This is a genomic window from Paenibacillus alba (assembly GCF_013204855.1).
Taxonomy (GTDB): domain Bacteria; phylum Bacillota; class Bacilli; order Paenibacillales; family NBRC-103111; genus Paenibacillus_E; species Paenibacillus_E alba.
The window spans coordinates 57,672-115,342 of the sequence record NZ_JABMKZ010000024.1 but is presented as its reverse complement, the minus strand read 5'-3'; the positions used below and the strand labels follow the sequence as shown (position 1 = coordinate 115,342).

47 protein-coding genes and 1 riboswitch (1 of these 48 only partly in view) are annotated in these 57,671 nt (G+C 47.9%); of the genes, 30 read left to right on the top strand and 17 right to left on the bottom strand.

Features of this window, described 5'->3' with window-relative positions:
• Positions 1-67: 67 nt before the first annotated feature.
• From HQN90_RS25215 to HQN90_RS25195, 5 genes are all read right to left on the bottom strand, one after another.
• Positions 68-1,045 carry an iron chelate uptake ABC transporter family permease subunit gene (locus HQN90_RS25215; RefSeq protein ID WP_173223850.1) on the bottom strand — a complete coding sequence of 326 codons (978 nt, stop codon included), beginning with the start codon at positions 1,043-1,045 and terminating at the stop codon, positions 68-70.
• Positions 1,046-2,065: an iron chelate uptake ABC transporter family permease subunit gene (locus HQN90_RS25210; RefSeq protein WP_173223848.1), complete on the bottom strand. Its 1,020-nt coding sequence runs from the start codon at positions 2,063-2,065 to the stop codon at positions 1,046-1,048.
• Between the two features lie 23 nt (positions 2,066-2,088).
• Positions 2,089-3,105, bottom strand: coding sequence for an ABC transporter substrate-binding protein (locus tag HQN90_RS25205; RefSeq protein ID WP_173223846.1), 1,017 nt, complete (start codon positions 3,103-3,105; stop codon positions 2,089-2,091).
• A gap of 163 nt (positions 3,106-3,268) precedes the next feature.
• Positions 3,269-4,885: a helix-turn-helix domain-containing protein gene (locus tag HQN90_RS25200; RefSeq protein ID WP_173223844.1), complete on the bottom strand. Its 1,617-nt coding sequence runs from the start codon at positions 4,883-4,885 to the stop codon at positions 3,269-3,271.
• Positions 4,885-5,028 (bottom strand): hypothetical protein, encoded by a 144-nt coding sequence (locus tag HQN90_RS25195; RefSeq protein WP_173223842.1) that lies wholly within the window; start codon positions 5,026-5,028, stop codon positions 4,885-4,887. The genes HQN90_RS25200 and HQN90_RS25195 overlap by 1 nt, the downstream gene beginning before the upstream one ends.
• Before the next feature lie 795 nt (positions 5,029-5,823).
• On the opposite strand from HQN90_RS25195, the gene HQN90_RS25190 reads away from it, so the two are divergent.
• From HQN90_RS25190 to HQN90_RS25145, 10 genes are all read left to right on the top strand, one after another.
• A complete protein-coding gene (locus tag HQN90_RS25190; protein ID WP_173223840.1) occupies positions 5,824-6,267 on the top strand; it encodes a hypothetical protein in 444 nt (147 codons plus the stop codon).
• 766 nt (positions 6,268-7,033) lie between these two features.
• Entirely contained in the window at positions 7,034-7,549 is a 516-nt protein-coding gene (locus tag HQN90_RS25185) for a DUF6886 family protein (protein ID WP_173223838.1), read from the top strand.
• A gap of 44 nt (positions 7,550-7,593) precedes the next feature.
• Positions 7,594-8,043, top strand: coding sequence for an HIT family protein (locus HQN90_RS25180; protein WP_275942615.1), 450 nt, complete (start codon positions 7,594-7,596; stop codon positions 8,041-8,043).
• A gap of 389 nt (positions 8,044-8,432) precedes the next feature.
• The gene (locus HQN90_RS40010; protein WP_173223836.1) at positions 8,433-8,864 is read left to right on the top strand and encodes a DUF4362 domain-containing protein; all 432 of its coding nucleotides are present in this window, start codon (positions 8,433-8,435) and stop codon (positions 8,862-8,864) included.
• Positions 8,865-8,972: 108 nt separating this feature from the next.
• Entirely contained in the window at positions 8,973-10,418 is a 1,446-nt protein-coding gene (locus tag HQN90_RS25170; protein ID WP_173223834.1) for a DEAD/DEAH box helicase, read from the top strand.
• Between the two features lie 145 nt (positions 10,419-10,563).
• Complete coding sequence (locus HQN90_RS25165; protein ID WP_079410358.1) at positions 10,564-11,508, top strand: carbohydrate ABC transporter permease; 945 nt, start codon at positions 10,564-10,566, stop codon at positions 11,506-11,508.
• A gap of 20 nt (positions 11,509-11,528) precedes the next feature.
• A complete protein-coding gene (locus tag HQN90_RS25160) occupies positions 11,529-12,359 on the top strand; it encodes a carbohydrate ABC transporter permease (RefSeq protein WP_173223832.1) in 831 nt (276 codons plus the stop codon).
• Between the two features lie 135 nt (positions 12,360-12,494).
• Positions 12,495-13,859 (top strand): ABC transporter substrate-binding protein, encoded by a 1,365-nt coding sequence (locus HQN90_RS25155; protein WP_173223829.1) that lies wholly within the window; start codon positions 12,495-12,497, stop codon positions 13,857-13,859.
• A gap of 97 nt (positions 13,860-13,956) precedes the next feature.
• Positions 13,957-15,741, top strand: coding sequence for a histidine kinase (locus tag HQN90_RS25150; RefSeq protein WP_173223827.1), 1,785 nt, complete (start codon positions 13,957-13,959; stop codon positions 15,739-15,741).
• Between the two features lies 1 nt (position 15,742).
• Positions 15,743-17,374 carry a helix-turn-helix domain-containing protein gene (locus HQN90_RS25145; protein ID WP_173223825.1) on the top strand — a complete coding sequence of 544 codons (1,632 nt, stop codon included), beginning with the start codon at positions 15,743-15,745 and terminating at the stop codon, positions 17,372-17,374.
• Between the two features lie 526 nt (positions 17,375-17,900).
• Here the strand turns inward: HQN90_RS25145 and HQN90_RS25140 are convergent.
• On the bottom strand, positions 17,901-18,107 hold the full coding sequence (locus HQN90_RS25140) for a hypothetical protein (protein WP_173223823.1): 207 nt from the start codon (positions 18,105-18,107) through the stop codon (positions 17,901-17,903).
• Positions 18,108-18,426: 319 nt separating this feature from the next.
• Here HQN90_RS25140 and HQN90_RS25135 point away from each other — a divergent pair, with 319 nt between their 5' ends.
• From HQN90_RS25135 to HQN90_RS25120, 4 genes are all read left to right on the top strand, one after another.
• Entirely contained in the window at positions 18,427-21,996 is a 3,570-nt protein-coding gene (locus tag HQN90_RS25135; RefSeq protein ID WP_173223821.1) for an OmpL47-type beta-barrel domain-containing protein, read from the top strand.
• Between the two features lie 228 nt (positions 21,997-22,224).
• Positions 22,225-23,439, top strand: coding sequence for an MFS transporter (locus tag HQN90_RS25130; protein WP_173223819.1), 1,215 nt, complete (start codon positions 22,225-22,227; stop codon positions 23,437-23,439).
• 82 nt (positions 23,440-23,521) lie between these two features.
• Entirely contained in the window at positions 23,522-24,742 is a 1,221-nt protein-coding gene (locus tag HQN90_RS25125) for a multidrug effflux MFS transporter (protein WP_173223817.1), read from the top strand.
• Between the two features lie 111 nt (positions 24,743-24,853).
• On the top strand, positions 24,854-25,660 hold the full coding sequence (locus HQN90_RS25120; protein WP_173223815.1) for a hypothetical protein: 807 nt from the start codon (positions 24,854-24,856) through the stop codon (positions 25,658-25,660).
• A 127-nt stretch (positions 25,661-25,787) separates the two neighbouring features.
• On the opposite strand, the gene HQN90_RS25115 is transcribed toward HQN90_RS25120, so the two are convergent.
• A complete protein-coding gene (locus tag HQN90_RS25115) occupies positions 25,788-26,738 on the bottom strand; it encodes a DNA-3-methyladenine glycosylase 2 (protein WP_173223813.1) in 951 nt (316 codons plus the stop codon).
• A gap of 157 nt (positions 26,739-26,895) precedes the next feature.
• Between HQN90_RS25115 and HQN90_RS25110 the strand changes: the two genes are divergently transcribed.
• The 3 genes from HQN90_RS25110 (at position 26,896) to HQN90_RS25100 (ending at position 30,228) form a co-directional block, all read left to right on the top strand.
• Complete coding sequence (locus HQN90_RS25110) at positions 26,896-27,438, top strand: bifunctional transcriptional activator/DNA repair enzyme AdaA (RefSeq protein ID WP_173223811.1); 543 nt, start codon at positions 26,896-26,898, stop codon at positions 27,436-27,438.
• Positions 27,439-27,476: 38 nt separating this feature from the next.
• The gene (locus tag HQN90_RS25105) at positions 27,477-28,031 is read left to right on the top strand and encodes a methylated-DNA--[protein]-cysteine S-methyltransferase (protein ID WP_338042380.1); all 555 of its coding nucleotides are present in this window, start codon (positions 27,477-27,479) and stop codon (positions 28,029-28,031) included.
• Between the two features lie 1,378 nt (positions 28,032-29,409).
• Positions 29,410-30,228, top strand: a complete 819-nt coding sequence (locus HQN90_RS25100; protein WP_173223809.1) for a radical SAM protein — start codon at positions 29,410-29,412, stop codon at positions 30,226-30,228.
• A 377-nt stretch (positions 30,229-30,605) separates the two neighbouring features.
• Here the strand turns inward: HQN90_RS25100 and HQN90_RS25095 are convergent, their stop codons facing one another.
• Complete coding sequence (locus HQN90_RS25095) at positions 30,606-31,547, bottom strand: helix-turn-helix domain-containing protein (RefSeq protein WP_173223807.1); 942 nt, start codon at positions 31,545-31,547, stop codon at positions 30,606-30,608.
• A gap of 214 nt (positions 31,548-31,761) precedes the next feature.
• Between HQN90_RS25095 and HQN90_RS25090 the strand changes: the two genes are divergently transcribed.
• From HQN90_RS25090 to HQN90_RS25080, 3 genes are all read left to right on the top strand, one after another.
• Positions 31,762-32,499 carry a ThuA domain-containing protein gene (locus HQN90_RS25090; RefSeq protein ID WP_079410388.1) on the top strand — a complete coding sequence of 246 codons (738 nt, stop codon included), beginning with the start codon at positions 31,762-31,764 and terminating at the stop codon, positions 32,497-32,499.
• Between the two features lie 126 nt (positions 32,500-32,625).
• A complete protein-coding gene (locus HQN90_RS25085; RefSeq protein WP_173223805.1) occupies positions 32,626-34,239 on the top strand; it encodes an AraC family transcriptional regulator in 1,614 nt (537 codons plus the stop codon).
• Between the two features lie 113 nt (positions 34,240-34,352).
• Entirely contained in the window at positions 34,353-35,345 is a 993-nt protein-coding gene (locus tag HQN90_RS25080) for an ABC transporter substrate-binding protein (protein ID WP_173223803.1), read from the top strand.
• Positions 35,346-35,431: 86 nt separating this feature from the next.
• On the opposite strand, the gene HQN90_RS25075 is transcribed toward HQN90_RS25080, so the two are convergent.
• Complete coding sequence (locus tag HQN90_RS25075) at positions 35,432-35,914, bottom strand: CBO0543 family protein (protein WP_173223801.1); 483 nt, start codon at positions 35,912-35,914, stop codon at positions 35,432-35,434.
• A gap of 164 nt (positions 35,915-36,078) precedes the next feature.
• Between HQN90_RS25075 and HQN90_RS25070 the strand changes: the two genes are divergently transcribed.
• Positions 36,079-36,669 (top strand): CBO0543 family protein, encoded by a 591-nt coding sequence (locus HQN90_RS25070; RefSeq protein WP_173223799.1) that lies wholly within the window; start codon positions 36,079-36,081, stop codon positions 36,667-36,669.
• Between the two features lie 51 nt (positions 36,670-36,720).
• Here the strand turns inward: HQN90_RS25070 and HQN90_RS25065 are convergent, their stop codons facing one another.
• From HQN90_RS25065 to HQN90_RS25045, 5 genes are all read right to left on the bottom strand, one after another.
• Positions 36,721-38,292: a HAMP domain-containing sensor histidine kinase gene (locus HQN90_RS25065; protein ID WP_246362825.1), complete on the bottom strand. Its 1,572-nt coding sequence runs from the start codon at positions 38,290-38,292 to the stop codon at positions 36,721-36,723.
• Positions 38,289-38,990 (bottom strand): response regulator transcription factor, encoded by a 702-nt coding sequence (locus tag HQN90_RS25060; protein WP_173223865.1) that lies wholly within the window; start codon positions 38,988-38,990, stop codon positions 38,289-38,291. The genes HQN90_RS25065 and HQN90_RS25060 overlap by 4 nt, the downstream gene beginning before the upstream one ends.
• Positions 38,991-39,084: 94 nt before the next feature.
• Positions 39,085-39,873: a hypothetical protein gene (locus HQN90_RS25055; protein ID WP_173223797.1), complete on the bottom strand. Its 789-nt coding sequence runs from the start codon at positions 39,871-39,873 to the stop codon at positions 39,085-39,087.
• A 412-nt stretch (positions 39,874-40,285) separates the two neighbouring features.
• A complete protein-coding gene (locus HQN90_RS25050; protein WP_173223795.1) occupies positions 40,286-41,125 on the bottom strand; it encodes an SDR family oxidoreductase in 840 nt (279 codons plus the stop codon).
• Between the two features lie 160 nt (positions 41,126-41,285).
• Positions 41,286-41,696 carry a MarR family winged helix-turn-helix transcriptional regulator gene (locus HQN90_RS25045; RefSeq protein ID WP_173223793.1) on the bottom strand — a complete coding sequence of 137 codons (411 nt, stop codon included), beginning with the start codon at positions 41,694-41,696 and terminating at the stop codon, positions 41,286-41,288.
• A 277-nt stretch (positions 41,697-41,973) separates the two neighbouring features.
• Between HQN90_RS25045 and HQN90_RS25040 the strand changes: the two genes are divergently transcribed.
• The 3 genes from HQN90_RS25040 to HQN90_RS25030 are packed head-to-tail and all read left to right on the top strand — an operon-like array spanning position 41,974 to position 45,153.
• On the top strand, positions 41,974-44,196 hold the full coding sequence (locus HQN90_RS25040) for a sensor histidine kinase (RefSeq protein ID WP_173223791.1): 2,223 nt from the start codon (positions 41,974-41,976) through the stop codon (positions 44,194-44,196).
• A complete protein-coding gene (locus HQN90_RS25035) occupies positions 44,193-44,888 on the top strand; it encodes a response regulator transcription factor (protein ID WP_173223789.1) in 696 nt (231 codons plus the stop codon). The genes HQN90_RS25040 and HQN90_RS25035 overlap by 4 nt, the downstream gene beginning before the upstream one ends.
• Positions 44,889-44,901: 13 nt before the next feature.
• Positions 44,902-45,153: a hypothetical protein gene (locus HQN90_RS25030; RefSeq protein WP_173223787.1), complete on the top strand. Its 252-nt coding sequence runs from the start codon at positions 44,902-44,904 to the stop codon at positions 45,151-45,153.
• A gap of 729 nt (positions 45,154-45,882) precedes the next feature.
• Here the strand turns inward: HQN90_RS25030 and HQN90_RS25025 are convergent.
• The 3 genes from HQN90_RS25025 to HQN90_RS25015 form a co-directional block, all read right to left on the bottom strand.
• Entirely contained in the window at positions 45,883-47,190 is a 1,308-nt protein-coding gene (locus HQN90_RS25025; protein ID WP_173223785.1) for a beta-propeller fold lactonase family protein, read from the bottom strand.
• A 135-nt stretch (positions 47,191-47,325) separates the two neighbouring features.
• Positions 47,326-48,804 carry an S-layer homology domain-containing protein gene (locus HQN90_RS25020; protein WP_173223783.1) on the bottom strand — a complete coding sequence of 493 codons (1,479 nt, stop codon included), beginning with the start codon at positions 48,802-48,804 and terminating at the stop codon, positions 47,326-47,328.
• Positions 48,805-49,078: 274 nt separating this feature from the next.
• Positions 49,079-49,696: a biotin transporter BioY gene (locus HQN90_RS25015; RefSeq protein WP_173223781.1), complete on the bottom strand. Its 618-nt coding sequence runs from the start codon at positions 49,694-49,696 to the stop codon at positions 49,079-49,081.
• 124 nt (positions 49,697-49,820) lie between these two features.
• Here HQN90_RS25015 and HQN90_RS25010 point away from each other — a divergent pair, with 124 nt between their 5' ends.
• The 6 genes from HQN90_RS25010 to HQN90_RS24985 form a co-directional block, all read left to right on the top strand.
• Complete coding sequence (locus HQN90_RS25010) at positions 49,821-50,660, top strand: energy-coupling factor ABC transporter ATP-binding protein (protein WP_173223779.1); 840 nt, start codon at positions 49,821-49,823, stop codon at positions 50,658-50,660.
• Positions 50,651-52,324 (top strand): ATP-binding cassette domain-containing protein, encoded by a 1,674-nt coding sequence (locus HQN90_RS25005; RefSeq protein WP_173223777.1) that lies wholly within the window; start codon positions 50,651-50,653, stop codon positions 52,322-52,324. The genes HQN90_RS25010 and HQN90_RS25005 overlap by 10 nt, the downstream gene beginning before the upstream one ends.
• 34 nt (positions 52,325-52,358) lie before the next feature.
• A complete protein-coding gene (locus HQN90_RS25000) occupies positions 52,359-52,511 on the top strand; it encodes a hypothetical protein (protein ID WP_173223775.1) in 153 nt (50 codons plus the stop codon).
• A 924-nt stretch (positions 52,512-53,435) separates the two neighbouring features.
• Positions 53,436-54,206 carry an EcsC family protein gene (locus HQN90_RS24995; RefSeq protein ID WP_173223773.1) on the top strand — a complete coding sequence of 257 codons (771 nt, stop codon included), beginning with the start codon at positions 53,436-53,438 and terminating at the stop codon, positions 54,204-54,206.
• 602 nt (positions 54,207-54,808) lie between these two features.
• The gene (locus HQN90_RS24990) at positions 54,809-56,038 is read left to right on the top strand and encodes an NAD(P)/FAD-dependent oxidoreductase (protein WP_173223771.1); all 1,230 of its coding nucleotides are present in this window, start codon (positions 54,809-54,811) and stop codon (positions 56,036-56,038) included.
• A 207-nt stretch (positions 56,039-56,245) separates the two neighbouring features.
• Positions 56,246-56,396: riboswitch (cyclic di-AMP (ydaO/yuaA leader) on the top strand.
• 98 nt (positions 56,397-56,494) lie between these two features.
• A protein-coding gene (locus HQN90_RS24985; protein WP_173223769.1) for an APC family permease crosses the window boundary here: on the top strand, positions 56,495-57,671 show its 5' portion. 659 nt of this gene lie beyond the right edge of the window; the window shows 1,177 of its 1,836 coding nt (coding positions 1-1,177); the start codon lies at positions 56,495-56,497; its stop codon lies beyond the right edge, outside the window.

The following is a 57,671-nucleotide window of genomic DNA, read 5'->3' as shown; positions in this document are numbered from 1 at the left end:
TCGAAATAGATAGGCAGCTTACTGAAAACAGGTGTTGGACATGTTCACAAATCGGCTTGCCAACGCGCTAGCTTTTCTTCGTGCGCAGCAGTAAATACAGGAAATAGGGCGCTCCGATGAACGAAGTCATAATCCCAACGGGGATTTCAATGGGCGGCATGAGCATCCGTCCTGCCGTATCGGCTGCTGTTACTAGAATGGCTCCCAGCAGTGCCGAGGTTGGAAGCAGCAAACGATAATTGGGCCCTACCAGCAGCCGAGCTAGGTGAGGAATAACTAAGCCAACGAAGCCGATAGCACCCGCAACTGCCACTACACTTCCCGCCAGCCCTACGGCTAGAGCAATCAAGAACAGACGTACACGATCCGTCCGCATACCTAAACTGCGAATCGTATCCTCATTCAGTAGCAATGTATTCAACTGATGGGAAAACAGAAGGGCTAGCAGCCCGCATACAAGCGTCCATGGCCAAATCACATTCACATGCTCCCAGGAACGAGCGTAAAGACTGCCCTTCAGCCATACGAGTGCTTGGGCCGCAGAAGGCGCGAATTTGACGACCAGCAGGGTAACAACCGCATGTATGCCGCTGGATACAGCAACCCCGCATAAAATAAGACGCTGCGGCTTGATTCCTTTGTTATAAGCGAGCAAATAAATGAGCAAACTGGCGCCAATCGCCCCCGCAAAAGCAAAAAACGGTAATAAAACAGCTGAGTATTGCGGTACAGCAAGAATCATAATGACCGTCACCAGACCACCGCCTGCTGTAATTCCCATTAAATCGGGAGCAGCAAGCGGATTCCGCGCTACCCCCTGCAGGATGGAGCCAGAGAGAGACATATTGATACCAATAAGTACCGCAATCATCAACCGCGGCAGCCGGTAAGCGTAGACGACTCCATCCCGCTGTACAATCTCTTCTATCAGTTGTCGGAAGGGAGTCTCCACCGCGCCTAGGCGTAAGCTGAGTACCGCCATAATGAGCATCAGTGCACTACCCGCAGTCAGAATAAGAACAAACCTCCGTTTTGGATGATGCACTTAGCTCCCCTCCATTTTTCGGCGCATTAAATACAGAAAAAACGGGGTTCCAAGCAGTGCGGTAATAATCCCGACTGGTGTATCGGTCGGATACAGCACCCATTGGCCGCCAACATCAGCCAGCAGCAGCAAGCTAGCCCCAGCAACAGCCGACATGGGAATCAGAATTCGATAATTCGTGCCTACCCATGACCTAACGATATGAGGAACCATTAAACCCACGAATCCTATAGGACCGCATAGCGCTACAGCTCCACCGACTAATAAAATAACGAGAACAAAGGCAGCTCTCCGAACACGAGTCACATTTTGCCCGAGTCCTCTAGCCGCATCCTCCCCTAATGAGAAAATATTAAATTGATTAGCGAGAAACAAGCTTGCAAGCGCCCCAGGGACAATGCTGATCGCACTCAACTGCACATCCGTCCAGGTCGTTCCGGACAATTTGCCCGCCATCCAATAAAGAATTTCCGACAATTTATCATCCTGCAAAATAATAAGCCCCGTTGTCATGGCAGCCATAAATAACGATACCGAAACACCTGCTAACACAAGCCGAATGGAAGTGTAACCAGCCATCCCAGACAACGTGTATACAATGCTTCCTCCCGCAGCCGCTCCAATAAAAGCAGCAATCAGAATCGTAACCGTAACGTCTTCCAGTCCAAATAAGGCTAAAGATAATACGACCAAGAAGGACGCTCCCTGATTAATGCCCATTAGCTCTGGGTCTGACAAAGGATTTCTTGTGACCCCTTGCAGTAGGCAACCGGCTATAGCTAACCCCGCGCCAACAATAATCGCCAGAACGACACGCGGCAGCCGAACAAACCATACCTTATAAACAAGTAGATTAGACGTATCCAAGCTCATGATTTCAGGAAGCTGTCTCCAGCCGAGCCCCTTCACTCCCGCGAATAACCCTACGGCTCCCGTAATAACGATCAATACAAGTAATCCTATGAATAAAAAGGGAGCAGACCAAGTCTGCCCCTGTCTGCCTGAAAGCAGCCGATTCACTGTTCACACAACCTTCCACGAGCTTATTTACCGCCAGTCATCGTTTGTACGGCCTGATCAAGAATAAATTCAGCAGCGAGTGGACCACGTCCCTTGGACCAAAGATCTCGGCTCACCTCTACCGCTTTTTTCTCTTTAACGGACTTCAAGCTTTTATATAACGGGTTATTGGCCCATTTTTGCGGCTCTCCATACAGGAACACGTAGTCAGGATTATATTCGACCAGACGTTCCAGGCTAAGCTTAGCGATATCTGTTTTGCTTTCAGCCGCGGATAAGTCCTTTTTACCCTCGTATAAATAATTCACACCCAGCTCATTTAACAACGAACCTATGAATGAGGTTTTCAGCCATACTGTGGAATCATCCTCAAAGGCCCCAACGACCAGCACGCTCGGCTTGTCCTTCAGCTTCTCTTGACCGGATTTCAATTTACTCGCAATACTTTGTTTTACTTTATCCGCTTGATCTTTTTTGCCAAGAACATCTGCCAGCTGTGTGAAATTATTCAGAATAGCCTGATAGCTGCCATCATCCAATGCGATCGTCGGCGCAATTTCTGCTAGCTGTGCCTTAATCATCTCATGACGATTCGGGCTGGCGATAATCAAATCGGGTTTCATCGATTTAATCACCTCCAGATTGGGCTGTTTCGCTTGCCCGACATTGGTAACATTCTGCGGCTTGAACGCATTTTTCAAATATTCAGGAAAGCTAGAATCTCCAATGCCTACAGAGGCAACCGGACTAACTTCCAAAGCCGTGAGCATATCTATGTAAGCAAAATCAAGTGCAACAATTTTTTTGGGGACTTCTTTAAATTTCGTTTCTCCCCATACGTGCTTGATTGTTTTTTCTGTTAAGCCAGAAGCTGGTGCTGCAGTTCCTTCTGTACCTTTAGCAGGGCTTGTGCTAGTGGCAGTGTTAGTTACCGATGCTCCTGGGCTTTCGCCCGAACCTGAACCGCAGCCTGCCAACAAAGACATACTGACCAGCAGAGCTGAACCCATAATTAAAACTGACTTTTTGAAAATAAACACTTGATAATTCCTCCCCTATATATCCGTTATTTCTACTACATACCATCAAAGACAATGAATATCATTCTCAATGGAAAAGTAAGTTTTATTCACTTCAACAGTATATAGGGGGTGTGTTGATAAATCCATGAAGTTTTTTGTTCGATAAGTTGGACAATTTTGACTAGCGGACAGATGCGAACAAGTTCATAGCCTCATCAATGACCCTATCATGGCTAAGTGCCGAATAGTCTATCCACGGGTAAAGGTCTATGGTGAACCACTGGTGACGACGAACGGCTGATAACGATTTCCATTCCGAGCTTTGCAGCAATCTGCGCAGCATTTTTTGATCCACTTTATCCGCTGATGCCATCAGAAGCATATAATCAGCATCATAAGTCGGCAGTTCATTCAGTGTAATCGTCCTTCTCCACTTAACGGATTTGACCTTTGGCGGCGGGTTTAATTTCAAATCCTGATAAAGCACACAGCCAATATTTCTTTCCATACCATATACTCGCAGCTTGCCCCCAACAATTCGCAAAATAATGACCGTTCCCTCACCGATCTGCTGTTTAATAACCACACTCGCTTGTTCGACCTTTTGTTCATATTTATGCAGCCATTCTTTAGCTTCCTTCCTTCTGCCAACAAGCTCGGCGATTCGGTGCAGTCGGTCACGCCAGGCCATTTCCCAGTATGGAATAATGACGGTCGGTGCTATATGCGATAACTCTTGATTCCATTTAATCCACTCGGGATCACATACAATGATAGTCGGCTGCAATCGAAGCAAATCATCCATACAGACCTCACCATCCATCCTAATGGGGACGGTTCCCTTCAATTGTGCGTTAAAATAAGCGTTATCCCCTTCTCCTGACCTTATACCCACAGATGCGTGCGGCTGAACGCCTAAAGCCAAAAAATCGCCATTAAAGGAATGTCTCATCGTAACCACGTGTTTACGGTTTACTTTCACATATTGCGCAGGCGAATAGCCTGTTTCCCGCTTAAACATCCGACTAAAATAGGACTCCTCATTGTACCCCAAATGCTGGGCAATCTCGAAAAGCGACTCTTGTCCGTGAACGAGCAGCTCCTTCGCCCGATTCATACGCAGCCTCGTAATATAAGTGATCGGACTGACACCTTTCAGCTTTTTGAACAGGCGTGAATAATAGCTGGGGCTAAAACCTGCGAGGCTCGACAACATCTCCAGCGGTACTGTTTTCATATAATTTTGATGCAAATAATCTACCGTACGCTCTACGCCTGCCCGCTGCTGGTTCATCCCATCCTGTATGTCCGAGCAGGCCAGATACAATAACTCATTCAGCAAGCCGGTTTGCCGATACTGCCGGCGGCCACCTTCAAGCTCTTGCATACTGATGTGGAGTTGTTCACATAGATGAAGCGCCTGCAGATGATTGCTCAGATGGACCTCGCCTTCCAGTGGAAACGTGCTTCCTTCCTCGCGATATACGGAGCTTCTCGCATTTTTTTTGATCAAAGCCTCATATGTAAAGCTGATCTCATACATAACCAGCGGTTCAGAGTGCTCTGTGAAAGCTTCTACCTTCTGCCCCCTGGGAATAAATAGCAGGTTACCAGCGCCGATCCGGCAGGATTGCTCAATCATCTGGAATATACCAGTCCCCTTGCAAATAAACAGTATTTTGTTGGATGAGGCTATTTGCGGAGGCAAGCTCCAATCGGCAGAGCAACGGATATATTCAATATCGGTCACATGAACAATCATTGCATTGATTTGTGTAAATAGATCTGGTTTAAGCATTAGGTATACACCCCTACTGCCATTACCTTGATCACAACTTCGTCCGGTCCAATGATCGGAATAGGATGATCTTCAATAACAATTTTCCCAGGTTCATGCATAACTGCTGCTTTCATGGTGATTGGTAAATGGGTAGATGTCATTTGTGTTTTATCTCCTAATCACTTTATTTAAACCGAATTTCACTCGGGAGAACATCCTTTTACTATTATAAACGGAGCAGGATGCCTAAGCTAGCCGATCACGTTAATCACACTATGGATAATTATACCTGGACATAGTAAAGATTCATGACATAGGCAGTTCGAGATAAATATTGGTAAAAAGCAAAAAACAAAGAAAATCAAACACACTTGAATTTCGAAAATCACTACAAAATTTGCGAAGGATACCTTAAGTTACAAGAACCGAAACCCTAGAATTACCAATTGTTTCCATGGAGTGTATAATTCATGTTTATTATATTATATTTACATATATTAACAATCGATGATACACTTTTAAAAATTAATCTACTACTAGAAAATGGTAAAATATGAATTTAACGAAAAATATTATCGGCGTTCATGACAACATTTTAATGCTTGTGATCACCACCAGTTCAGAACTAGCAGCAACGGAAATAAAGGTGGAGGGGGGACAATTCGTTGAGGACGGATTTGTACCTTTTTTGAAAAACCGACTAGGATGGTCTTGTCAGCCGTGTGTAAAGATTCATCATAGTTTGTGTTCGGCCTTTGTTCATTGTTAAGTACGCAGGTCGGAAAAAACATAGCCAAGCATCTGCCTAAGCAGATCGGATTGAGTTAATTTAGGTTCGTGCCGCGGATCAAGCAGGGTTGAATCAATTCAATTCGCTCACACCATTCAGGGGGGAAGCTAAAGTGGAATTCATTTTCAATTTCAGTGACTCGCCTCAAAATGAATAGGGGGTTAGTATGAAAAGAACTCTCACTATACTGCTTATTATATGTGCTGCTGCATTTGCTCTGTATCTATACAATCAAAGTCCAAACGCACCAAAACATGCCACCGCAAGAGACACTATGATAAAATTCTATGATTTATATGTTGCAAGTGCTAACGATACTGGTGAATTCTTTCCAGATCGTAATGCACAAATGGTAATGCAATATCGTTTTTGGTACGGGGACATACAGAGTTATCGTATTGTGAAGATTAGGGATATCGATCATCCTAAACAGAAGTCAATATTTGAAGTTCGTGTAAAAGGCAAACAAAAAGAAGCTTTGGTAGAGGTTGTGGCAAAAGGGAAATCTAGTCATTATGTTGATACAGTCACATTAGAATTAATAGAAGGAAAATGGCTTATTGTTGATTATTGGAGCACAAGTCAAGAAGACTGGCCTAAGATGCCTTAACAAATTCAAATATATAGAAAACTAAAATATTAAAATAGACCAGTTATTAGATCAGTCCTAAGAGGCTGTCCCATAAGCCAAATTTAGTAGGTAAGCGTAGATAGATGATAGGGTTGATACTTTATTATTCCATGTGGAATGAAGGGGCATCCAGATCAGATCAGTTCATCCAGGGGTAAAAGCCTGCGAAAATACAGGAATTTCCGCAGGAATTCAGTTAAAAAGTGGAAATACCTGCAATAGTGCAGGCATTTTTATCTTTTTCAGCCGGATATCTAGAAAAAGCCTCAAAAACCTGCACAAACGCAGGAATTTAACAGTTGAGGTTATTCCAAGAGCAAAAAAGATGCATAATTGCAGGTTTAGAGCAAGCAACTGGAGCTAGAGCTCAGAGAAAGTAGGAAGGCTCATCAAGAGACAATCTACACATATACAATGTAAAAAAAGGGAAGTGTTTTATTTGGGGAAACATGTAAAAATATCATTAGTTAGTGTTCCCTTGGTTATCATTTTGCTTTTTCTTGTTGGTGCAATCTATCTATCACCACATTCAAAAAGTCCTGCATGGAAAGTTTATATTGAGCCGGCCACCATTCAACAAGATTCAATTGGGGGAGCAACATCCAAAACATCCGATGCTAGTAAGTAATTAGTTAATGGTTGTGATAATGGCACTTTAATTTGACGATTCTTCTTTTTGCATGCTACTTATTTCTTAAATAGTTTGAAAGGAATATAATGGAATAAGTGTAAAAGGGGGAATTCGATGCATCTCTACCATTTTAGTGAAGAGTCGGATATTGACATTTTCGAACCTAGAGTAAAAGCAAACCGAACCGACATGCCTCCGGTTGTTTGGGCGATTGACCGGGAGCACGAGTTTACTTTTTTTGTACCCCGAGACTGTCCGAGAATTGTTTATAAAAAAGCTGAAGGGGTCAGCGTTGAGGATGAGGCTAAATTCTTCGGATTAAGCTCATCAGACATCATTATGACCGTTGAAACTCACTGGTATCAAGCGATCCGCGATGCAGTGATTTACCGATACACGCTGCCAAGCGAGAGTTTTGAAGTATTTGACGAGACAGCCGGCTATTATATTTCTCAAAAGACAGTAAGGCCAACGCACAGAGAACCTTTAACCAATCTAATCGAGAAACTGATCGAAATGAACATTGAGCTGCGTTTTACGCCTAATTTGTTTCCACTTCGCGATGCCATTTTGCGTTCAACGGTAAAGGATTTTGGGATACATAGATTTGGGAGTGCAAGGCAGCTGTAAGGCGAGTAGCGGAAGGTATCATGTAAATAGGGAGGGGATATAGGTTGAATAAGAATTGCTTAGGATGCAGGTTAGCCAATGGACTAGAAGCTGCCCATATGGTTTATGAAGATGAAGTAATCGCTTGTTTTCTGGATATTGCCCCGTTGAACGAAGGTCATCTTCTCCTGCTGCCCAAGGAGCATCACTTGGATTTGGATGAATTAGATGAACGGACAGCAATGACCATCATGAGGATGTCTGCCGCATTATCGAAGATACTGAAGGAACTGTATCAGCCTGATGGCATCACAATTCTCCAAAATGGCGGGAAATTTAATGATCTAGGTCATTATCATATGCACGTATTTCCTAGATATGAAGCTGATGGTTTTGCTTGGGTAGAGCCCGCAGATCGCAATAACAATAGAGGCCGTTTGGAAGAGACGAAGGCAGCAATAGATGGAATCAGTGAAAGGTATTTGCATAAGCTTATGGGTGAAAATGATGTGTAGCGCTAAAAAAAGCCGTACAAATAAATCTCTGACCATATTCCTGGTCCTTTCTACTATAATGACCGTTATTTCCATTCTACAAGTAATTATCAATATGTATGAATTAAGACCTATGTGGTTGATAGTCATCTTACTTATCCCGATTCCGATCTTTGTTTTTATGGTGGTTGCCATCTCGCTGGATTTAGTAAAGCAGGATTATTTGATCATACATGGACGGATTACAACAAGGAGCGAAAATAAGATCGTAGTCCAATTATTGCATGGTAAAATTAAGACTTTTCGATTAAAAAATGATTTTCTGGACGCTATTGATTTAGAAAATGACATCGAAATAGTTTTTTATAAAAGGACGAAAGCGGTAATTGGGTTAAAGAATAGGGGAACCCATGAGAAACATACTTAAAAGTAAACAAAATGTTATAACCATAGCCATGCTGCTTATTCTTCTTACTATCGCTTGGACGAGCTACTCATCCCTATCTAATCAAGTTGTAATATCCGACTATAATGTGATCAGAGCTATCCGAATGGAAAAATTCTTACACAGATTCAATGAACAGCATAGTGATCGGTTGTTCTTCATGCAATCTACCATTGAAGGCGGTTACGTACTCTCAGATCTGCACCTTTCGAAAAAAGAAATTACATTCACTTTAGATTATTCTAGGGACTCCTACTCTACACAAGCATCAGATAGTGTCACCTGCAAAAACATGAAGAGAAAAATAGAAAATTTCAACATTATATATAGTTTGAATCAATGCGATCAATTTCCTAAGGACCAAGATATTTCGATTATTAGCTTGGGTATTAAGTGATTTGGTTGCAGCATATGCCAATCTTCTCCTCGGAGGGGATCTTTTTTTTGCCTCCAAGCCAACATGTAGTAGAATAGAAGGAACGGCAAGCAGAAGGGGAGTTTTTAAGTGAGTACAAGGCAGTTTACGGATTATGAATTAAGTGAGGATATTGTCAGGGCGCTCCATAGCTTAGGCTATGAGAAGCCTACGGATGTGCAGAACGAAGTGATCCCGATTGCGCTTCAGGAGAAGGATCTTACGGTGAAGTCGAGAACGGGGAGCGGGAAGACGGCGGCGTTCGGTATTCCGATTTGTGAGCTGGTGGAGTGGGAGGAGAACAGGCCGCAGGCGCTGATTCTGACACCGACGAGAGAACTGGCCGACCAGGTAAAGCAGGACGTTACGAATATCGGACGGTTTAAGCGGATTAAGGCGGTAGCTTTGTACGGGAAGCAGCCTTTTGCCAAGCAGAAGCTGGAGCTGCATCAGAAGTGCCACGTGGTCGTGGGCACACCGGGGCGTGTGCTTGATCATATTCAGAAAGGAACGCTTGATCTGGAGCGGCTGAAATATCTGGTCATTGATGAGGCGGATGAAATGCTGCGGATGGGCTTCATTGAGCAGGTAGGGGCGATTATTGATGAGCTGCCGATAGATCGCATGACGATGCTGTTTTCGGCAACGCTGCCTGCGGATGTCGAGAAATTATGCCACCAATATATGAAGAATCCGATCGATATTGAGATTCAAACGCCGGAAGCAGCCAAGGTTCAGATTGAGCATACGCTGCTGACTGTACGCGAGAACGACAAATTCAATGTGCTGAAGAATGTCTTAGTGGTGGAGAATCCGGACAATTGCATCATTTTCTGCCGGACACAGGAGCATGTGGACTACTTATTCCGCCAGCTGGATCAGATGGATTATCCGTGTGATAAAATCCATGGCGGCATGATGCAGGATGACCGTTTCCTTGTGATGAATGCGTTCAAACGAGGAGAGTTCCGTTTCTTGGTCGCCACGGATGTCGCTGCGCGCGGCATTGATGTGGAGGACATCACACATGTCATCAACTACGATATTCCACTGGAAAAAGAGAGCTACGTCCATCGCATCGGAAGAACCGGACGAGCTGGCAAAACGGGCAAAGCCATCACATTGGTCACGCCAAATGAAGATAAATTTCTAGCTGAAATCGAAGGCTACCTAGGATTCGAAATCCCGCGCAAAGATACCCCTACAGCGGAAGCAGTGGCAGAGGGACAAGCCGCTTTTGATCAGAAGATGCAGGCTACGCCAGTGATCAAGCGGGATCGAAGCGACCAGCTGAATAAAGGGATTATGAAGCTTTATTTTAACGGAGGCAAAAAGAAGAAAATTAGAGCGGTGGACTTTGTAGGCACACTTGCCAAAATCGAAGGCGTATCGGCAGAGGATATCGGGATCATTACGATTCAAGACAACGTTTCGTATGTGGATATTTTGAATGGCAAAGGGCCATTGGTGCTCAAAATCATGCGAAATACGACGATTAAAGGCAAGCTGCTGAAAGTACACGAAGCGAATAAATAACTCTAATATCCGGCTGGTCCAAGGGACCTTGTCGGATATTTTGCTTTCCGAAGGTTAAAATATTACTCAAACGAGTCAATAATGTGACTTACGATCACCCGCGGACCAAGGTAGACTAGAGAAAACACGACATGGGGTGAATTTCATGGCTACAAAAACACATACACAATCGGGCACCCTTTCATCGGTCAAAGTGAAGCGGAAAAGTTCGATGCGACAAATACGCGAGGACTTGATGGGTTATGCTTTCGTCAGTCCGATGGTACTGGGCTTGGTTATATTCACACTGTTTCCAATCATAGCTTCCTTTTTTCTCAGTTTTACGGATTGGAATTTTGTTGCCGGATTTTCGAAAACGAAATTTCTCGGTTTAGATAATTTTATCAAGCTTATCCATGATTCAGTATTTCTCTTATCCCTAAAAAATAATCTGATTTTAATGATTGTTGTACCCGTGACGCTGGCGATTTCAGTCGCTTTGGCAGTCATTATTGACAAGAAGATTCATCTTAAAGATTTATTGAAGGTTGTTTTTTTCATACCGTATATCTCAAGCATTGTTGCTGTAGCGATTGTATTTCAAGTATTATTTCATCCAACCTATGGGCCGATTAACCAAATCCTGATGTCCTGGGGGATGGACAACCCGCCGAAGTGGCTGGCTGATCCGGACTTTGCCTTGTACTGTGTCATGGGACTTATGGTATGGGTGCAAATTGGCTATAACATGATTATTTTCATGGCTGGACTTCAGTCCATTCCGAACGATCTCTACGAGGCCGCTGATATTGACGGCGCTTCAAAATGGAAACAATTTTACAGTATCACCGTGCCATTGCTTTCGCCAACAACGTTCTTCTTGCTTATTACCGGCATCATTGGAACTTTCAAAGTATTCGACGTGATTTCGGTACTAACAGGGGGCGGGCCAGCGAATTCAACGACGGTCGTCGTTTATCGATTATATGAGACTGCTTTTGTTAATCTTCAATCGGGTTATGCTTCTGCGATGGCAGTTGTTCTGTTGATTCTAGTTCTGTTAATTACCTTGCTGCAATGGATCGGACAACGGAAATGGGTTAATTATTAAAAAGTAAGGAGGAATAACGGATGAGCAAGTATCAAGCTGCCAAAAAAACGCTTCTAACTATACTAATGTGCCTACTTGGCATATTGTTCATGTCACCCTTCCTGTGGATGATTTCAGCCTCTATGAAACCGGAAGCCGATGTGTTTATCTATCCGATTCAGTGGATACCTAAGCATTGGAATGTAATTGAGAATTATACCAAAGTATGGACAGAGACGAAATTTGCTTTATTTTATTGGAATTCCATTAAGGTTACGGTTGGAACCACGGCTTTATCCGTACTTCTATCCTCGATGGCGGCTTATGCGTTTTCGAAAATCAAATTCCGCGGCCGTCACGTGCTCTTTATTGTTGTACTTGCCATCTATATGATTCCGAGCCAAGCGATTCTTGTTCCACAATTCCTGTTGTTTCGCTGGGTCGGCCTGTACGATAGTCATTTTGGCCTAATTTTATTAGGGTCCTTCAGTGTATTAGGAACGTTCATGCTGCGCCAATTCTATATGGGGATTCATGAAGAGTTTATTGAATCAGCTAGAATAGATGGAGCTGGACATATTAGAATCTTCTTCTCTATCTGTACACCGCTTGTTCGTCCGGCGATTGCGACTTATGCGATTCTACGTTTTATCTGGACGTGGAACGATTACCAGAATCCGCTGATCTTCTTAAGATCCAAGGAACTATTCACACTCCCGCTGGGGATTCGCTCCTTTGCAGATTTGAACGGTGATTTCTACTCTCTCATTATGGCTGCTTCCGTCTCTGCTATCGTTCCTTTGCTTATTATTTTCATTATCGGTCAAAAGCAAGTTATCGAAGGAATTTCGATGGGTGGCGTTAAAGGCTGATTCACGCTTCTTTTAGCAGGATGTCAAAAAATAGGCAGAAGAGGTCAAAATAGTGCCTCGTTTGTGGGAAACAGGTTTGTTACGATCGAGATGTAAAGGTTTTCATAAAACGATAATCATTTTGGAGGGGATCCTATGAAAAAGAGTTTATTAGTTCTAAGTGGTATCTTGGCTATCAGTACAGCGCTTGCAGGCTGCGGCAAATCAGAAACGCCAGCTGCAACAGATAAAGGTGCTGGGGCAGCTACGGCAGCGGCAAGTGCAGCTCCTAATAAAGCACCAGTTACAATTAAAGTACAAGCTTGGTACACCGAAGCACAAGGAAACTGGAATGCTACTGTTGAAGCTTACAATAAAACACACCCGAATGTGAAAGTCGTATATGAAGGAATGTCTGAAAAAGGCGATTCACAAGAAGGTATGAAAAAACTAGATTTGTTGGCGGCTTCCGGTGAGCAAATGGACGTTGTTATGTACTCCAGCGCATCCGATTTCGCTCAACGTGTTGGCGCAGGCATTTTGGAACCGCTTGATGAGTATTTGAAGAAAGATAACATTGTCGTCAAAGATGAATATAAAATTGATCCGGTTGTAAATGGGAAATACTATGCGCTGCCAGGTAAAATGATTGAATGGTTCGTTCTCTTGAACAAAGACAAATTGGACGAAGCGAAATTGCCTGTTCCTACGGACTGGACTTGGAATGATTACGCAGAGTACGCTAAAAAGCTGACTAAAGGCGAAGGTGCTGCGAAAACGTACGGTTCCTATTTCCACAACTGGAAAGACTATGCGCTCTTGGCTTTGAACAATGATATGGATAACCCGTATCTCGTGAAATCCGATGGCACGCAAAACATCGACAATCCTAAAGTGCGTTATTCCCTTGATTTGCGCAACAAATTGGAAAACGTAGATAAAACATCCGTTCCTTACTTTGAAGTTGTTTCGCAAAAAATGGCTTACCGCGACGTCTTCTACGGCGGCAAAACAGCGATGTTGGCAACAGGCAACTGGATGGTTGGCGAACTGGCGCTGAACGCGAAGTTCAAAACTGTATTTGCTCCATATCCGAAGTATGATGCCAAAGATACGAATGGTTTAACGGAAGTTGGCGCTGACTTCATGGGTGTTGCTGCGAATTCCAAAAACAAGCAAGCGGCTTATGACTTCGTAAAATGGTACACAACAGAAGGTATCCAAACACAAGGTCTGTTCTTCTCCGGTTGGAAAAAAGCCGACATCAGCAAGAACGTAGATGCGATCTTGAAAAGCGGCAAACCAGATCAAGTGGCTATGATTGATAAAGACTCCTTGCTGGCTACACTGAAAGTGAACAAAGCAACGAAACTGGTTGTACCTCCAACTTACGCGCTTCAACAAGAGAAAGAATATTTAACGCAAGTGGAGCTGTTCTTGACAGGCAAGCAAGATTTGGAGAAAACGATTACGACAGCGAAAACCAAATTAGAAGATATCCGTAAAAGCAATGCCAAGTAATCGTTAACGATTATTGGTATACTGAAAAGAGGAGGCCTAAGGCTCCTCTTTTTCCTATTTTCATTCTGCTATATTCGAAAGGAAGGCGTGTGCGGCAGTGCCGAATTGGACTCGAACTTTATCGCTTCGCAATAAATTGGTGCTGACGATTCTGATTTGTCTCGTTCTGCCATCTCTGGTTTCCATGAATGTCTCCAATCTTTTGACACGGGATGCGGTGAAGTCGCAAGTGACAGATAACTCCATCGAATCCATGCGTATTGTGAATCAGATTGTCAACGGACAATTAAAAAATATGATTTATGTGATGAATTTCATTCAATTCGATGAAAAGCTGCAGCCCTCGATTCGTGATTTAGGCAGAGCGAACGCGGAAACGAAGCAAGGCGATATTCTACAGTACAAGCAAACGATCATGAATCGAATCAGCACGGTTATCGATACGTTCGGCAATCTGAATGTGACCCTGTTGCTTCCGAACCATGAGTATGTGGCTTCTTACACGACATTTTACTTTAATCCAAATGATTTTCTGAAAACAGAGTGGTTTCCTGCCGTGGAGCAAATTTCCGGGTATAACGTGAAATGGATTGGCGCTGAGCCCAACTACAGTCGTACGACAAGTCAGCCTTATTTGCTGGCAGCCGCCAAGCCGATCCGCATAAATGATATCACCTATGGGTATGTAATTGTAGGACTGGAAATGAACACGCTCCAGCAGTTGTTTGATCAATATAAAAATAATGAATCCATGGTCATCATTGACCAAAATGGGCGCATCATCGTCGATAAGGATTCAGATAAGATCGGTACGCAATTCGCTTATCAGGATCAGCTTCCTCCGGAGGATGGTTCTTCCTTCGTGAAGGTAGCCGGGGAAGATTATATTCTGCTTAGCAATCAAGTCACGCCGGATTGGCGGCTTGTAAGTCTGAGTCCTTACAAAACGGCAGCGCAAAAGATTGAGACATTCCGTAAGACGGACTTCTTTATTCAGATCTTCTTTTTGCTCTTGTTCGCCATCGTTCTTCTCTATATGGTGCGCACCCTGACCAAACCGATTGCGCGGCTTGTCCAAACCGTCGTCCGAATTGAATCCGGTCAGCTCAGTGAGCGCTCCAATATTAGCGGGGGAGATGAGGTTGGCCGTCTTGGTTATGTTTTTGACCGGATGATTGACCGCATTGAGCATATGATCGAAGAGAATCGTCATGAGCAGGAACTAAAGCGCGAAGCCGAGCTGGCGATGCTCCAAGCGCAAATTAATCCGCATTTCTTGTTTAATGTACTTAATTCTATCCGCTTGAAAATCATGATGAAGGGTGATTCGGAGAATGCCGAGCTGCTCAGTTCGTTGTCCTCGCTCTTGCGTATGACGATCAACCGCAATAATGCTTACATTCCGCTGCATGAGGAGATTGAGATCAATGAGCATTATGTCCGGCTTCTGAATTCTCGGCATGGGGATCGCATCGTTTTGCATATCTCGGCAGCTTCTGACACGCTTCTTTTGGAAATACCGCGATTCATGCTGCAACCGCTTATTGAGAATGCTTATATTCATGGGCTCAAAAGTAAATCCGGAGAAATTACGATTGCTTCCAGAATCTGTGAAGATGGCAGGCTGCAGGTGGAGGTCAGGGATTCAGGGATCGGGATGTCGCCTGAACGGCTGGCCACGTTGCGTAATTATTTGGATATTCCGAATCCGTTTAGCGAAGAAACGACCAGCCCGGCGTTGTCGGGGATCGGTCTTCATAATGTCTTTGAACGGCTGCGTTTAATATATGGTCATCGATTCGATTTTGAAATTAGCAGTGAGCAGGGACAAGGCACGCAGATTGTATTGCGCTTTCCGCAGCAGGCTCGGATGGAGGGGTAGTATGTACGAAATAATGATTGTGGATGACGATTTACCGGTTCTGGAATTTCTGACCACGGCGATTGAATGGAACAAGCTCGGATTTCACCTGGCTGGCGCTTATGAGAATCCGTTGGATGCGCTTGAAGCGGGACGATTGGGCAAAATGGATGTACTCATCAGCGATATTGGCATGCCCGAGATGAACGGATTGGAGCTTATTGGCGGGATGCGGGATGTGCATCCTCATGTGAAGGCGGTTATTCTTTCCTGTCACGATGACTTTCAATATGCGCAAGCGGCAGTGAAATTGTCGGTGAGTGAATATGTGCTGAAAGAAACGATGAATGCAACGAACATTTCCGAGATGTTAAAAAGGTTAAAGGAACAGTTGGATGTGGAGAGCGGGGTCCTGTCCAAGAGTCTCAAGCTAGAGAAAGAGGCTGCCCTGAACCGCAGCTCGGCGAAGCGGCATTTTATCCGAAGCACGGTAAATGAACCGCTCTTTGATGCGGAGGAATGGATTGGGAAAGCCGAGGGATTCGGCATTCGGCTTGGGCAGCATGGCGTGCTGCCGGTATTCGGCTATGTGAATCGGATGAAAGAGGCAGATCACCGGTTTCAATCCAAGGATCTGTTTGAGTACACCATCGAGAATATCGTGGAAGAGCTGCTGGTCGATCAGATGGATACCGCGCTGTTCACCTATGATACAGGAGAAATCATTTTGTTGTTTCCTCATTACGCCAAGCTGCATGTCAACAACACCCAGAAAGTGGAGCAGACGCTAAGACATCTGCAAAGCTGCCTGCAGCAGTATGTGAAGATGTCCTTCTCCTTCTTAACGGGTAAACCCGCCAAGGATCCGCGCTCGCTCAAGGATCAATTGATCCGAATGGCCGAAGTGAAGAACATGCGGTTTTATTTGCCGGAATCCTCTGTGCTCGCCCTGGAAAGTGTCAGAGATGGCTTTGGGGATGGAGGCTTGCTCTTAGCGCAATACGCTGCGACACTGGACGAGTTTCGAAACGTGGTATTCGATGAACGACTCGATTTGGTTGATGTTTATGTCTCGAAGTGGATTGACTTCATTCAATATCACAGGTTTCGGCCAGTAGAGGTAAAGGAATGGCTCCTGAAAATGATCCTCGATGTGCGGATGCGTCTGAAATCGCTTCAGCATTATCAGTCTACCTTTTCCTCCGAGCTGCTGCATCATGATGTCCACGAAATATCATCGATCCGCGAGCTCGAGCTGTGGCTGAAGGATTATCTGCAGCAAGCCATCAAGTGGGCAGGCCAAGTCTACCGCGAATCTCACAATCGTGAAATTCTGGAGTGCCAGCGCTTCGTTTATCACAACTTGCACACGAAGGTCTCGCTCGAGGATGCCGCGGCACATCTGCATCTGCATCCGAGCTATCTCAGCCGCTTATTCAAGAAGGAAACCGGCGAGAACTTCATCGAATACGTCACTCGGATGAAAATGGAGAAAGCCAAAGAACTGCTCGAAATCACCGATAAAACGGTGGAACAGATCTCCGACATGCTCGGCTACGAAAACAAAAACTATTTCGGCAAATTGTTCAAAGCACACACGGGCTTCGTGCCAAATGTATTCCGCGGACAGTCCAAGGGCGCTCAGCAGGGGTAGTGGGGCTGGCGCGGCCTGGGGGTGGCTGGTTGCGATGAGGGTTAGAGGGAGAGCTTGGAGCTAGGGGAAGGCAGTTTGGAGGCTTGAAGTGCGGAAGCACAGAAACTCGGAAACTCGGAAGACGTAACTCGTAAGACGTAACTCGTAACTCGTAACTCGTAACCCGTAACCCGTAACCCCCCTAAAACAAATTCAAACAAACTGAGCCTGCCGAAAAGGCAGTCTCAGCGCATAAGAAGCACCAACCCCCCGCTGAGCCTGCGAAAAAGGCCGTCTCGAGGTCCGCAACAGGCAAAAACCGCTCAAGAGCAAGCCGAGCCTGCCAAAAAGGCAGTCTCAGCGCATAAAAAGCACCAACCCCCCGCTGAGCCTGCGAAAAAGGCTGTCTCAAGGTCCAAAACAGGCAAAAACCGCTCAAGAGCCAGCCGAGCCTGCCAAAAAGGCAGTCTCAGCGCATAAAAAGCACCAACCCCCCGCTGAGCCTGCGAAAAAGGCTGTCTCAAGGTCCAAAACAGGCAAAAACCGCTCAAGAGCAAGCCGAGCCTGCCAAAAAGGCAGTCTCGAGGTCCGAACGAAGCCAAACCCCGCCAAGAGCCAGACGAGCCTGCCGAAAAGGCAGTCTCCAGCGCATAAAAAGCACCACCATCGAGCCGTCCTCAAAGTCCGTCTCAATAACACTCCAATGAGCGCTGCGCTCCCACCATTCAAATATCAAAATTAGCCACGTAAACATCGCATCGCATTTTAGTTACCCCATCCTGGGCCTCGCTTTGATCTCGAAAAGAATGGATGCGGTTACATTTGATCGAAACCGATATGTATGAACTATACAGAGCATCGGGTAGCGAGCTTTCGGAGGGCAAGCCAATTGGATGCGTGTAAAAGTAACAAGAGGTTTGTCGCTCTAAACAAACCCCCTTATATTTACAAAAAAAACTCACTATTCCTTTTTGAACCATGGTAAAATAAAGGGCGGAACATGGCTTGTCTATCGTTGAAGTCATAACTTATGTCACTGTTTTTGACTCAGCCCACGCTAAGGAGGAATCGTAATGAGTAGGTTAGCAAGATGGAAAGCAAAACTAGTAAAATCAGCACTCGCTTTAACAGTAGCGTTACCGCTGCAGGTCTTGATTACAAGTCCGCTGCAGGTCGTAATGGCCGAGGGACCGAGCGATCCGGCTCCATTTATTGAAGCCAAAGTCGTGAACGAAAATGCAGGTAAAAAAGTATTGTTCGACAACACGCATGAGCAAACGGCTGGTGCAGCGGATTGGGTTATCGACGGCGGATTTTCGGATTTTGCCAATGCTTTGGCGAACAACGGGTATTATGTGAAAGAACTTCGCAAAACAACTCCGATAACATTGAGTGATTTGAGCGGCTATGATGTATTTGTAGTTGCAGAATCCAATGTCCCTTACAAAACAAGTGAACAAGCTGCGCTGGCACAATATGTCCAGGGAGGCGGCAGCATCTTCTTCATCGGAGATCATTATAATGCAGACCGCAACAAGAACCGCTGGGATGGTTCGGAAGTATTCAACGGCTATCGCCGTGGAGCATGGACGAATCCGGCCAAAGGCATGAGTGCCGAAGAAAGTGCTTCATCTGCTATGCAGGATGTTGCCAGCTCAGATTGGCTAGCGACGCAATTCGGATTGCGTTTCCGATACAATGCTTTGGGCGATATTGATGCGAATCAAATCGTAGCGCCAGAGCAAGCTTTTGGCATTACGACCGGCGTTTCCAAAGTGGCGATGCATGCGGGATCAACACTTGCGATCGTTGATCCAACCAAAGCCAAAGGCATTGTCTACTTGCCGCAAACGAACGCAGCTTGGGCGAATGCAGTTGACCAAGGTGTATACAATGGCGGCGGCATTGCCGAGGGTCCTTATGTAGCGGTAGCAAAAGCTGGCGCAGGCAAGGCCGGCTTCATCGGGGATTCTTCACCGGTTGAAGATGCGACGCCGAAATATTTGCGTGAAGATACAGGCGCCAAAAAGACGACCTATGATGGCTTCAAAGAAGTGAATGACGGTACGCTGCTCGTCAATATGGTGAACTGGCTTTCCAAGAAAGAAAGCTACACAAGCCTGACTGAGGTAAGCGGCCTTCAGCTGGATCAACCGACGGCCCTGCTGCCGTTTGAAGCACCTGCTGCTTCCACAGAACCGCAGCCAGAGCCTTGGGCAGCACCAGATGCAGGCTACAAGTGGTACGATCGCAGCACATTTAAACCGGGCTCCTATGGCGGGCCAACCGCAACGGCGAGCGCTGCGTACAGCTTCGTGCATCAAGCTACATTGCCAAATGCGGAGGACTTTCAAATCCGTGTCGTGATTGACAACTTGCCTGCTGCAACAACCGTAACGGGATACAGCGCTGGCGTTTATCTGGTAACCGGCGGAGCACAGGTGGCAATGATTCAGAATGCAGACGGCACATGGCCTACTGCTTATGGGTACAGCTCAACATTCAGTCTGACCTCGGATATTAACGGTCATGCTTACAAGGATCTGAACGTTCGTATTAAGCCAGGTACGGCGGCGGCGGCTAACTTGCGGCTTCGCCAAAACGGCACGAACTTGAAAACAGAAGGCGTCACAATCGCCAACGTTCCGGCAGAACCGCTGCCAGAAGAGCAAAACCCGATTCCGGCCAAGATTGCTATTTCGGATGCACGCGGTAAGTCTGCAGGCACATTAGTAACGGTCGAGGGTGTAGTCACGACGGAGCCTGGTGCTTTTGGCGGGCAAGCGTTCTATTTGCAGGATGCTACTGGCGGAATTTATGTGTTCCAAAGCCTTAGCGGTTTCCACCTCGGTGATAAGGTGAAAGTAACGGCTTCTACGGCCCTTTACAATACCGAGCTAGAGCTAACAGATCCTGTAGCCATTGCCAAGACCGGCGCTTCAGAAGTTCCTGCACCAGCTGTTGTGACAGCGGTGGGAGCTGATAACCAAGGGCAGCTGGTCGAGCTGGACAACGTGACAATAAGCAATATTATCAGCGCAACACCAGCGGGATCTTTTGAGTTCGATGCGGTGAATGGTGCAGCAAGTACGCATGTTCGTGTAGATACGCGCACAGGCTTATCGCAAAGCACATTCCCTTATCAGGTTGGACAAACAGTTAACATCAAAGGTGTGGCAGCGATCTTCAAAGGTGTATACCAACTGAAGCCAAGAGGGCTAAGTGATTTCTCAGCACAGGCGGATACGACGGCACCGGTAACAACAGCTGCATTATCCAGCACGGCGAATGCTCAAGGCTGGTTCAAAGATGATGTGACAGTCACACTTAGCACAGTGGATAATCAAGCTGGCGCAGTAACAACGAATTATAGCCTTAACAGTGGCGCTTCAACTGCGTATACAAGCCCATTTGTCGTTCAAACGGAAGGTCTTAACACGGTTGGGTTCTTCTCAACAGATGCTGCGGGCAATGCAGAAGCTGCTCAAACGCTGCAAATCAAATTGGACAAAACAGCGCCAACGGCTGTATTAACAGAATCCGGTCATGCGGTTGGGAATGTAACCGATGCGAACACATTGAAATTTGAATTAGCCGCTTCAGATGCGCTATCAGGTGTAGCTGAACAAACGTTGACGCTGGATGGCAACGCGATTACTAGCGGTCAAACGATTGCCGCTGGCAGCTTGGCAGTAGGTCAGCATACCGTGCAATATCATGTAACGGATGCTGCTGGCAACGTGACGCAAGCATCGCAAGCGTTCAATGTCGGAACGGGTGTAACGTTTAGTCAAGCTGCGCTTTCAGCAGCACAAACGTCATTGAAACCAGGTGAAACGACAGCTACGAGTCTCACTGGTACATTGAGCAATGGAGCGCCAGCAGATTTAAGCGGTGCAGCAGTAGTCTACAGTTCAACGAATGCGGCAGTAGCTGCTGTAGATGCGCATGGAGTTGTTCGTGCAGTTGCGAATGGTACTGCGCAAATTACAGCTTCCGTAACGTTGAATGGTAAAACGGTACAAACGAATGCAGTAACCATCTCCGTTGCGAAGCCACTGTCTGTCGGAGCGCCAGGTAGTCCTGTTTTATCCGATAACAATGGGCAATCCGGCATCAAAGACGGCAACTACACAGTAACGATGAACATGTGGTGGGGCAACAACGGCTCCGTTTTCAAACTCTACGAGAATGGCGTACTCATTAGCACACAAGCTTTGACGGACGTTTCTCCTGCGGCGCAATTAGCTAAAGTGGATGTGAAGGGTAAAGGAAACGGCACTTATACGTATACAAGTGAACTTATCAATTCTTTTGGAACAACAACAAGCAGTCCGCTGGTAGTGACTATCACAGACGCTTCCCCAGGCAAACCAGTATTGTCCCAAGATAATTGGGATGGGGACGGCAACTACAAAGTAAGCATGAACATGTGGTGGGGAACGAATGCGACGGAGTATCGTTTGTACGAAAACGGTGTCCTCGTGGATACGAAGACTCTCAAAGCAGCTTCACCTAACGCACAAAGCGCTGTAACGACAATTACGGGCAAAGCCGTTGGCGTGTACGAGTACCGCAGTGAACTGGTCAATGCGGGCGGCGTTACCTCGAGTGACAAGTTGACGGTTAATGTAACCAAGTAAGCACATAAATAAAGCCTCTGGCTGCTCTGAAAAGAGTGGTTAGAGGCTTTTTTTCAGCGCTGTGGCAGCATTCTTGAGTCTGCTCATCGGCAGAAAAGTTTTCTTTCATTAGACTATTAAAGAGCATTTTGGATAAAAAACTTCTATTGATCCTTGTTTGACAGGTTCGAGAAGGCAATGGTAAATTTAGTGGCAGTTGCAACTAATTTTACTTTAGGTGGTGAAAGCATGGAATTCCGCTGGAAACGTAATCTGTTTATTTTATGGATTGGTGTATTTTTTTGTGGGATGGCTTATACGCTTTCGATACCTTTTATTCCACTTTTTTTGCAGGAAGAGCTGGGCATTCATAGTGATGTTGAGGCTTGGTCGGGAGTGACCTTTTCAGTTGGCTTTTTGGCGAGCGCCTTGATCGCGCCCTATTGGGGATCGTTAGCGGACAAATATGGCAGGAAGCCCATGCTGATCCGATCCGGATTTAGCCTATGTGTGGTTTATTTCATTACATTTTTTGTACATGATCCCTATATCTTTATTATTGTTAGAATTTTGCAGGGGCTGATGGCAGGGTTTATTCCTGCTGCTATTGCGTTGTTTGGCACGAATACGCCGGATAAACAGGTGGGCTACGCTTTGAGCGTAATGTCGACGGCGACGGCAACTGGCGGTATTCTCGGTCCGTTGGTTGGCGGTTTGCTAAGCCATTGGGTTGGAACACGGGAATGCTTTGTCTTGTCTGGCTGCATCATGCTCATATCCGCAGCGATTGCCCTCATTTGGGTGAAAGAAGTCCATGACAAGCCTAAAGGGGCTCGGCCCAGCGTTCTAGACGATTTGAAACAAGCCGCAGGCAACAAGCAGTTGATGCGGATTTTCAGCATGACGCTAATAGTGGCGACGTCTGTTATGGTTTTGGAGCCGTTGCTGACGCTCTACGTGGTTGAGATTGGCGGCAGTGCCAAGGGGGCATCCCTGAGCTCAGGCATCATTTTCTCAGCCGTAGGTGTAGCTACCGTCATTATGGGGTCTAGGTGGGGAATCATCGGACAGCGAATCGGCTATGACAAAACGCTTTATATTGGATTAATAGGCGGAGGCATCGGAAATCTTTTGCAGTTAGGCACGCATAATCTCATTGTGTTTGGCTTGTTGAGGTTTAGCTATGGCTTGTTTTTTGCTGCAGTTTATCCAGCATTAAATGCACTTATTGTCCAATATGCCGATAGCGAATTCCGTGGCAGAGCGATCAGCTTAAATCAAACTGCAAACCAGTTTGGCATGATGGCAGGGCCGCTGATTGGCGGGCTGCTTGGAGGATGGATCAGCATTCAATTTGTTTTTATCATAACGGGCGCAGCCCTGTTAGGGTCGGCACTAACGATGAAGTTAAACAGTCGGAGAGAAGCGAAGCAGTCGCTTTTGGATAGACGGTCCATAACATGATTTGCTGACGCAACTCCCTCTAGACAAAATCAACAGCCAATGTTAGCTTAAATTAACTACTTAATGAAAGTTGTGATCATCTATGTCCAATCCAATGGCTTCTCAAGCGAGCCTTTCTTCTAGTCGTCCGATTCGCTTGTGGATCGTGCTTGTGCTTGGTGCGCTGGCTTCCTTCGGTCCTCTCTCGTTAGACATGTACCTGCCGGCGCTGCCTGTCATCGCGAGCGATCTACATACCACAACCTCGCTTGCACAAATGAGCTTAACAGCCTGCATGATTGGCCTCTCCATAGGTCAGCTAATTGCAGGATCGGTCAGTGATGTGCGCGGCAGGCGCATACCGCTGCTGGTCGGGCTTGTTATTTACGCGCTTGCTTCTATTTTTTGTATGTTTGCACCGTCGATTTGGCTTTTTCTGCTCTTGCGCTTTGTGCAGGGGATGGCAGGGGCAGCGGGAATCGTTATTTCGCGCGCCATTGTCCGGGATATGTACGAAGGGGTGGAGATGACGAAGTTTTTCGCGCTGCTCATGCTCGTTAACGGGGCCGCGCCCATTCTTGCTCCTATTATAGGAGGACAATTGCTGGAGTTCACTTCTTGGCGTGGGGTCTTCCTTGTGCTGAGCTTAATCGGAGTGGTGATGTTCATTGCAGTTGTGCTTGGGCTAAAAGAAACCCATCTGCCGGAGCGCCGCTCGAAAGGCGGACTGTCCAACACATTGCGAACGTTTCGCGGCTTGTTGACGGACCGTTTGTTCATGGGCTATGCGCTAACGCAAGGGCTCGTTTTTGCAGGCATGTTTGCCTATATTTCGGGTTCGCCGTTTGTTTTGCAAGAAATTTTTGGAGTTTCTCCGCAAATGTTCAGCTTGTGCTTCGCGATCAACGGCATCGGTGTCATCATCGCCGGGCAAGTGACGGGAAGGCTCGCAGGCAAAATAAGCGATGAACGATTGCTGGCGAGTGGGCTTGTAATGGCGGCATTTGGCGGCATCTTATTGCTTATCGCGACCCTTGCAGGCGCGGGGCTTTATGTTATTTTGACGGCTTTTTTCTTCATCGTATCCAGTGTGGGTCCAGTGTCCGTAGCAACCTCCTCTCTAGCACTCCAGAGCCAAGGGAAGACGGCAGGCAGCGCGGCAGCGTTGTTGGGCTTGCTCTCATTTATCATAGGAGGCATCATTGCCCCGCTTGTTGGTATTGGGGGAAGCCAGACCGCGGTTCCTCTCGGCATTATCATTGCTGTGATGGAAGTGGGAGCGATCCTTTGCTTTGTTTTGCTAACCCGTACCAGAAGGCCATAGCGCAAGTCCCTCATCTTTTTCTCATGAAGTAAAACGAGTTCTAATTTTCTTCACAATTAGCCTTTATACTGAAGAAAATACGACCAATTCATGAAAAAGGTGGAGTAAAAGATGAAGCAAATTCACAAGAAAGTACTGATTGGTACGCTCTCAGCAGCATTGCTATTAGGCGGCGGCTTCGTGCTTCAGCATAATCAAGTATTCGCTGACGAGACGGCCAAAGCGACACCTGCAGCTCAGAAGGATACATTCAAGGATCGAAATCATAAAGGCTTTGAAGGACACGGACCTGTTAAAGGCGGCTTTGAGTTCGGAAAAGGACCGCAAGATTATGCGGCTATTCTCGGAATCGACCCGTCCGTTCTGAAAGAAGAGATCAAGCAAGGTAAAACGCTGGCTCAAATTGCACTCGACAAAGCCAATCTGACAGAGGAAGCTCTCCTTGGCAAATTAACGGAAGCTGAGACGAAGAAGATTGACGACGCTTTAAGCGCGGGTAAAATAAAGCAAGAACAGGCCGACAAACTGAAGTCGGATCTGGCGGAGCGTTTGAAAAAAGTTGTCGAGGCTAAGCCGAAGACCATGAACTTCAAAGGAGCGCCTAGTCCAGGACAACGCCCGGGCGGTATGCCGGGAGGAAGTTGGGGCAATCCGCAAGAAATTGCCAAAGTGCTGGGAATCACCGCAGAAGAGTTGAATTCGGAGCGCAAAGCCGGCAAGTCACTTGCCGAAATCGCTCAAGCCAAAGGCATAACGGAAGATGAGCTTATCGCCAAGCTGAAAGACAGCTTAACGGATGAACTCAAAAGCTTCGTCGAACGCAAAGGCGGAGAGCATCCAAGCGCCCCACCCCGTCATGATGGGCAGAAACATGTTGGGAAGCCTGGTGCATCACCAGCTCCAACCGAAAAGAAATAACTCCAAAAGGCTGCCCCTTCGATCGAGAGATCGAGAGGGGCGCCTTTTTTCCTTTGGCAGCTGAAGCGGCGATGGCTTCAAAACGCAAACGACTCCAGTGATTCCTATTGCCCGATCGGAGCGCCGATTAATACAACACCCGCCACAAATAAAAAGTGGCATAAGCCTCCCAACCTCTCCACCCTTCAGCAAGCTCCTGAATATGGGGGAGAGAAGGCTTCTGCTCCAAGCCAAGCACATGCTTGAGTGCGTTGTGCAAGCCCACATCAGCGAGTGGGAACGCCGCGGGGTTCCGCAAGCAGCGCATCAAAACGTAATTGGCGGTCCAGGGGCCAATGCCGCGAATATGCAGCAGCTCTTTTTCCATTTCGGCGGAATCCTCTTTCCTTAAGAGTGCCTCTTTGGACAAAAGCCCTTCCGCCATCAGCTTGGCAACACCGATCAAATACTCCGCCTTTTTCCCTGTGAATTGCAAAACGGTCAAAGCATCAGGTGTCAGCTCAGCAATCCGCTGCGGCGTAGGGAACGCCCAATAGGTCTGCCCCTCCCAATCGAGTCGGGTGCCGAACGTTTCTACAAGACGTCTTTTGAGCGTATAGGCAAAAGTCAGATTGATCTGCTGTCCGATAATGCCCCAGCTCATCGCCTCGAACAGATCAGGAATCCCCATCAGTCGCAGTCCATAGAAATCTTGCGTAACCTGACTCAAAATGGGATCACCCTGGGCTAGCGCGTAGAACGGTGCAAGATTAGTTCCAAGATCAAACCATTCCCACACATACCGGGCGACTTCCTCGCGCAATGCAGGGGTTATCGCGGCTTGCTGATTCGTCAGCAAACGAATATGCAGATGACGGTTGTCCTCACTGTTGACAGCAGTTAGCACAGAGTTATCCCCAATCTGGATAAGCTTGAAAATCTCCAAGTTATCCACATGAAAAAGACATTCATTGGTGGAGCGGGATAAGTAACCGATATTTTGTTCATATCGAAAAGGCTCGGGGATCGGCAGCCTAAGCGTGCTCGTCAAGTCGCACCATTGGAGGATGGATGGGTCAAAAGGTTGATACGGCTGCATAGTTAGTTCTCCTTTGCCTGATTAAGTTTCTTCCTCTATTATCGTGGAAAGCGGCTTTTGTAATCTTGCTTTCTCATCTTCACACCCTTACAACGCCAACTGGGTTTGGGTATACTGTGTGTAGAGGGCGAGGGATTCTGAGAGGAGTGAAGGGCTGATGCACGAACGGTTTTGGCAAGCAATTGTGACGAATGATGCGGCCTATGACGGCACGTTTTATTATGCAGTGATGACAACCGGGATCTTCTGCAGACCTTCTTGCAAATCGAGAGCGCCGAAGCGAGAGAACGTTCGGATTTTCATCGATCGCCAAGGGGCTATGGCCGAAAATTATCGTCCCTGCAAAAGATGCAGGCCAGACGGCATCAGGCTGCCGGATGAAGAATGGGTGATGCTGATGAAGGCTCATATCGAAGAACGATATGCCGAGCCGCTGACGCTCACCATCTTGGCAGACCAATTCTATGCCAGTGTGTATCACTTGCAGAGGACTTTTAAACGTGTGCTGGGCGTTACGCCACTCATGTATCTTCAGCAAGTACGGATCGAGGCGGCTAAGCGGCTTTTGCATGAAACGGATCAAGCGGTGAACGCGATTGGCGTTCAGGTGGGGATGCCGAATGCGGCACATTTTGCCACACTGTTTCAGAAAAAAACCGGGTTAACGCCAACGGAATTCCGTCAATCTATCTTCACCTAACCATAACCATAACCATAACCATAACCGAGGAGGGTTCGATGATGCAAACAGAACGGAAAAAGCTGATTCACTGGGGGATGGTACGTATTAGTGAGAGCCATTTCATCCTTGCAGCAACGGATCGAGGACTGTGCTATCTACAATTTCATGAGAGTGATGCGGAGCCTCCTATTCATTGGGGGCACAAGCAATTCCCCGAGCATAGCTGGGTAGAAGACAAGGAAGACGTTCTCCAGCCTTACCTTGTCCAAATTGAGGAGTACTTGAGTGGACTACGTACCGAATTTACACTCCCTTTGGATTTGCGTGGGACAGAATTTCAGCAAGGGGTGTGGCGTGCACTAAATGAGATTCCGCATGGGGTGACGCACAGCTATTCGGAGATCGCGCAGGCGCTGAATAAACCAAGCGCAGTCAGAGCAGTAGGCACAGCAATTGGCGCTAACCCGATACTCATCGTGGTGCCGTGCCACCGGGTAGTAGGGAAGAATGGCGCGCTTACCGGCTACCGGGGTGGATTGGTGAATAAGGAGAAGCTGCTGGAGTTGGAGGAGTTTCGGACAGGGAAAGCCTCAGGGGGGCCGAGAATGTGAGGGGCTCGCAATGGGTGAGGCTTGAGGTGTTGGGGAGAGCGGAGAAGCAATGAGCTGCGTGGGAGACGAGAGAGGCGTGAGAGGTGGGGTGCTGAGTTTCGTGGGAGACGAGAGAGAAGCAGGACCGAGTTTCCTGGGAGAGTGAGAGTTGAGGCACCGAGATATGTGGGAGAGGAGAGAGAAGTAGGACCGAGTTGCTTGGGAAGGCGTGAAAGGTGAGGCATCGAGGTGCGTGGGAACCGAGAGATGTGGGGCACCGAGATGTGTGGGAGGCGTGAGAGTTGAGGCATCAAGGTGTGTAGTTTTTGAACAGAGGGAACTGTGATCACTTATAGTGTTGTTATGGCTCTGTGAATTGAGCCCAGCTAGTTTGCATGCTTTTTCGCATAATTCCTGCAATTATGCATCCTTTTGGGCTTGGTTCAGCCCAAAATCCAAAAATTCCTGCGATTATGCATGTTTTTGAAGCATTTTCTTGATTCCAAGATGAAAATGCCCAAAAAGCCTGCACAATCGCAGGCTTTCCCCTCTTTTCACACCATCGCGTTGAAAAAGCCTGCACAATTGCAGGCATTTCAGAGTTGCTTAGCCATATGGGCAGCTCTTCCTTTATGATATCCACCCTAGGTGGTCCAAACTCTAGATCTCTGCCCATCCAAAAGGAACTGAGATCCGCTATATGAGCCAAAACGTGTGATTTTATATCCAAAAGGAACTATGGTCCGCTATTTCGCCGCTTTGAGCCCCAAATTGCACAATTTCTACGAAATAACGGATCTCAGTTCCCTTTCAGTAAAATATTGCGTTGTTTTCGGCAAATAGAGGAGCATGGTTCCGTTTGACGGTGGGGAATTTCCGATGTGCGGGATTTGGATGAGGTAGGCAAGTGGAGCTATGAGGTAACGGGATGGGGAATAGGTAAGAGAAGTAAATAAGAAGTAGTAAGTAGTAAGTAGTAAGTAGTAAGTAGTAAGTAGTAAGTAGTAAGTAGTAAGTAGTAAGTAGGAGTAAGAGTAAGAGTAGGAGTAGGAGTAGGAGTAAGAGTAGGAGTAAGAGTAGGAGTAGGAGTAGGAGTAAGAGTAGGAGTAGGAGTAGGAGTAAGAGTAGGAGTAGGAGTAGGAGTAGGAGTAGGAGTAGGAGTAGGAGTAGGAGTAAGAGTAAGAGTAAGAGTAAGAGTAAGAGTAGGAGTAGGAGTAGGAGTAGGAGTAGGAGTAGAAGTAAGAGTAAGAGTAAGAGTAAGAGTAAGAGTAAGAGTAAGAGTAAGAGTAGAAGTAGAAGTAGGAGTAGGAGTAAGAGTAAGTAGTAAGAGTAAGTAGTAAGTAGTTAGTAGCAAGGAGTAAGAAGCAATCAGTAAGCAGTAGGCAAGAGGAGGTAGCTAGTGTCTATAAAAAAAAGCCATAAATCAGCGAGGCAGCTTCTGACCAAAGCTAGCGGTTTTCTAGAGGGCTATTCGCATACGTTAAACCCCTACACTGGGTGCGTCTTTGCTTGTTCTTACTGCTATGTGAGGCAGATGCCGGTGGCTCTTTTTCGCGACGAGGGCTGGGGCGACTTCGTTGATGTTAAGGATAACGCAGCCGAGCTGCTGGCGAAGGAACTGGCCCGCGCCAAAAACAGAGGGCCCGTCAAGATCTTCATGTCTTCGGCGACGGACCCGTACCAGCCGATTGAGCATAAGGAGCGGGTTACCCGCTCGCTTCTGGAGGTGATGTCCGTGCATCCGCCGGACTTCTTGTTTGTACAGACCCGCAGCCCGCTGGTCACGCGGGATGCAGATCTGTTCGAGCTGCTCGGCGACCGAGTGAGAGTCAGCATGACGGTTGAGACGGACCGCGAGGAGGTACGCCGAGCATTCACCCCGTCCGCGCCGCCGATTCCGGCGCGGCTGCAAGCCCTGCGCGAGCTTGCGGCTCGCGGCATTCCCGTGCAGGCCACGATAGCGCCTGTGCTGCCAAGCTCGGAGCAATTCGCCGAGCGGTTGGCGGGCATCGTGGATCGTGTGTGCATCGACGACTATTTCATGGGCGATGGTAGTGGAGGCAAGCGCACGGAACGCATCGGCGTGCGCAAGATCTATGACGCGCTGGGGCTGACCGACTGGTACAGTCGGGATGCGTATAGACGCGTTCACGAACAGCTCCTGCGGCATTTTCCGCAGGAGTGTGTGTTTTTGAGCCAGGAAGGCTTTTTACCTTGAGGCTATAGCTCTAGGGCTTCTAGACTGGAGTCCCTGGCCACGAGAAGAGTGCTCCGGCAAAGTGTTCCGCCTCGAGTCACTGAGTCTCGAACCACCAAGCCTCCAATCATCCAGCTTAAGCAGTCCCAACTTTGGTTCCCCAGTAGTTCCATCACCTAACCCGTCCGCGCGAGCGAAGGAGCTCCGCAGCATCACCATCGCCTAATCCGTCCGCGCCAGCGAAGGAGCATCGCAGCATCACCATCAGCTAACCGTCGGCGCGAGCGAAGGAGCATCGCAGCTGCACCATCGGCTAACCCGTCCGCGCCAGCCACGGAAAGCAGCTCAGCTCCTCCCCGCTTTATTCACCAGAGCAAGCTACTGCAACTTCACCCCGCCTAATCCGCCTGCGCCAAAAACGGAATCACATCCACTTGGCTGCGCATGCGCTGTTTGAACTCTTTGGGCGAGCATTGGTTGTGGCGTTTAAAGAGCTTGTAGAACTGCGCCATGTTGAGGATGCCTACTTCATAGCTTACGTCCATAATGCTGAGGTCGCCGGTGAGAAGGAGGCGTTCGGCTTTTTTGATTCTTTTGTAATTTACGTAGTCGACGAAGGATATCCCCATGACCTTTTTGAAATACTTAATAAAGTAATGATAGCTTAAATTGAGTACGCTGCAGACGTCTTCAACCGTAATACGCTCACTGAGATGTTTGTCAATGTAGTCCAGTGCTGGACGTACCCGGGAGATGCCGGAGTCTTCGGTGAAACCGGAGAAGTCGCGATGATCATTGCGCAGCAGCAAAAGTAGCAGATTCTTGATCGCTGCGCTGATGGCCAGCTCATAGCCAATCTTTCGCGACTGCGACTCTTCGTAAATTTGCATAACGAGTGCATAAGCTTCCTGTTTAACGGCAGGGTTGTCGCGGAATACCTCATTGAATGCCTCTAGTGGATGCGTCAGCTCGGAGAAGCGGTGCAGATAGGGCATGGTGCTAAGGTCAAAATGCTGCTTGAGATCAAGCTGGAAAACGATTTGTCTTAAGGGACCTGGTGCATACGTATGCGTTCGATGCGGCTGGGAAGATCCGAAGACCATAATGTCTCCCGGCGTCATAACGGTATAATCATGCTTGGTTTGGACACCGAGCTGACCTTGAGCAACGAGCAGAAATTCAACTTGCATATGTGAATGCCAACCCCAATCTGAAGGAGGACCAGCCTGCGGGGTTTCATGCATCATTTCCCATATTTTCAAAAAAAGCAAAGGGTTCTGATAAATGACTTCTTCATTTGTGATTTCAGTTAAGGGTCCGGGGCGATGGATAGGTTCCATGGTTAATGCATACCTCGCAATTCGTAAGTAGGACATTTTTGAATACGCGAAAAGTTAGTAAATGTAAGGGTTTATCAGGAATGAGTATACCACTGTTTCGGAGTAAAGGACACTATTGAATAAGAAGTAGGCAGAATCTTGTCTTTATTTTAAGCAGGTTACTGTCTATACTCAGAAGTATGAATGAATACGCTATCTTGGAGGGAATAAAAAAATGAGTCAGAAACTAAAAGTTACGGTATGGAACGAATTTCGTCATGAAAAAGAGAGTGAAATTGTACGCGCGGCTTACCCGGACGGTATTCACACAGCGATTGGTGAAGGGTTGGCAGGAGCAGTTGATGTCACTTATGCCACATTAGATGACGCTGAGCACGGCTTGTCCGAAGAAGTTCTGAACAACACGGACGTTCTGATTTGGTGGGGACACAAAGCGCATGATGAAGTACAGGACGCTATCGTAGATCGCGTTCAAAAGCGCGTATGGGAAGGCATGGGACTCATTGTGCTGCACTCCGGACACTTCTCCAAAGTATTCAAAAAGCTGATGGGCACTTCCTGTGACCTCAAATGGCGTGAAGCCGACGAGAAGGAACGCCTTTGGGTTGTTGCCCCAGGTCATCCAATCGTAGAAGGCATCGGCGAGTACATCGACTTGGAAGCAGAGGAAATGTACGGCGAGCACTTCGATATTCCACAACCGGATGAGTTGATCATGGTTTCTTGGTTCGAAGGCGGAGAAGTTTTCCGCAGCGGTTGCACATTTAACCGTGGCAACGGGAAGATCTTCTACTTCCGTCCTGGACATGAAACTTACCGTACGTATTACAACGAGCAAATTCGCCGCGTCATCAGCAATGCGGTTCATTGGGCTGCTCCAACTACGCGTGAGTATCCGAAATACGGCAATCACAAACCACTTGAAGTAATTAAACCAAAAGTTAACGCCTAATCTATAGGGCTTGCAGAAACCGGTGTCGATGAAATCGATATCGGTTTTTTTGCATGATTGAGAACGCACGAATAGCCGTTTTGTGCTACGCTAAGGCAAAAGACAGAAGGAAACGAGGGATCAGCGATGAATGAGGCTTTAGCAAGATGGCTGCCGCTGGATGAAGTGGCGCTTAGGCTGCTTCAGATTCACTATCATCGTTTGGACACGGATGGATCCATCAAGCTGCAGATCCCGGAAGTCTACAGAATGCTGCTTGTCATAGGTGGTGAAGGCAAATGCATGGTCGATGGCGAGTGGATTCCCCTTCAACGAGGGAGCTGTTGTCTGCTGCGGCCGGGGACGTATACGGCTGCCAGCTTGAGCACGGGGGAAGGACTGGCGTGGTACGATTTCACCTTCGAGGCTGCTCCTTACGATCAGAAGACGGTAGGCTTATGGGGGGATGTGGGCCAAAGTGACAAAGTATGGTGCGGCGGTATCCCTGAACATTCGCTCGCTCAAGCAGTAGATCTCGCCAAACGGCTCTATATGGAGCGCGATAGTGAGGAACGTGTCGAACGATTCCGTTTGAATGTTGTTTTTCAAGAGCTCCTTTACTGGGTGATGAAAGATCTGGGCAACGAAGCTGCCGGACAAGCGAAGGAGCGAATTACCCGGATAATCGACTATATGGAGCGTCATTTCCAGGACAATCTTACAAGAGATAAGCTTGCGGAAATGGCTGGCATGAGCCCGGAATATTTCTCTCGTTTATTTAGGAAAGAGACGGGCAAGACGCTGGGTGAATATTTGACGAACATTCGCATCAATCATGCGAAACGGGAGCTGATTCGCGGTCAAGCGTCAATTGGCTGGATTGCGGAATACGCCGGCTATGGAGAACAGTATTATTTCAGCCGCAAATTCAAACAAGAGGTCGGGATGTCGCCGTCAGCCTATATCGATAAACAAAGAAATCACGTGGCATGCCTATTCTCGCCGTATCTAGACCATATGCTCGCACTAGGGGTTATCCCTTACACGTCCATGATTGATAGGGCGCATCCCTTGGCGGCGAAATTGCGAAGATCCATTCATTTAGGAGAGCAGGAGGCCGAGTTAGGCGACCGTAATTTGAGCCAACTGCTGCAAATTGAGCCGGATCTGATTCTTTGCAGCCAGTACATTGATCCTAAGCTGGACAGAATGCTGAATCGAATCGCACCAACCTTCACCATCCCTTACAAGCAGGAGTGGAGGCGCGTTTTGGGGGAAATCGCTGGTTTGCTGGGCAAATCAGAGGCGTTGGACGAGGTGCTTCTCCGTTATGAGCACAAATGCAAAGAAGCAGCGCGACAGATCAGAGCAGCTATCGGCGAGCAAACGGTTGCCTTGCTGCGAATCCACGCGGATCAAATTCGTTTGTATGGCGGGTCGATGCATTCGTATACGGCACCAGTGCTGTACGGAGATTTGGGACTGAAGGCCCCAAGTCTTGTGCGCAGATTGGCTTGGGATGACTACTGGGCCAGCGTGTCCATGCCGCTCTTGTCACAGCTCGATGCAGATCGGCTGCTGCTTGTCGTTGATCCTGGATGTGAAGAGAAGGCACAGACGGTGATGGACAGCCGAGGCTGGCAGGAGATTCCGGCAGTGAAGCAAGGGAACGTCTACCGTGCGGATTATTATACATGGATGAGCAGCGGCATTTTGATGAATTCCATGAAGATTGAGGAAGCGTTGCGTTTCTTGGGATAGGCTGGATGTCACAATTGTCCATCTGAATGAACGGTTTTGTCCTTGGCAGCCTAGGAGGGTTACGATACAATTGATAACGATTCTCAGTAATGGCGCAAGGAGTGGTAATAGATATGAGCAAATCTCGTTTATGGATGATGGGGGTATTGGCTGTCACATTAGGGGTATCCGTTGCAGGGTGTGGGTCAAAGAATACGAATTCTGCATCGGGAGGCAGCGCGGGCACAGCGACAGTCAGCCCAAGCAGTACTGCGAAGGAAACGGCATCTGCCAAGCCTGCAGCTCAAGAGAAGACCGTTAAGGATGAAATCGGTCATGAAGTGAAGATTCCTGCTGATCCCAAGCGTATTCTTGGTATTTATCTGGAGGACGAGCTGCTGTCGTTAGGCATTCAACCCTTCAAGCAATCTAAGATCGGAACGTGGAGCGGGCAGGACTATCTTGGCCTTTCGATACCGTCCATCGATGTGAGCGGGAGTGTAGAGGCTGTTCTAGAAGCGGCGCCTGATCTCATTTTGGAAAATGTGTATGACGAGAAAAGGTACGGCCAATTTTCCAAGGTCGCTCCGATGTACGCCTTCAAGGATGCGAGAGCAGATTGGAGAGCGACTATTCGCACCCTAGGGGATCTATTCAGCAAGCCAGATAAAGCGAAGGATGTCATTGAGAACTATGACCAGAGAGCCAAGCAGGCCGGAGCTGCCATCAAACAAAAGATTGGCGACCAGACGATTGCCATCGTTCGTGTTCACACGAAAGAACTTCGTCTTTATGGCGGCCCGGGTTATGCCGGACCTGTTGTTTATCAAGATCTGGGGCTTGCGCCGTCGAAGCTTGTCAAGGAATTAATTTTGGACAAAAATGGGAAAGTCGTGCCGTTATCCATGGAAATGATCCCGCAGCTGGATGCTGATCATATCTTTATTACAACGGATACAGGAGCCGAGGAGAAGACGAAGGAATTGCTGGCCAATCCGCTGTGGCAGAGTCTTCCGGCAGTCAAAAAAGGACATGTGTATCAAGTGAACTTTGAAACGTGGATGAAAAGCGGTCCGATCGCTGATGGCAAGAAGATCGATGATGTGCTTGCTGCGCTTGTAAAATAAGGTTCGCCGCCGCCAAGGCTGTTTCTTCAGCAGTATTAAACTGCCAGAGAGACGGCCTTTTCACGTTGATCTTTTGGCGAGTTTAACTAATACAAGTAACCAAAATAGAAGAGGTAAAAAAGGGTGCATAGCAAGGAAAGCAGCATGGCCCATAGGAGGTGGATATAATGCAATCGAAGCATAACAAACATATTGAGATCAAAAACCAACGACCACCAGCCATTCCAGCCAGCATGATAGGTAATTCTCCCCAGTTTGTAGCCCAGCAATTCAATGATGATATACATCAGTGTCCATTTGAGGATATGCGACATTTTCGATAATGTATTTGTCATTGGGAAGTTGGAGAGAAAGAGAAATGCTGTTAAAGGATAGATGAGGAAGGTATGGAGCAGCACGGTGCCGGTATAGTTTAAGAAAAAATCGGGCTCTAAATGCCATTCATAATGCGCTTCATGGGAAAAAAGCTCATAGAGAAGCTTTAAACAAGAGATGTACAACATCGTTGGGTAGTACTGTTTGAATTGCTTCCAGTCCCCCCAGCGCCAAGCCGCTGCTAATACCCACATGCATATGATGATATGAATAGTAATGCTCCCCCTCGAAATCGTTCTGCGTATACTACTTTTTCCATATTTATGGGAAATAATTCGAGGTCAACCAAATAATTGGATTAAAATGGAAAAATATGCGGATACTGTAGTATCTCTGAACGAAAGTGATGATCTTTAGGATGCTTAATTTCACTGATACCGATTCTCTGATTGAGCTGATATTCACAACACTTACACTTATTGGATCTTTGCTAATCATGCGTCATAACTGGAAAAGATACAGCGTCCTTTTTCTTATGAGTGCTGTCGTCAGTGTGATTCTTTGTTATGTCTTCGTAGAAACAGGACTCTACAGCTTTCCGATTCGACTATTTCCGAGCTTATCACCCATGCCAATAACGACGATTATTGCTGTATTCTCCTTTTTCGTTTTGCTTGGTGTGAGGTTTAGTCCTGCTATGTGGGCTTGGAAAATTCCATTTTACTGGGTTATGGTGCATGTCGGCATGTTGGGGGAAACGTTGGCTTTGCATAAAACGGAGCTTATTCACTACGTGAAATTTTGGGACGTTTGGGATTCTTACACCTGGTGGTGGATTTACCTGCTTGTTTTTGAATGGGTAGGAGGCATGGTCATACCGGTAGAAAGCCGGAAGTCCATTCACCATGAGTGGTTGCAATATGGAAGATTAGGCTGGTTTTTGCTGCATTTTATTTTGATTTTGACGATTTTTTTAGGCGGATTTTATTTAGGAAGGGTCAGCAAATAAAAACGTGCTGCTCCTTTGCTCTAAGCCAGCAAAGAGGCAGCACGCCATAGTCTATGATGCGTTCTGATCTTTTTTATTAGGGTTCTGCTGAGCAGGCGCAATATAGAACGAAACGCCGTTTCGATCATTCTCAGCGTAAATGGACATGCCATGGTGATCCATAATTTGCTTCACAATCGCTAGTCCGAGGCCGAATTGACCGTCTCCGCCTGAGCGGAAAGGCTCAAACATGTTGTCCGCGATGGATTGATCCAGAAGCGGGCCGTCATTGCTCATTCGCAGCTCTGAGAGCTGGAAGCTTCCTTTTACCGCATGCTCATGCGCGGTTACTAGGATCTGAATACGGCTTTTGGCATAGCGAAGCTGGTTGTCGAGCAAGTTTTCCAAAGCAATTTTCCATTGCTCTTGATCACCCACCAGCTGGGTAGACGGGGCGAGATCCATCTCCCATTCGACTTCAGGACGGCGATAGCGCAGCCGCTCTACAACATCTTCAATGACGGTTTGAATGTCGAAGGCTTTGAAAGGTTTATCCCTTGCGGTCACATAGTTCAGCTTATTCAGGAGCAGCAGATCGCGAATACGCTTTTCCAGCCGCTCGCCCTCTTTCATAATAACACCCACACTGTCGCTCAGGGTTCCCTTCGGGAAGACGCCGTCTTGAATCGATTGCGCGTAGCTGCGTATGACCATGACAGGCGTTTTCAACTCATGCGAGGTATGCTGCAGGAAAAACTGCTGGGCATGATCCTGCCGCACGAGGCGCTGGCGCATGGATTCGATCGCTTTGGCAAGGCGGCCAATCTCATCTTTGCGACCGGTTTCGATGGGTTCATGCCAATCGCGTTCAGCCATGCGTCCCACATGGCGCTCCATTTGAATGAGCGGGCGTGTGAAGTAACGAGCCAGCAGCAAACAAGGGAGCCAGCTAATGACGATAAGTCCGACCATCATCAGCATCAGTCTGCCGAACATGGTCATGACCAGATCATTGCGATAATTGCCCCAGGCATAAGACACGATAAAGTTCGGCTGCCCTTGAAACTGTTCTTTGCGAATGACGTAGAAAATGCTTTTGTTGTCAATACTGCGGGTGTATTTTTCGACAGGAATCATCTGAGCCATTGCGTCTTTCTCCATAGCTTGCATAAAAGGTTCTTGGACTGTGGTAGTGGAGCTGATCGTCTGCTCGAGTGCGGTTCCGCTTATCATGAAATGGCGGATGGACGGACCGCTCCATGTGCCAGTTAGCGGTGCCATCGTTTGTGTGGCCAGCGTGGAATCAGCCGAAATGCCAGCCACTGCTGTCCCCATCTCTACTCGGGGGACAAGCAGAATGCCATTTTCGTCAGAGATCATGGGCTGAGCCCTCGAAGTCGTCCTGGAGAAGGACGATAAAGGCAAGGCAGGCATGACGGAAGTCTGCGCTGCTGTTAACGTAGTAGTTTCCATTTTGAGGCCGCTTTGCGTATCAAATAAAATGTCATAAAGCTGCTCGGTGAAGAAGCCTTTTAAAGTCCAAGGCAGCAGAAGTGCGAGAAGTGTAAAAATGAATAACGTTAACGCGGCGAATGCTCCCCAAAGTTTAAGAGCCAGCGGCCACTGCACGAGATTAAGTTTCATGCTTTCACCATCCTGTATCCGTACCCATATACGGTTTCTAAGCGCAAATCCGGCAGCTTGCGGCGAATTCTGCGCACCAAATCATCAACGACCCGATCCGTTCCGAAGTAATCCATTCCCCATACCGCTGTCAACACTTGTTCACGTTCTAGAACTTGCCCATGGTGATTAATGAAGTAAAGCAGCAGTTCAAACTCTTTGGAAGTCAGCTCTAATTTGCTGCCCTGCTCATCTGTCACCGTGCGAGCTTGCTCATCGATCAAATAGGAAGCTAACGTCAGCTTGGAGCGCCGTTCTTGAGAGGCTGTTGCCTTGCCCGCCGCATAATGCCCGCCGTATACGCGCTCCAACAGCTTGCGCGTACGAATTACAAGCTCGCGAGGAAGAAAAGGCTTGGCCAAGTAATCATCACTCCCAAGCTCAAGACCGATAATCCGGTCAATATCCGCATCACGAGCGGATATGAAGATAACAGGCTGCGTCGGCTGATCGGCTTTAATCTCCCGCATCAGCTGATACCCGTCTACGCCGGGAAGCATAATATCGAGGACCCACAAGTCCGGCCGCTCTGCGATAGCTGATCTTGCCGATGTTCCATCAGCGAACGAACGCACTTGCCACCCCTCTTTCTCCAAGTAAGCGGCTAATAATCCTCTTAGATGTTCTTCATCTTCCACTAAATAAATGTGATACATAATCGTTTCTCCTTCTTCTCTGTCTGCGATGGGGAAAAGGTGGAGCCGTTCGCAGTTTTTGCGCGCGGTTCCACCGGATTCGTACAGCCGATTTCATCTATTTTTTGGATTCTTCTGTTGATTCTGCTTTTGCTTTTTCTGCTGCTTCTTTGATTTTTACAGCCATCGTACGGATAGACTCTGTCTCGCTTTTGTAATCTTTCAGCAGCTCAGGCAACAAGCTTTTGATTGTTGCCGCGTCGTCCGCTTCTACGGCTTCGGCAAGCTTTTGCTGGCGTTTAAAGGATTCTGTAGGCTCACCTTTCATTATAGCACCCGAAGTCACGCCCTCAAATGGAAGTGCTTGGACAGCTTCCGTACTTGGCAATTCATCGCTGTTCAACCTTTTAATGAATATGGTATCGCTAGGGGAAAGTTTTGCATCTTTGTCCGACAGTTCAATGGCTGGAAGTGCAGGAATCGCTTCACCGGCTACAACAGACTCGCTAGTAATAGTAGTGGCCTTAGTATCATCTTTAACTGCTGAACCGTCCACATTTTTCAAGGTTACACTTCGGAAAGTGGCCATCTTCGGCAATTCGTTCTCTGCTTGTTTGCGATCCTCCAGTGCCTGTTTCCATTGCGTCAAAGTTTCTGGAGCGTAAGTACTGGCTAGGAGCTTCAAATAATTTCTTTGATGCGCGGGTTGGAACAACAAGCTGGCTGCACTTGCCTGTACTTGGAAGGAACTTGTACTGGTTGTTGTGTTTGCTGCGGTAAGCGTAGTAAGTTCTTTTGTTTCCGTATTGGAATCAGCGGCAGAAGCGCCAACTGCTCCGAAGGCCATAGTTGCGGCGAAGGCTAGAAGACTTACTCGACTTGTGTAACGTTTGATTTGTGTTTTCATGGTAGAAAACTCCTCTCGATATATGTGATAGTGGGGAATGTGTTTCCCTTACTTCTTCACTTTACCGAAAGATTATGGACATCCTATCGTAACATTGTGGGAAATTGTGTGTGTGTGCATTTCTCACAGCTGCCCATCCCACCAGCAAATAGGCTGAAAACTGCAAAAGTGCAGGCATTTTTCATTTGAAATGGTTCAAAAGAGGAAAAGCCTGCGATAAAGCAGGTTTTTCAAACATTTTCATCCCGAAATCAGAAATGAGCCGTAAAAACCTGCACAATCGCAGGAATCTATCAAATAGAGGCTATTCCAAGCACAAAAGGATGCACAATAGCAGGTTTTCTCTCACATATGCGGAAACCAAAAGAACCTACCTTCATCCAAAGGGATGAAGGTAGGTTCTTCTAAATCTTTATAAGTTCAAATGCTGCTTTCGCGTGTTCAACATGCCGTCCAAACCCGTAGGGTCTTGGCTTACTTTGTATTGAACGAAGGTGTCGGCTGCTTCTGAAGTTCGAATACGGAGCGGCTTGGGCTCCATGTCGACGAGCTTCGCCATGACATCGGCAACGGACTCCGACGTTTGAGGGACAACATTCCGCTTCGCGAAGGCATCCATATACTGCGTCAGCATCGGCTTGTATTCATCTTCTAGAATACCTCCGGTTTGCTGTACATGTCCAAGCACCGTGCTGTTGAAGTTAGTTGCAATCGCACCAGGCTCGAGCAGCGTGACATCAATATTGAAGGTAGGCTTGTAATAAGTAGCCAAGCTTTCCAATAAGCCTTCCACGGCGAATTTTGCCGCGCAATAAATTTCATTGAAGGGTTGCCCGACTAAACCGCCGACACTTGTTGTTGCAATAAGATGACCGCTCGCGGATTTGCGCAGAAGCGGCAGACCTGCACGAATCGTATGCATGACGCCATAGACATTCGTATCGAAAACTTGATGGATTTCTTCCATCGTGGCTTGGCCCAACGCTCGAAGGAAGCCGAAGCCCGCATTGCAAAACAGAACATCAATCCGGCCCTCACTCCTGTCGATTTCAGCAAAAGCCTTATCCATCGACGCCGGACTTGTAACTTCCATTTCAATGAAGTGAAGATTTGCCTGCTTGGCGTGCAGAGCTTGATCCCTCTCTACGTGTCTTGTTCCAGCGTAAACCGTCCAACCTAATTCAGCGAATTTCTGAGCCGTTGCCAAGCCGATACCCGATGATGCTCCTGTAATTGCGATAATTTTGCTCATCTATGATCACTCCAATGTTAAATTTATAAACTGTTTAATAACTATACAATATACAAAGAGAACAAAATAGTCAAGTTTAAACTGGCAGCTGACAACAAATAAATCGAACCAGCTTGGATGCCAATTCGATTCTTATCAGTACTTATTCTCATTTCTATTGTTATAGCGGCAATTTCTCCAACAACTTTTGGAGCTGAACAAGTTCTTCTGCTGTATAAGGCTTGAAGAGCTGCTCGATTTTGTTATTATACGCCAGAAGAATCTCATTTATCAGCGCATTTCCTTTGTCAGTTACCTGAAGCAGATGACTCCGACGACTTGTCGGATGTGGCTTGCGAACAACGAGGTCCCGCTCTTCCAATTTATCCAGCAGCTGTGTGATGGCACCGCGGGTTAATCCGAATTCGTTGGCGATGTCAACGGCGATGCAGTCCGGATGCTTGCGTAGAAATTCCAATGCATACATCATGATCGGCGTGATGTGAAAGGGGGGCAGCACTTGTGTCAAATAGGAGGAGATAGCATTTTTAATTTCGCGAAATTTGTACGTAATAACGAGGTTGTTATCCATGGCTTTGCCGCCCTTTTGTTTAGTTTCTATACATTATAACAAGAGTGAGGGAGGGATTCCAAGCTTGTGGGATGCGATAAGCCAAAAAAAGAGACCCACAGCAACGGGCTGCGGGTCTAAGTTTTATATTTTAAAGGGGGGTTGATCTTTATTATAGCCATGGTTCATTAAAAGAAGATGAAAATCATATTTCATTTTCATTACATTTTTGCTAATGGTAAAATAAAGCTAAGCATGCTTCTACATTTTACATAGCTGCGCAGAGTGGAGGTACCTATTGAAGCACTATTCCATGCGTTCCCATTTGACGTTGACTTTCGCGATCATGGCGATGATTCCGATTTTGATTCTTGGCAGTTTTCAAGTTTCGCAAATTACGCATATTACCCAGGAATCCAACCGAAATCAGCAAATGACCACCTACCGGCTGGGGGATGCGGTTCAAGATTATATGTATTATCACCGGAATGCGGTTGAAACCTTAGCGGCAACGATTACCGCCTCGGATGCGGCCTTTCGAACGCGCGAGAGCTTAATGCTGAAGCTGCATTCCTTGCAAGACAACTTGGCTGGCTTTACGGGCATTTATGTCGTTGATCAAAATGGTGTGATTAAAGCGACCCATTCCGCGGCAAATCAAACGCTGATTGGCATGGATCTGAAAGATCGGGATTACACCATACGGGTGCAAGCAACCCCCAAGACCATTGTCTCCTCGTTGTTTCGCGGTCTTGAGGGAGCCGATCGGCCGGCTGTGGCGATTGCTGTACCGATCTATAAGGCGAACAAGCAGCCTGATGGCTTTGTTCTCGCTGTACTTGAGCTTGCTCCGATTAAAGAGCTGGTTACCAAATACGATTACGGCAAAGAAGCTTATCCGGTTGTACTGGATCATGCGGGCAAGCCGATCTACCATCCGAATGCCGCTTTGACGGAATCCTTGACAAGTTTGTCCAAGGAACCAGTGGTTGTGGATGCGCTTCGCGAGCACAAAGGCGAAGGAACCTATCAATTGAGCATCTCCGGGCAAAAAGAGCTGATTACCTACAAGGTGATTCCCGAAGTCGATTGGATTGTATGGGTCAGCAGATCCAAAGCCTCGGTCAATGCTGCATTTACGGAATCACTGAGCCTAACGGTGCTGCTGCTCATCATCTCACTCATTTTGACCGTCCTGCTCGGAAGCTATTTGGCGAGACGTTTGAATGGTACGATTCATGCCTTGGTTGGCTATACCCAGCGTCTTGCGGGAGGCAGCTTTGTAGAGCGGGACAGTAAGGCCGTGCCTCGTGGCGCCCCCTTGGAGCTGCAAATGCTGGCGGATCATTTCTTCCGAATGGCTGAGCAAATCAAAGAAAATCAAGGTGCGCTTCTACAGCTGAACAGTGAACTGGAAGACCGCGTAGAGGAGCGAACCCAGCGCTTGCAGGACGAGCACGCCACATTAAATGCGGTGCTCGAGAGCATGTCCGACGCGATTGTTTTAATTGATGTGAATCAGCAGGTTGTTTATGCCAATCATCGAATGGCTGAAATTTTTGCGATTCCGATGCCAGAGCTGGCGATTATGCAGGAGGATGTCCTTTTTGAACGGATTGCCGATCTGCTGCCCGAACGTCAAGAGGAGCTGCATAAGCTGGCGGCAGGGCCTAGAGTACAGGGGGCGTTTACCGTGCAGGCTGAGCATGGCAAAGAGCGCTTTATGATGGTTTCAGCTTTCCAGGTAGCCCGGGATGGGCGGGTTTTTGGCCGCGGCTACGTATGGCGGGATATGACGAAGGAGCATGAAATCGATGCGCTCAAAAATGACCTGATTTCTCTGGCTTCCCATGAGTTCAAAACACCAATCACCAGCATACGCGGCGGTGTTGAAACGTTGCTGCGTGTCGACGCACAGTGGGAAGAAAGCTTTAAGCAGGAGCTGCTGGAAGGAATCCATGAGGATATCGGGCGCATTCAGGATCTAATTGACGATTGGCTCGACATTTCCAAAATTGAATCAGGCGCAATGCGCATCAACCCGCAGCCTCTGCGTGTGGAAGCTATCGTGGAAAGCGCAATGAGAAGGCTCCCGCAGCAGGCAAGCGAAGCTCATACGCAATTCGAAGTGCAGCTGGCTGAAGATCTGCCGCTAATTTATGCCGACAAGCTCCGGATGGAGCAGGTGCTCGTAAACTTGTTCACCAATGCGGTTCGATATAATGAGCAGCATCCTATGATCCGAATCACCGCTGGGGCTGATGAGCGATTTGTGCATCTGGAGGTTCACGATAACGGGATCGGCATTTCCTCTGAGCATGTAGATAAATTATTTGATCGCTTTTACCGTGTGGATGTCTCCTCCAGCCGGCAAACGGGGGGAACGGGACTTGGCCTTGCGATATGCAAAGGCATTATGCAGGCGCACGGCGGAGAGATTCACGTTGTGAGCAAGCCTGGCGAAGGAAGCACTTTTAGCTTAGCCATACCGCGGTTCAGAGGGGAAGAAGAGCAGATATGAACAAGAAAAAAATCATGATCGTAGATGATGAACCGAAAATTGTCCGCTTCGTTGCGGCGAATCTCAAATCGTTGGATTTCGAAACGCTGACTTGCCAAAGCGGTGCTGAGGCCCTGGAGAAGGTTGAAGGCTTTGATCCGGATTTGATTTTGCTGGATTTGATGATGCCCAGCATGGATGGGTTCGAAGTGTTAAAAAGACTGCGCTCCTACTCCGGCGTACCGGTCATTATGCTGACCGCACGCAGCAATGCGGCAGACAAAGTGCAGGGGCTGAATCTGGGAGCGGACGATTATTTGACGAAGCCATTCTCGCTTGATGAGCTGTTCGCCCGCGTGAATGCCGTGCTTCGCCGGATGGACGGCCGTATGGCAGCGCCCGTCACGACAAGCGAAATCACGCTTGGCCTGGTGACAGCTAATCTGGCACAGCGGCGCATCTGGGTTGGGGACACAGAGGTCAAGTTTACGGAGACGGAGTACAATCTCTTCGCTTTGCTCCTGCAGCATGCGGGCAAAGTCATGACGCATGAGCAGCTGCTCAGCGAAGTGTGGGGCAGCGAATACCGCGACGAAGTCGAGTACCTGCGGGTCACGATTGCGCGAATTCGCCAGAAACTCAAAAGCCTTGCGGAAGGCCAGGAGCTGATTATAACCTACCCTGGAGTAGGTTATATGGCGAAGCAGGACTAGAAGCAGTGATGTGATGTCCCGAGCGATTGCTGAGAGCAACATCAGAAGCAAGGCCGAAAGCGACATCGAAAGAAGCACGGAAGGCGCATCAGAAGCAAGACCGAAAGAAGCGCCAAAAGGAGCGCCCAAAGAAGCATCGAAAGAAGCGCCAAAAGAAGCACTGAAAGAAGCGCCAAAAGTAGCACCAAAAGTAGCGCCAAAAGAAGCATCAAAAGGAGCCAAAAATAAGCACCAAAAGGAGCGCCAAAAGGAGCACCAAAAGTAGCACCAAAAGGAGCACCAAAAGGAGCACCGATAGAAGCGCCAAAAGATGCACCAAAAGTAGCATCGAAAGAAGCGCCAAAAGGAGCACCAAAAGGAGCACCGAAAGAAGCATCAAAAGGAGCACCAAAAGAAGCATCGAAAGAAGCGCCAAAAGGAGCACCAAAAGAAGCATCGAAAGGAGCGCCAAAAGAAGCATCGAAAGGAGCGCCAAAAGAAGCACTGAAAGAAGCGCCAAAAGTAGCACCAAAAATAGCGCAAAAGAAGCATCAAAAGGAGCCCAAAATAAGCACCAAAATCAACGCCGCTAGAGCTTTGCCCTGCTGCCGCTCACAAAAGATGCAAAAGTGCAGGCTTTTTCAACAAAATAGACTTAAAAGAGAGAAAACCTGCGATTATGCAGGTTTTTTAACGATTTTCGCACCTTTATTGAAAATTTGCCCTCAAAAGATGCATAATCGCAGGAATTTGCAGATGAAGTCGATTTAGAGGGTATAAAACCTGCACAATTGCAGGCTTATCGTCGCACCGCGTGCGCCTCCCGGCGCGCGGTGCTCGGTCACACGTCGGCTGTCAAACTTCGTGCGCATTTACATTAGAGGCAGCTCCGTTAGAAAGCTGTAAGTGCCCGTGGGTGCTGCAACACGGTTTGTCCATGAGAGGTTTCCGTCTCAGGGAGACAGCAATTGCTAGCTCAAGCCAACTCCGCTGTACATGTACTCCTCTTTCTCGCCTATCGACTCAACAATTGAACATCAAGCGGATAATCAGGCAGCTCCAGTTCGCGAACAGCGCCGGATAGCAGATCAACGACAGTCATCCCGTTCCAGCCTGTGTTGGCATAAGTGACGCCGCCAGTCAGGTAGGCATAATGACTGTCAGCGCTGCTCGCAACCATCTGGTGCATGCGCGTAAGGGGAATGATTTTCTCCGTGTAGGTGTTCACATCGAGCACGGTGAGGATCGGCTTGCCTGTAGCGCTGCCAGCCGCTCCATTGCCGACGATGAGCAGCTGCTTGCCGTCAGGCGTAAGGGCAATGCCTTCCTGATGCGTGTTGCCAGTCAGCGGCTTCGTTTCGTACTTGCCGCTGACCGGGTCAAGCACGACGAGTCCGCGGCCTTGGTAAGGCAGAAGCAGCTGACCGTCGGCACGAACGACCGCATAGTGGGGCTTCTCAAAGCCACCTCGACCGAAGGGCGCAGCTTCCAGTGTGCGAGCTTTATGAGTCGAGGAATCTACAGCTGTCACTGAGTAAGAATCGTGGTCGATGGTGTATACTTCGCGGCCGTCAAGACTGGTGACGACGTCAAAGGGACGGATGCCAATAGGGACGCTGCCTGTCACGGCAAGCTTCGCGGTATCCACGATTTCAAGCTGGCTTTTGGCGCTGCTGCCGGATACGTATACGCCTACGTAGACGAATTTCCCGTCAGGAGAGACTGCAATGCCCATACCGCCTGGACGATATTCGCCATATTGGGACATGTCTAGTGCTGTTTGATACGGTATAAGCGCTACTCGTACTCGCGACTGCGTATCAACGACAGCAATGCCCTCCGCTGTAGAGACATAAGCGCGATGATTCGGTCCTTCTGCAATTGCAAAAGGAGCTTTGCCGACGATTAGTTTCTCGAAGTGACCCGTATCCGGGTCCAAGAAAGAGATATAGTCACTTTTGGAGTGAGTAATCAGCAGGATTGGGGCTAGTGCTAGTGCTGGTGTTGGTGTTGTTAGTGCTGTATTATCTTCGGTTGCATTTATAGGTGTTGGCGTTGAAGATGGCGTAGATGTAGATGTAGATGTAGATGTAGATGTAGATGTAGATGGTGATGATATGGATGCTGACGGCGTTGCTGTTGACGCAACAGAAGAAGCCGCCTTAGGAATAGAGCTTGTCGCCGTTACTTCAGTGGAAGAAATCGCTTTTGGCGAATTTGTGCTGAGTCCAGCGGACGCATCAGAATGTGCTCCACAACCGGCTAATACAACTAACAGGGTGAACAAAATCAACATATAACCAAAGGATTTATTTGTAAACAACACAGACTGTCACCTCAATTTAAAAGTTATGCAACAGGGCTTTCATGGATTTCTCTAGTTTTATCGCGGGGAGCGGGGCCGTAAACGAGAAAAGAGCACCTTCTCCAAGGCACTCTTTCCTCCGCATTCAGAATGTTATTTTGCTAATGTGACAGATGCTCCTTGAGCTGCTGTCGCCCAGTTGCCAACTGGAGCAACGGTATAAGCTGTACCTGGCACGAGTTGGGCATTATTCAGCAATGCGAATGTACCTACAGCTCCTTTACGCGAGGTCAACGTGTACTCAGCTGTCAAAACCGTGCCATCTGCAGCGGTTAGACTCACTCGGCGAGAAACAAAAATCTCATCTTTTGGATCCTCTGAAAGGGTAACAGCGACCGTCTTGGCATCCACCGCGGCAGCGGATTGAATAGCAAGCGGAGCGATTTCTTTGGCCGTAAAGGTTGGATTCGCTATGGTTGCCCAGTCCGCTGAAACAGTGTAAGTCACGCCAGGCTTAAACGTTGCGCCGTCTGGAAGTATAAATTTAGGTGCCTGTCTGCCATCCGTAGCTTGGGTAAAAAGCAGATAATTCGCAGTCATCGGGACTCCGCCCTGAGGCGTGATTTGCACCTGACGGGTACGCATAGATGAAAGAATTTGATACGTTGTGCCGTTGTACTTGTTCGTCTCATCGACGATGAAAGCACCAGGTCGGCTCTTGCTGTAAGCGGCAATGACATATCCATAGTCAGCAACACCGTCTGCAAGATGGGATTCCACTTCGAATACATCATTGGTCACCTGGTCCGTGGATTTCAGGGCGATTTTCTCTGTGCTCGCTGTGAATGTTCCGGCAGGCTGACCTTTATAGGTTAGTGAATAGGTTGTCCCTGCTTTTTGGGTGGGAACCGGAATAAGGTAAGTGGATGTGGAGCCTGTTTTGAGTCGTGGAACGTTGCTGATCGCCAGGCCATTGTCAAAAACAAAGTTTTTGGAAGCGGGCTCCAGCTCTAATTCAGTCGTCGGAATCGGCGCCGAGAAGGTCACTTGCAGCGTAATGGCATTCAAAGCCTGCAGCTTGGTTACTTGAATTGGCGCTATTTGTTGCGCCTCAACAATCAAAAGAGCGGCTTGACCGCGAGTCACTTGACTGCCTGTGAGCGAAGCGAAGCTTGGCAGCTGCTGTACAGCTGTTTTTTCTACTTTTAACACGTTGGCAATCCATTCGGACAGTTGGTCTGCGGAGACAGATTGGGTTGGTTGAAATTGTCCGTTAGTCCCTTTCATGATACCAAGAGAGCTGAGCGAAACCGCATAATCATAAAACCAATCGGTTTTGGCAACATCTGTGAAGCTGTTTGCTGCTGCCGCATTCAGATTCACATGAAAGGCCAGAGATATCATTTTGGCTAATTCTGCGCGGGTTACCGATTGATTTGGCTTGAAGGTATGGTTCTCGTAGCCAGAAATAATTTGCTGCTGAGCTAATTGTTCAATCGCGGTCTGTATTTGAGCAGAGCTGGCGGAATCAGTGAAAGGACTGGCGGCAAATGCGTTAAACGGAACAATAGCGGACAAACCTACGGCGGCTGTAATGGTCAAAACGGCTAGTGCTTTTTTGTTGTTTTTCATCTATAACACTCCTATTCGATTTTAAGTTTTGTTAGCGTGCTGTCGTCTACAAGAACAAGCTTACACGTCAGAGCATTACAATCGAATAAAAAATCAGGTATTCACATTACAAAATCGTAAAAATGAATGGTTACAATTTTACATATGGAGAGGGGCCGAGCTTATTTTTATTTCATTTAAGATAGAAAGATAAAGGCCCTACAACTGTCAAAGATGCGAGTGAGGGCTCAGATCTTTAACGGCTGCAAGGCCATTTTGGGAATAAATATAGAAATTAATTAGCGAAAGTATCTCGCTTGTTGTCTTGTTGAATAATGCTGTGTGAAGAGGAGCCCGTGAGTCTTTGCGGCGGGAAGACCTGACGAACAGAAGCTACAATAAACGCGGCCACTGCAGCTTTGATCGCATCGCCTAGCAGGAAAGGATAGCAGCCTTGTACCATTGCTGTAGCAAACGTATAGGCAGGAACTTTGTACATCAGCCAAGGAACTCCAGCAAGGTAGAGCAGTAAAGAACCGAATATTTCAAGGACAAGGAAAGTAGAAATGAATCCTACTACGCCGTTTTTCACGCGAATACGAGGTAAAATTAGACCAATTAATAGAGCTGAGAAGGGCCAGATCATGATAAAGCCTCCAGTGGGACCAAGGACAATACCAATTCCGCCACTCCCATGCAGCATAGGGAAGCCAAGCGCAGTAAGGACTACGACGAGAGCCATACTAAGAAAGCCGTATCTGGCACCCAGCAAACCACCGGCTAGCATAACGGCTAGCGTTTGCAAGGTAATGGGTACAGGGGAGACCGGGAGTGAGATTTTGAAAAAGCTGAATAAGACGAGAAAAGCTGCAAAAAGTGCACTGAAAATAACGCCGCGCAAAGTAAGTTTCATATTGTTCATCGCTCCTGTTTCTGTTATTGTTAGGTTATTGTCAACTTTATGTATTTGCGTTGGTTTACAATCAACAATCAGATAATAGCATATCTTTTGGGAAAGTGGAAGGAACAATTTATATATGTCAAAAAGAGAGATTTTAGCTTCATTACAACAAGCTTCGGTTGTTTATCGAACAGAATCGGGAGAAGGCCGGCGTGTGTGGTCCGACGTTTCTATGGACATTTGCAAGGGAGATTGGATTGTGGTTATAGGTCCAAACGGCAGCGGCAAGAGCACTTTAGCCAGTGTACTGCTAGGGTTATGTTCGCTATCCAGCGGCAGGATGGAGCATCAGAAGTCTTTCGTTGTCACCCGAGGTGTGCTGCAAATTCCAGACGCTCAATTCGTAGGAGACACGATTAGGGAAGAGCTGGACTATGTGCTGCCACAGCGGAAATTCGAAGCAGAATCGCTTGCTGCATGGTATGCAGAAACGTTGTTGGCTGTTGGATTAACACTCCCTATCGAGCGATCGTTGAATACGCTGTCCGGCGGACAAAAGCAGCTGGTGAATCTAGCAGCAGCACTTGCCGTTCAACCTGAGCTTCTTATCTTGGATGAACCTACAGCTATGCTGGATCCGGCAGCAAGGAAAGAAGTGAGACAAGCTGTAAGAGAAGCTTATCAGCGAGGGACTACGGTGGTGTGGATTACGCATCGTTTGGAAGAAGTGGCTGATGCTACACGGGTTATTGGTTTCGGCGAAGGCCGAATATTCTTTGAGGGGGAGCCGAGGGCATTTTTTTATGGCGAAAATGGGGGCGATCTTCCCGTCATGACACCTTGCATGGAGCTCGGGCTCGATGCGCCTTATGTCATTAAGACAGCGATAGGTCTTTTGCAGCAAGGATGCCGCTTGGGGCTGCTCCCTCTTAGCATGGAAGAACTGGCTGAGGCGGTGGCAGCATCATGGGCCTAAAGCTCACGGATATTCGGGTGCAAGCTCCCGATGACCCCAGCAATGATCTATTGAAGGACATCCAATTTGATCTGGCTGATGGATCGGTTACGGTGTTGATCGGACATACAGGGTCAGGAAAGTCAACACTTCTGCAAGTTATGGCGGGTATCCTTGAGCCTACGGCAGGAGGAATTACGCTAGATCAGCAGCCTCTGTGGCAGAAAAGGAAAGTCAACCAAGCCCAGCTGCTTCGGCTGGGCTTGACGTTCCAATTTCCCGAGCAGCAATTGTTCGCCCGCAGCATTCGTCAAGAATTTGCTTACTCTCTGCGTCCTTATAAGCTGGAGAAGGCAGAACGAGAGCGTCGTATGGCTGCGGCATGTGCCGACCTCGATCCGCATGGTGTCTTCGTCATGGACAGGTCGCCTTTTGCGCTGAGCGGCGGCGAGCAGCGCCGGCTTGCGCTCGCTACGACTTTCGCCACAGGGCCGGATTGGCTCCTCATGGATGAGCCAACCGCAGGCCTTGAGGCGGCGGCCGTCCGCGAATTGCTGCGCCTTATTCGCGAGCGGGGGCGTGGCGGCTTCGTCATCGCCACTCACGATCTGGACACGTTCCTGCCGTTGGCAGACCGTGTCCTCGTGCTAGACCGCGGCGAGCTCGTCTTCTACGGCACGCCGGAAGCTTTGTGCCGCGCGCCGGAGCTGCTGACGCGCGCGGGTGTCGGCCTCCCGAGCTGCGCGGAGGCCGCGGCCGCGATGGCGCGCTATGGCATCGCCATCGCGCCAGACCTGCTTACGCCGGCGCTTGCTGTGCCGGCGATCGTCGAGGCGCTGCGTGAACGCGGCAGCGCTGGTTTTGCCCCGGCGCCGCGAGCGGCAGCGCCGGGCTCAGCGGCCGCGCGCGAAGCGAGCGCGGCTTCGCCGCCGCCGCAGGCCGCGTGGCTGCGGGTCGACCCGCGCGCGAAGTGGCTGCTCTACCTGCTGCTCGTCATCGGCACGATGCAGCAGCAGCAGTGGAGCGGCCTCGCGGCAGCAGGCCTGCTCCTCGGCTTCGCCTTTCTCGGCCTGCCGCGTGCGGTGCTTCGCGGCAGCTGGAAGATCGCGGTGCCATTTCTGATCTTTATGGCACTTTCGATCCTGCTGGCCGGAATGGATTGGACCACGCCAGAGGGACAGTTCCGCCTGGGCTACTCGATGGAGCGCGGCTGGAGCACAGCATTTACCGTGACCCGGTTGTTTCTGGTCATTTTGGACGGCTACTGGTTAGCGGTGACGACACCATACGGACAGCTCGTCGAAGGGCTGAATTGGGCCTTGAGGTATTTGGCCAAAATGAAGCTCCCCGTCGCCTCCTTTTCCTTAGCCGTGTCGGTCATGTTTCGCTTCATACCGATGATACTGCGGGAATGGCAGCGGTTCTCGGCCATCGTCCGAGCGCGAGGCAAAGCTGCTATTCGCCCAGGTTCGGTAAGGTCGCGGGATATCCCAGCGCTCGTTGTTCCTTTGCTGCTCGCCATGTTTCACAAGGCGGAGCAGCTAACGGTTGCTATGGAAATGAAGCAAATCGATGGAAACAAGCTGCTTCTGAGGAAAAGCACGTTAAGCTGGCAGCGCAGAGATAGCCTCTTTGTCGTTCTCGGCGTTGTTGGTTTTGGCCTTCTTATTTTGGTCCGTAAATAGATGGGGCTGATGCTGAGGCAGGACAAGGTAGGGGATGCGTGGGCATGCTCGGGTAGGTAAAGGCAAGACAAGGCATGAAATTCGTGGAATGGAGTTTGAGGGGCAGGACGAGGCAGAGCAGGCAGAGCAGGCAGAGCAGGCAGAGCAGAGCATGGAAGCGGCTTTTAGTACGAAGTCTAAGCAGTAGATTTTCGGAGGCCGGAGAATCCTCAGATCCTACTAGCACCGAAACTGAAACGGAACTACGATACGCTATTTCCGAGAAAAATGGCAAAATAGACTCGAAACGGAACTACGATACGCTATATGTCCCCAAAAGCTCAATTTGAGTGAAAAACGAAGCAAATAGCGTACCGTAGTTCCGCTTGCGGAGAAAAAGTCGCTATTTTGCCCAAATAGCGCCCTCTAGTTCCGTTTCAATTGAAAAGGACCGTCGTTTCTCGTCTAGCAACGTGCAGAATGGCATATTTACAAGAGAAATTTCATCAGAAGGGGAGGATTCCCTTGAAATCTGATAACTTGTAAGACAATACTTTTCACCGTACAATGTTATTCTACTAGCCGATTCTGCTTTCTCCTCGCTCACTCGTGCCAAGCGCTATCTTCTTCCGCGATCCTCCTCTTGCGTCATCCATCACGATCCTTCCTCATCGCGCCTGCCAGCGTATTTCCAACTCCGATCCTTCTAAATCCTCATTCATCACCCCGGCTCATTCCAGTTCAGACCTCATCCCAACCCGACCATCAGTCTAAATCGCCCAAGCTTTGCATACTCATCACCTCACAAGCACACCTCATCCCAAACCCGACCATCAGTCTAAATCGCCCAAGCTTTGCATACTCATCACCTCACAAGCACACCTCATCCCAAACCCACCATTAGTCTAAATCGCCCAAGCTTTGCACACTCCACACTTCACATGCACCACCTCATCCCAAACACACTATTTGTCCAACTTACTCGAACAGCTTTGCACACTTCACAAACACTACATCTCAACCCTCCATTTATCGAACGCTATTCCCGTTCTGCATCCCCCTAAACAAGTCATGTTGAGACTATGAGCCTCGTATACTATACTTTGATTAAGAATATGGACGGCGGTGAACTATGGAAGCGGAATACACCCTATACGAGCAGCAATTGGCAAGGCAACTGAAACGCTGGGAAATTAGGCAGCAGAAGACACCGAATGTCGTGGAGAGGGCTTCCAAATCACTCCAAACCGGGATTAACAATCTGATCCCCGACAAGGTTCACAAAACGATAACGGCAACGGTCAAAGGTATCATCCAAACGACCTTATTCGGCATCAATTATATTCCGGCCCAAGAGCCGCTCTATGATGTATCTTTAGCAGACAGGGATGCGAAGGCAGAAGAGCTGCTATCTCTTTATAAAAAGATTGCCGCAGCCGAAGGCGCAGGGACGGGAGCGGGAGGCATTCTGCTTGGACTCGCTGATTTTCCTATTTTGCTCGGCATTAAATTGAAATTTCTTTTCGAGCTTGCTCACGTGTACGGTTATTCGACAAAGGATTATAGGGAGCGTTTGTTTATTCTCTACGTTTTTCAGTTGGCCTTTTCGAGCCCGAAGAAGAAGACCGAATTGCTTAAAACGATCAAGAGTTGGCATGTGATTTCGGATTCTTTCCCGCCCGCAGCAGCCTATTTGGATCAAGTAGATTGGCAGCAGCTGCAGCAGGAGTATCGGGATACGATTGATTTTCGCAAAATGCTGCAACTTGTTCCCGGAATTGGCGCCGTTGTGGGGGCTTGGGCAAATTTTGGACTGCTGGAGGAGCTGGGTGTGGCAGGGATGAATTGTTTTCGACTGCGCAGGCTTCAGGATAAAGTAAACATCAAAAGCAAAGAACAGTAAGAGGGAAACCTCGATGTTCTTTGCTTTGCCCCGCGCTTCCGCGCCAGCCCTTCTGCGCCAGCCCTTCTGCGCCAGCCCTTCTGCGCCAGCCCTTCTGCGCTAGCGCTTTCCCAGCAGCACTTTCCCGCCAGCCCTATCTGCCTTATTCTTCCGCGCCTAGCTCATTCTCACCGTGCTCCTAAATGCCCTTTCTCCTTCTTCCCAGACCTACGTCCATCTTCCCATGCTCCTTGTTCTTAATAATCCAGCTCCTTCTCTCTTGCTATAAATCCTGCACCGTCTTCCCTCGCACTTAATAGCCACCCACCGCCTCCGAAGCTCTAAATAATCCAGCTCTCTAATCTCTAAATGCCCTTACTTTGCTTTTGTGTAATCAAGACCACTGAAGACTCATATGATAAGGAGAGAGCCAAACCGCCCCTGCACCCTGATCTAGAATGTGATTATTTTCACATGCGTTTCGTTTTGGGTTTGACAGCCGCCATGCGGCGTCGACACAACGAGCTCCCAAGATCAGCGCGCGTTGGGATTCTCGGTTTGGCCATTAGATTCACCGCAATTTATTAGATCATACAGAGATTCAATCGGAGGAGAGGATTTAGATGAAACCAGCGAAAGTGGTTATTCTGGGTGCAGGGTATGGCGGGATTGTTACAGCGATCAGGCTGCAAAAACTAATCAGAGCAGAAGAAGTGACGGTCACTTTGGTAAATAAGCACGATTATCATTACATCACAACGCATCTGCACATGCCGGCTGCTGGAACCGATCATCATGAGAATGCCCGTGTCTCGATTAGAGAGCTTATAAATGAGCGGAAAATTCACTTCGTCAAATCGACAGTACAGCAAATTTTGCCTGAGGAGAAGAAGGTCATACTGGCTGATGAAACGCTCACCTACGATTACTTGGTTGTGGGCTTGGGCAGTGAGACCGAGACATTTGGCATCCCCGGCTTAAGGGAGCATGCGATGTCAATTAACAGCATTAATAGTGTGCGATTCATTCGTCAGCATATCGAGTATATGTTTGCCAAATATAAGCTAACTTCCAAGCATAGGGAGTACCTGACTTTTGTTGTGGGAGGCGCTGGTTTTACGGGTACGGAGTTTGTCGGAGAGTTAGCGGATCGCCTTCCGGTACTGTGCAGGACTTATGATGTGGATCCCGCCCTTGTGCAAATTATTAATGTGGAAGCCTCGCCTACGGCTTTGCCCCCGGGTCTGCCACACGACCTGGTGGAATACGGCATGGAAGTCATGCGCCGCAAAGGGGTCCAGTATAAACTTTCCACAGCGATTAAGGCTTGCGAGTCAGACGGTGTGCTGTTAGGGGACGGGCAATTTATTCCAGCAGGAACGATTATTTGGTCGGGAGGTGTTCGTGGCAATTCTTTGCTACAGCAGGCCGGATTTGATGTGCAGCGCGGTCGTGTTCGAGTGGATGACTACTTGCGCTCCTTGCAGTATCCCGACGTGTTTATTACGGGTGATTGCTCTATTGTTATGAGCCCGGAAGGAACGCCTTATCCGGCCAATGCCCAGATTGCGGTTCAGCAGGGCTGCAATACGGCCAAAAATTTAATGTATACGTTGCGAGGAAAGCCGCTGCGACCTTTTGCTTATGATTACAAGGGGACAGTAGCTTCGTTAGGCAGGGGGGAAGCCGTGGGCATTCTGAAAGTGAAGAAGGTGAAAGGAAAATTTGCAGCTTTAATCAAAAAAGTGATTGATGCTCGGTACTTATTTCTGATTGGCGGCATTCCCTTGATTTGGAGAAAAATGATTTTCAAACAAAAAATAACGACACGCAATCATCATGTCCGAAGTTAATGTCAAAAAAGCTGCCGTAGAGGTAGCTTTTTTTTTGTTAAAAAGCTCCAGATAAGCGAAATCCGAAGAGAATAGAAGTAAAACAAAGATTTAAATCATTGTAAGCGAATTTATGAGTGATTGAGAGGATGGAATTCAACTTTTTAAGACTTTTCAATCCTTTACTATGCATAAAGAAGAGAGTAGTATTCAGAACGTACGTTACAACTGAATATTTCGCTTAATTTTCTTGATAGAAAAGCGGGGGAACCAATGGTTTCAACGGGGTGAGTAAGGTCCATTCGTGTGCGACCTTTAGGGCAGATTTCTCGCGGCCCGAACCCGACAGCTAACCTCGTAAGCGATCGTGAGAAAGGAGAACATGTGGCTAAGCACAAGGTCGATCCTTGTGTTTTTTTGCGTCCTAAATAGGAAAAAAGTACTCAACACTAGGTTAATTTGGGGGAATTTCGCAGCATGACAAGTGATTCACTGAAAAAAATTGTATTCGGCAAGCCGCTCAAATCGGCAGAACTCGAATCTGAGAAAATGCAGGTCTGGAAGGCACTACCTATTCTATCTTCAGATGCACTCTCATCGGTAGCATATGGTACGGAACAGATTTTACTCGAGCTTGCAACTGTCGGGATTGCCGCTTTTGCGTTCTCATTGCCGATCGCAATCTCCATTATTGCGCTGATTACGCTGCTTGTTCTCAGCTATCGCCAAGTGATTGAGGCCTACCCTATGGGTGGTGGCGCCTACATGGTTGCCAAAGAAAATTTAGGCATGGTATGGGGGAGACTCACCGGGGTCTCGCTGCTTATTGATTATACGCTAACCGTCGCGGTCTCGATTTCGGCCGGTGTGACGGCGATTACTTCGGCTTTTCCGATTACGGTACCTTATATTATACCCATAGCGCTAATCCTTGTTTGGTTGATGGTTTGGCTTAATTTGCGAGGCACATCTGAATCAGGCACCGTTTTTGCGATTCCGACTTACTTTTTTATTCTTTGTATCTTATTGCTGATCGGCAAAGGGATTTTCGATATGCTGAGCGGCTCGATGAATATGCATGCTATTCAGTTCGCACCAAGCTCGATGACGAGTTCTTTAACACTGTTCGTAATCCTCAAAGCTTTCTCTTCCGGTTGTTCGGCCGTGACAGGAATCGAGGCGATTTCTGATGCGGTACCGCATTTCCGTACACCATCCGTGAAAAATGCCAAGCGCACACTCGCTTCGCTAGGGACTTTGCTGGCGATTGTTTTCGGCGGCGTCACCTTGCTCAGCTTGGGCTACGGGATTGTGCCTGATCCGCACGGACATACATCGGTGTTGTCGATGGTGACGGAGCAAGCATTTGGGCGTGGAACACTGTATTTTGCCACACAAATCGGCACCATGCTGATCTTGGTGCTAGCGGCCAACACGAGCTTTAATGGCTTCCCAATTTTGGCGTCCATTATGGCTCAAGATAAAAACTTTCCACGCATGTTCTCCTACCGGGGAGACCGCTTGTCTTTTCATTACGGGATTGTCACTTTAGGGGTTCTGGCTAGCATTCTTTTAATTATTTTCAAAGGCAAGACCGATGCACTTATTCCTTTATATGCGATTGGCGTCTTTTTATCTTTTACATTGGCTCAAA

Excerpts from the sequence above, each read along its gene's own strand:
- HQN90_RS25080 (WP_173223803.1), top strand. The coding sequence starts at position 34,353 with ATGAGCAAATCTCGTTTATGGATGATGGGGGTATTGGCTGTCACATTA.
- HQN90_RS25105 (WP_338042380.1), top strand. The coding sequence starts at position 27,477 with ATGATGCAAACAGAACGGAAAAAGCTGATTCACTGGGGGATGGTACGT.
- HQN90_RS25090 (WP_079410388.1), top strand. The coding sequence starts at position 31,762 with ATGAGTCAGAAACTAAAAGTTACGGTATGGAACGAATTTCGTCATGAA.
- HQN90_RS25095 (WP_173223807.1), bottom strand. The coding sequence starts at position 31,547 with ATGGAACCTATCCATCGCCCCGGACCCTTAACTGAAATCACAAATGAA.
- HQN90_RS25115 (WP_173223813.1), bottom strand. The coding sequence starts at position 26,738 with ATGCAGCCGTATCAACCTTTTGACCCATCCATCCTCCAATGGTGCGAC.
- HQN90_RS25075 (WP_173223801.1), bottom strand. The coding sequence starts at position 35,914 with ATGTGGGTATTAGCAGCGGCTTGGCGCTGGGGGGACTGGAAGCAATTC.
- HQN90_RS25030 (WP_173223787.1), top strand. The coding sequence starts at position 44,902 with ATGTCCCGAGCGATTGCTGAGAGCAACATCAGAAGCAAGGCCGAAAGC.
- HQN90_RS25200 (WP_173223844.1), bottom strand. The coding sequence starts at position 4,885 with ATGCTTAAACCAGATCTATTTACACAAATCAATGCAATGATTGTTCAT.
- HQN90_RS25020 (WP_173223783.1), bottom strand. The coding sequence starts at position 48,804 with ATGAAAAACAACAAAAAAGCACTAGCCGTTTTGACCATTACAGCCGCC.
- HQN90_RS25160 (WP_173223832.1), top strand. The coding sequence starts at position 11,529 with ATGAGCAAGTATCAAGCTGCCAAAAAAACGCTTCTAACTATACTAATG.
- HQN90_RS25125 (WP_173223817.1), top strand. The coding sequence starts at position 23,522 with ATGTCCAATCCAATGGCTTCTCAAGCGAGCCTTTCTTCTAGTCGTCCG.
- HQN90_RS25015 (WP_173223781.1), bottom strand. The coding sequence starts at position 49,696 with ATGAAACTTACTTTGCGCGGCGTTATTTTCAGTGCACTTTTTGCAGCT.
- HQN90_RS25085 (WP_173223805.1), top strand. The coding sequence starts at position 32,626 with ATGAATGAGGCTTTAGCAAGATGGCTGCCGCTGGATGAAGTGGCGCTT.
- HQN90_RS25185 (WP_173223838.1), top strand. The coding sequence starts at position 7,034 with ATGCATCTCTACCATTTTAGTGAAGAGTCGGATATTGACATTTTCGAA.
- HQN90_RS25005 (WP_173223777.1), top strand. The coding sequence starts at position 50,651 with ATGGGCCTAAAGCTCACGGATATTCGGGTGCAAGCTCCCGATGACCCC.
- HQN90_RS25195 (WP_173223842.1), bottom strand. The coding sequence starts at position 5,028 with ATGACATCTACCCATTTACCAATCACCATGAAAGCAGCAGTTATGCAT.
- HQN90_RS25140 (WP_173223823.1), bottom strand. The coding sequence starts at position 18,107 with ATGTTTACGTGGCTAATTTTGATATTTGAATGGTGGGAGCGCAGCGCT.
- HQN90_RS25120 (WP_173223815.1), top strand. The coding sequence starts at position 24,854 with ATGAAGCAAATTCACAAGAAAGTACTGATTGGTACGCTCTCAGCAGCA.
- HQN90_RS25065 (WP_246362825.1), bottom strand. The coding sequence starts at position 38,292 with ATGAAACTTAATCTCGTGCAGTGGCCGCTGGCTCTTAAACTTTGGGGA.
- HQN90_RS25135 (WP_173223821.1), top strand. The coding sequence starts at position 18,427 with ATGAGTAGGTTAGCAAGATGGAAAGCAAAACTAGTAAAATCAGCACTC.
- HQN90_RS24990 (WP_173223771.1), top strand. The coding sequence starts at position 54,809 with ATGAAACCAGCGAAAGTGGTTATTCTGGGTGCAGGGTATGGCGGGATT.
- HQN90_RS25050 (WP_173223795.1), bottom strand. The coding sequence starts at position 41,125 with ATGAGCAAAATTATCGCAATTACAGGAGCATCATCGGGTATCGGCTTG.
- HQN90_RS25055 (WP_173223797.1), bottom strand. The coding sequence starts at position 39,873 with ATGAAAACACAAATCAAACGTTACACAAGTCGAGTAAGTCTTCTAGCC.
- HQN90_RS25000 (WP_173223775.1), top strand. The coding sequence starts at position 52,359 with ATGCGTGGGCATGCTCGGGTAGGTAAAGGCAAGACAAGGCATGAAATT.
- HQN90_RS25035 (WP_173223789.1), top strand. The coding sequence starts at position 44,193 with ATGAACAAGAAAAAAATCATGATCGTAGATGATGAACCGAAAATTGTC.
- HQN90_RS25070 (WP_173223799.1), top strand. The coding sequence starts at position 36,079 with ATGCTTAATTTCACTGATACCGATTCTCTGATTGAGCTGATATTCACA.
- HQN90_RS25110 (WP_173223811.1), top strand. The coding sequence starts at position 26,896 with ATGCACGAACGGTTTTGGCAAGCAATTGTGACGAATGATGCGGCCTAT.
- HQN90_RS25155 (WP_173223829.1), top strand. The coding sequence starts at position 12,495 with ATGAAAAAGAGTTTATTAGTTCTAAGTGGTATCTTGGCTATCAGTACA.
- HQN90_RS25045 (WP_173223793.1), bottom strand. The coding sequence starts at position 41,696 with ATGGATAACAACCTCGTTATTACGTACAAATTTCGCGAAATTAAAAAT.
- HQN90_RS25165 (WP_079410358.1), top strand. The coding sequence starts at position 10,564 with ATGGCTACAAAAACACATACACAATCGGGCACCCTTTCATCGGTCAAA.
- HQN90_RS40010 (WP_173223836.1), top strand. The coding sequence starts at position 8,433 with ATGAGAAACATACTTAAAAGTAAACAAAATGTTATAACCATAGCCATG.
- HQN90_RS24995 (WP_173223773.1), top strand. The coding sequence starts at position 53,436 with ATGGAAGCGGAATACACCCTATACGAGCAGCAATTGGCAAGGCAACTG.
- HQN90_RS25010 (WP_173223779.1), top strand. The coding sequence starts at position 49,821 with ATGTCAAAAAGAGAGATTTTAGCTTCATTACAACAAGCTTCGGTTGTT.
- HQN90_RS25145 (WP_173223825.1), top strand. The coding sequence starts at position 15,743 with ATGTACGAAATAATGATTGTGGATGACGATTTACCGGTTCTGGAATTT.
- HQN90_RS25190 (WP_173223840.1), top strand. The coding sequence starts at position 5,824 with ATGAAAAGAACTCTCACTATACTGCTTATTATATGTGCTGCTGCATTT.
- HQN90_RS25130 (WP_173223819.1), top strand. The coding sequence starts at position 22,225 with ATGGAATTCCGCTGGAAACGTAATCTGTTTATTTTATGGATTGGTGTA.